The sequence below is a fragment of the Amycolatopsis camponoti genome (assembly GCF_902497555.1).
GTDB classification, from domain to species: domain Bacteria; phylum Actinomycetota; class Actinomycetes; order Mycobacteriales; family Pseudonocardiaceae; genus Amycolatopsis; species Amycolatopsis camponoti.
On the sequence record NZ_CABVGP010000002.1, the window covers coordinates 1,317,182 to 1,373,475 of the forward strand.

50 protein-coding genes and 2 tRNA genes (2 of these 52 running past the window's edge) are annotated in these 56,294 nt (G+C 71.4%); 34 read left to right on the top strand and 18 right to left on the bottom strand.

The window, feature by feature from the left end:
* Positions 1–1,132, top strand: the 3' portion of a protein-coding gene (locus AA23TX_RS26735) for a hypothetical protein (protein WP_155545574.1). Its footprint begins 317 nt before the window's first position; 1,132 of the gene's 1,449 nt are visible here — the last part of the coding sequence; the start codon falls outside the window, past its left edge; it ends in the stop codon at positions 1,130–1,132.
* A gap of 194 nt (positions 1,133–1,326) precedes the next feature.
* Here AA23TX_RS26735 and AA23TX_RS26740 read toward each other — a convergent pair.
* Positions 1,327–1,400: transfer RNA gene (locus AA23TX_RS26740), tRNA-Pro, on the bottom strand.
* A gap of 79 nt (positions 1,401–1,479) precedes the next feature.
* Here AA23TX_RS26740 and AA23TX_RS26745 point away from each other — a divergent pair.
* Positions 1,480–1,553: transfer RNA gene (locus AA23TX_RS26745), tRNA-Gly, on the top strand.
* Here the strand turns inward: AA23TX_RS26745 and AA23TX_RS26750 are convergent.
* Positions 1,505–6,166 carry a HAMP domain-containing protein gene (locus tag AA23TX_RS26750; protein ID WP_155547325.1) on the bottom strand — a complete coding sequence of 1,554 codons (4,662 nt, stop codon included), beginning with the start codon at positions 6,164–6,166 and terminating at the stop codon, positions 1,505–1,507. The two genes, AA23TX_RS26745 and AA23TX_RS26750, sit on opposite strands and share 49 nt — an antisense overlap.
* A 139-nt stretch (positions 6,167–6,305) precedes the next feature.
* On the opposite strand from AA23TX_RS26750, the gene AA23TX_RS26755 reads away from it, so the two are divergent.
* The 3 genes from AA23TX_RS26755 to AA23TX_RS26765 all read left to right on the top strand — a co-directional run bounded on the left by AA23TX_RS26755 (position 6,306) and on the right by AA23TX_RS26765 (position 8,812).
* Positions 6,306–7,859, top strand: coding sequence for a SpoIIE family protein phosphatase (locus AA23TX_RS26755; RefSeq protein WP_155545575.1), 1,554 nt, complete (start codon positions 6,306–6,308; stop codon positions 7,857–7,859).
* 124 nt (positions 7,860–7,983) lie between these two features.
* The gene (locus tag AA23TX_RS26760; RefSeq protein WP_155545576.1) at positions 7,984–8,526 is read left to right on the top strand and encodes a type 1 glutamine amidotransferase domain-containing protein; all 543 of its coding nucleotides are present in this window, start codon (positions 7,984–7,986) and stop codon (positions 8,524–8,526) included.
* A gap of 124 nt (positions 8,527–8,650) precedes the next feature.
* Positions 8,651–8,812, top strand: coding sequence for a hypothetical protein (locus tag AA23TX_RS26765; protein WP_155545577.1), 162 nt, complete (start codon positions 8,651–8,653; stop codon positions 8,810–8,812).
* Positions 8,813–8,864: 52 nt separating this feature from the next.
* Here the strand turns inward: AA23TX_RS26765 and AA23TX_RS26770 are convergent, their stop codons facing one another.
* Complete coding sequence (locus AA23TX_RS26770; protein WP_155545578.1) at positions 8,865–9,281, bottom strand: hypothetical protein; 417 nt, start codon at positions 9,279–9,281, stop codon at positions 8,865–8,867.
* A 157-nt stretch (positions 9,282–9,438) separates the two neighbouring features.
* Here AA23TX_RS26770 and AA23TX_RS26775 point away from each other — a divergent pair, with 157 nt between their 5' ends.
* The 5 genes from AA23TX_RS26775 (at position 9,439) to AA23TX_RS26795 (ending at position 13,194) form a co-directional block, all read left to right on the top strand.
* A complete protein-coding gene (locus AA23TX_RS26775) occupies positions 9,439–9,867 on the top strand; it encodes a helix-turn-helix domain-containing protein (RefSeq protein ID WP_155545579.1) in 429 nt (142 codons plus the stop codon).
* Entirely contained in the window at positions 9,864–10,718 is an 855-nt protein-coding gene (locus AA23TX_RS26780; RefSeq protein ID WP_155545580.1) for an alpha/beta fold hydrolase, read from the top strand. The genes AA23TX_RS26775 and AA23TX_RS26780 overlap by 4 nt, the downstream gene beginning before the upstream one ends.
* Positions 10,715–11,077: a DUF4180 domain-containing protein gene (locus AA23TX_RS26785; RefSeq protein WP_155545581.1), complete on the top strand. Its 363-nt coding sequence runs from the start codon at positions 10,715–10,717 to the stop codon at positions 11,075–11,077. The genes AA23TX_RS26780 and AA23TX_RS26785 overlap by 4 nt, the downstream gene beginning before the upstream one ends.
* 46 nt (positions 11,078–11,123) lie before the next feature.
* Positions 11,124–12,218 (top strand): beta propeller repeat protein, encoded by a 1,095-nt coding sequence (locus AA23TX_RS26790; protein ID WP_155545582.1) that lies wholly within the window; start codon positions 11,124–11,126, stop codon positions 12,216–12,218.
* 136 nt (positions 12,219–12,354) lie between these two features.
* Positions 12,355–13,194: an SAM-dependent methyltransferase gene (locus AA23TX_RS26795; protein WP_155545583.1), complete on the top strand. Its 840-nt coding sequence runs from the start codon at positions 12,355–12,357 to the stop codon at positions 13,192–13,194.
* A 57-nt stretch (positions 13,195–13,251) separates the two neighbouring features.
* On the opposite strand, the gene AA23TX_RS26800 is transcribed toward AA23TX_RS26795, so the two are convergent.
* Both AA23TX_RS26800 and AA23TX_RS26805 read right to left on the bottom strand, forming a co-directional pair.
* Positions 13,252–14,085 (bottom strand): aldo/keto reductase, encoded by an 834-nt coding sequence (locus tag AA23TX_RS26800; protein WP_155545584.1) that lies wholly within the window; start codon positions 14,083–14,085, stop codon positions 13,252–13,254.
* Positions 14,086–14,109: 24 nt separating this feature from the next.
* On the bottom strand, positions 14,110–15,294 hold the full coding sequence (locus AA23TX_RS26805; protein ID WP_155545585.1) for an MFS transporter: 1,185 nt from the start codon (positions 15,292–15,294) through the stop codon (positions 14,110–14,112).
* Positions 15,295–15,429: 135 nt separating this feature from the next.
* On the opposite strand from AA23TX_RS26805, the gene AA23TX_RS26810 reads away from it, so the two are divergent.
* The 11 genes from AA23TX_RS26810 (at position 15,430) to AA23TX_RS26860 (ending at position 29,569) form a co-directional block, all read left to right on the top strand.
* Positions 15,430–15,879, top strand: a complete 450-nt coding sequence (locus AA23TX_RS26810; RefSeq protein WP_155545586.1) for a MarR family winged helix-turn-helix transcriptional regulator — start codon at positions 15,430–15,432, stop codon at positions 15,877–15,879.
* A gap of 305 nt (positions 15,880–16,184) precedes the next feature.
* Positions 16,185–17,456, top strand: a complete 1,272-nt coding sequence (locus AA23TX_RS26815) for an ROK family transcriptional regulator (RefSeq protein WP_230862719.1) — start codon at positions 16,185–16,187, stop codon at positions 17,454–17,456.
* Between the two features lie 373 nt (positions 17,457–17,829).
* A complete protein-coding gene (locus AA23TX_RS26820) occupies positions 17,830–18,951 on the top strand; it encodes an inositol-3-phosphate synthase (protein ID WP_155545587.1) in 1,122 nt (373 codons plus the stop codon).
* Positions 18,948–19,775: an SCO3242 family prenyltransferase gene (locus AA23TX_RS26825; RefSeq protein ID WP_155547327.1), complete on the top strand. Its 828-nt coding sequence runs from the start codon at positions 18,948–18,950 to the stop codon at positions 19,773–19,775. The genes AA23TX_RS26820 and AA23TX_RS26825 overlap by 4 nt, the downstream gene beginning before the upstream one ends.
* Positions 19,772–20,593 (top strand): sugar phosphate isomerase/epimerase family protein, encoded by an 822-nt coding sequence (locus AA23TX_RS50960; RefSeq protein ID WP_155545588.1) that lies wholly within the window; start codon positions 19,772–19,774, stop codon positions 20,591–20,593. Before AA23TX_RS26825 ends, AA23TX_RS50960 begins: the two co-directional genes overlap by 4 nt.
* Positions 20,590–21,135 carry an EboA domain-containing protein gene (locus tag AA23TX_RS50965; protein WP_155545589.1) on the top strand — a complete coding sequence of 182 codons (546 nt, stop codon included), beginning with the start codon at positions 20,590–20,592 and terminating at the stop codon, positions 21,133–21,135. Before AA23TX_RS50960 ends, AA23TX_RS50965 begins: the two co-directional genes overlap by 4 nt.
* Entirely contained in the window at positions 21,135–21,986 is an 852-nt protein-coding gene (locus AA23TX_RS26840; protein ID WP_155545590.1) for a TatD family hydrolase, read from the top strand. Before AA23TX_RS50965 ends, AA23TX_RS26840 begins: the two co-directional genes overlap by 1 nt.
* Positions 21,983–23,110, top strand: coding sequence for a metabolite traffic protein EboE (gene eboE, locus AA23TX_RS26845; RefSeq protein ID WP_155545591.1), 1,128 nt, complete (start codon positions 21,983–21,985; stop codon positions 23,108–23,110). Before AA23TX_RS26840 ends, eboE begins: the two co-directional genes overlap by 4 nt.
* Positions 23,107–24,474: an alkaline phosphatase family protein gene (locus AA23TX_RS26850; protein ID WP_155545592.1), complete on the top strand. Its 1,368-nt coding sequence runs from the start codon at positions 23,107–23,109 to the stop codon at positions 24,472–24,474. Before eboE ends, AA23TX_RS26850 begins: the two co-directional genes overlap by 4 nt.
* 20 nt (positions 24,475–24,494) lie before the next feature.
* Positions 24,495–25,499: a sugar phosphate isomerase/epimerase family protein gene (locus tag AA23TX_RS26855; RefSeq protein ID WP_155545593.1), complete on the top strand. Its 1,005-nt coding sequence runs from the start codon at positions 24,495–24,497 to the stop codon at positions 25,497–25,499.
* A 194-nt stretch (positions 25,500–25,693) separates the two neighbouring features.
* Positions 25,694–29,569, top strand: coding sequence for a carbohydrate-binding protein (locus AA23TX_RS26860; protein WP_155545594.1), 3,876 nt, complete (start codon positions 25,694–25,696; stop codon positions 29,567–29,569).
* A gap of 45 nt (positions 29,570–29,614) precedes the next feature.
* Here the strand turns inward: AA23TX_RS26860 and xylA are convergent, their stop codons facing one another.
* Positions 29,615–30,763 carry a xylose isomerase gene (gene xylA, locus AA23TX_RS26865; RefSeq protein WP_155545595.1) on the bottom strand — a complete coding sequence of 383 codons (1,149 nt, stop codon included), beginning with the start codon at positions 30,761–30,763 and terminating at the stop codon, positions 29,615–29,617.
* A gap of 100 nt (positions 30,764–30,863) precedes the next feature.
* On the opposite strand from xylA, the gene AA23TX_RS26870 reads away from it, so the two are divergent.
* On the top strand, positions 30,864–32,027 hold the full coding sequence (locus tag AA23TX_RS26870) for an ROK family transcriptional regulator (RefSeq protein ID WP_155545596.1): 1,164 nt from the start codon (positions 30,864–30,866) through the stop codon (positions 32,025–32,027).
* Here AA23TX_RS26870 and AA23TX_RS26880 read toward each other — a convergent pair.
* Together AA23TX_RS26880 and AA23TX_RS26885 are read right to left on the bottom strand one after the other, a co-directional pair.
* Positions 32,015–33,406, bottom strand: a complete 1,392-nt coding sequence (locus tag AA23TX_RS26880) for a galactose-binding domain-containing protein (RefSeq protein WP_230862720.1) — start codon at positions 33,404–33,406, stop codon at positions 32,015–32,017. The genes AA23TX_RS26870 and AA23TX_RS26880 overlap by 13 nt on opposite strands.
* Before the next feature lie 158 nt (positions 33,407–33,564).
* Complete coding sequence (locus AA23TX_RS26885; RefSeq protein WP_155545597.1) at positions 33,565–36,798, bottom strand: S8 family serine peptidase; 3,234 nt, start codon at positions 36,796–36,798, stop codon at positions 33,565–33,567.
* 237 nt (positions 36,799–37,035) lie between these two features.
* On the opposite strand from AA23TX_RS26885, the gene AA23TX_RS26890 reads away from it, so the two are divergent.
* The 4 genes from AA23TX_RS26890 (at position 37,036) to AA23TX_RS26905 (ending at position 41,872) form a co-directional block, all read left to right on the top strand.
* Positions 37,036–37,650 (top strand): TetR/AcrR family transcriptional regulator, encoded by a 615-nt coding sequence (locus tag AA23TX_RS26890; RefSeq protein WP_155545598.1) that lies wholly within the window; start codon positions 37,036–37,038, stop codon positions 37,648–37,650.
* A 2-nt stretch (positions 37,651–37,652) separates the two neighbouring features.
* Positions 37,653–38,561 (top strand): ABC transporter ATP-binding protein, encoded by a 909-nt coding sequence (locus AA23TX_RS26895; protein WP_196425546.1) that lies wholly within the window; start codon positions 37,653–37,655, stop codon positions 38,559–38,561.
* Positions 38,558–40,114 carry an ABC transporter permease gene (locus AA23TX_RS26900; RefSeq protein ID WP_155545600.1) on the top strand — a complete coding sequence of 519 codons (1,557 nt, stop codon included), beginning with the start codon at positions 38,558–38,560 and terminating at the stop codon, positions 40,112–40,114. The genes AA23TX_RS26895 and AA23TX_RS26900 overlap by 4 nt, the downstream gene beginning before the upstream one ends.
* A 309-nt stretch (positions 40,115–40,423) precedes the next feature.
* Positions 40,424–41,872: an amidohydrolase gene (locus tag AA23TX_RS26905; protein ID WP_155545601.1), complete on the top strand. Its 1,449-nt coding sequence runs from the start codon at positions 40,424–40,426 to the stop codon at positions 41,870–41,872.
* Between the two features lie 30 nt (positions 41,873–41,902).
* Here the strand turns inward: AA23TX_RS26905 and AA23TX_RS26910 are convergent, their stop codons facing one another.
* Entirely contained in the window at positions 41,903–43,228 is a 1,326-nt protein-coding gene (locus AA23TX_RS26910; RefSeq protein ID WP_155545602.1) for an erythromycin esterase family protein, read from the bottom strand.
* On the bottom strand, positions 43,229–44,047 hold the full coding sequence (locus tag AA23TX_RS26915) for a MerR family transcriptional regulator (RefSeq protein ID WP_155545603.1): 819 nt from the start codon (positions 44,045–44,047) through the stop codon (positions 43,229–43,231).
* Positions 44,048–44,164: 117 nt separating this feature from the next.
* On the opposite strand from AA23TX_RS26915, the gene AA23TX_RS26920 reads away from it, so the two are divergent.
* On the top strand, positions 44,165–46,495 hold the full coding sequence (locus AA23TX_RS26920) for a GH92 family glycosyl hydrolase (RefSeq protein WP_155545604.1): 2,331 nt from the start codon (positions 44,165–44,167) through the stop codon (positions 46,493–46,495).
* A gap of 48 nt (positions 46,496–46,543) precedes the next feature.
* Positions 46,544–47,125: a TetR/AcrR family transcriptional regulator gene (locus tag AA23TX_RS26925; RefSeq protein ID WP_155545605.1), complete on the top strand. Its 582-nt coding sequence runs from the start codon at positions 46,544–46,546 to the stop codon at positions 47,123–47,125.
* On the opposite strand, the gene AA23TX_RS26930 is transcribed toward AA23TX_RS26925, so the two are convergent.
* Both AA23TX_RS26930 and AA23TX_RS26935 read right to left on the bottom strand, forming a co-directional pair.
* Complete coding sequence (locus AA23TX_RS26930) at positions 47,099–47,266, bottom strand: DUF397 domain-containing protein (protein ID WP_155545606.1); 168 nt, start codon at positions 47,264–47,266, stop codon at positions 47,099–47,101. The genes AA23TX_RS26925 and AA23TX_RS26930 overlap by 27 nt on opposite strands.
* A gap of 8 nt (positions 47,267–47,274) precedes the next feature.
* Positions 47,275–48,087, bottom strand: coding sequence for a helix-turn-helix domain-containing protein (locus tag AA23TX_RS26935; RefSeq protein WP_196425547.1), 813 nt, complete (start codon positions 48,085–48,087; stop codon positions 47,275–47,277).
* 78 nt (positions 48,088–48,165) lie between these two features.
* Here AA23TX_RS26935 and AA23TX_RS26940 point away from each other — a divergent pair, with 78 nt between their 5' ends.
* Together AA23TX_RS26940 and AA23TX_RS26945 are read left to right on the top strand one after the other, a co-directional pair.
* A complete protein-coding gene (locus tag AA23TX_RS26940; RefSeq protein ID WP_155545608.1) occupies positions 48,166–48,360 on the top strand; it encodes an HC3 family zinc finger protein in 195 nt (64 codons plus the stop codon).
* Complete coding sequence (locus AA23TX_RS26945) at positions 48,330–48,776, top strand: hypothetical protein (RefSeq protein WP_155545609.1); 447 nt, start codon at positions 48,330–48,332, stop codon at positions 48,774–48,776. The genes AA23TX_RS26940 and AA23TX_RS26945 overlap by 31 nt, the downstream gene beginning before the upstream one ends.
* Here AA23TX_RS26945 and AA23TX_RS26950 read toward each other — a convergent pair.
* From AA23TX_RS26950 to AA23TX_RS26960, 3 genes are read right to left on the bottom strand one after another with little or no spacing between them, the layout of a single operon-like run.
* Entirely contained in the window at positions 48,766–51,054 is a 2,289-nt protein-coding gene (locus tag AA23TX_RS26950; protein ID WP_230862721.1) for an ATP-binding protein, read from the bottom strand. The two genes, AA23TX_RS26945 and AA23TX_RS26950, sit on opposite strands and share 11 nt — an antisense overlap.
* Positions 51,051–51,662, bottom strand: a complete 612-nt coding sequence (locus AA23TX_RS26955; protein WP_230862722.1) for a DUF6879 family protein — start codon at positions 51,660–51,662, stop codon at positions 51,051–51,053. The genes AA23TX_RS26950 and AA23TX_RS26955 overlap by 4 nt, the downstream gene beginning before the upstream one ends.
* Positions 51,655–51,924: a hypothetical protein gene (locus AA23TX_RS26960; RefSeq protein WP_155545610.1), complete on the bottom strand. Its 270-nt coding sequence runs from the start codon at positions 51,922–51,924 to the stop codon at positions 51,655–51,657. The genes AA23TX_RS26955 and AA23TX_RS26960 overlap by 8 nt, the downstream gene beginning before the upstream one ends.
* 180 nt (positions 51,925–52,104) lie before the next feature.
* Between AA23TX_RS26960 and AA23TX_RS26965 the strand changes: the two genes are divergently transcribed.
* Positions 52,105–52,584 carry a DUF2127 domain-containing protein gene (locus tag AA23TX_RS26965; RefSeq protein WP_155545611.1) on the top strand — a complete coding sequence of 160 codons (480 nt, stop codon included), beginning with the start codon at positions 52,105–52,107 and terminating at the stop codon, positions 52,582–52,584.
* On the opposite strand, the gene AA23TX_RS26970 is transcribed toward AA23TX_RS26965, so the two are convergent.
* Entirely contained in the window at positions 52,581–53,291 is a 711-nt protein-coding gene (locus tag AA23TX_RS26970; RefSeq protein ID WP_155545612.1) for a PP2C family protein-serine/threonine phosphatase, read from the bottom strand. The genes AA23TX_RS26965 and AA23TX_RS26970 overlap by 4 nt on opposite strands.
* Positions 53,292–53,403: 112 nt before the next feature.
* On the opposite strand from AA23TX_RS26970, the gene AA23TX_RS26975 reads away from it, so the two are divergent.
* Entirely contained in the window at positions 53,404–54,132 is a 729-nt protein-coding gene (locus AA23TX_RS26975; RefSeq protein WP_230862723.1) for an AfsR/SARP family transcriptional regulator, read from the top strand.
* On the opposite strand, the gene AA23TX_RS26980 is transcribed toward AA23TX_RS26975, so the two are convergent.
* On the bottom strand, positions 54,111–54,866 hold the full coding sequence (locus tag AA23TX_RS26980) for a hypothetical protein (RefSeq protein ID WP_155545613.1): 756 nt from the start codon (positions 54,864–54,866) through the stop codon (positions 54,111–54,113). The two genes, AA23TX_RS26975 and AA23TX_RS26980, sit on opposite strands and share 22 nt — an antisense overlap.
* A gap of 211 nt (positions 54,867–55,077) precedes the next feature.
* Here AA23TX_RS26980 and AA23TX_RS50275 point away from each other — a divergent pair, with 211 nt between their 5' ends.
* Together AA23TX_RS50275 and AA23TX_RS26990 are read left to right on the top strand one after the other, a co-directional pair.
* Complete coding sequence (locus AA23TX_RS50275; RefSeq protein ID WP_230862724.1) at positions 55,078–55,275, top strand: nuclear transport factor 2 family protein; 198 nt, start codon at positions 55,078–55,080, stop codon at positions 55,273–55,275.
* A gap of 51 nt (positions 55,276–55,326) precedes the next feature.
* Entirely contained in the window at positions 55,327–55,887 is a 561-nt protein-coding gene (locus AA23TX_RS26990; protein WP_155545615.1) for a hypothetical protein, read from the top strand.
* Positions 55,888–55,925: 38 nt separating this feature from the next.
* Here the strand turns inward: AA23TX_RS26990 and AA23TX_RS26995 are convergent, their stop codons facing one another.
* Positions 55,926–56,294, bottom strand: the 3' end of a protein-coding gene (locus AA23TX_RS26995; RefSeq protein ID WP_155545616.1) for an ArnT family glycosyltransferase. The gene runs 1,479 nt beyond the window's last position; 369 of the gene's 1,848 nt are visible here — the last part of the coding sequence; its start codon lies off the right edge, out of view; it ends in the stop codon at positions 55,926–55,928.

Below are 56,294 nucleotides of genomic sequence, written 5' to 3' on the forward strand. Positions count from 1 at the left end.
GTTTCTGCTCGCCCAGTCCACCGCTCTCGAGGAGAACCTCGACTACTGCCACACCGTCGAGCTGGTGAACGAGCACGAAGCCGACGAGCTGCAAGAACTGCTCGGTGCCGCGGTGTCGGGCAGCTGTACGCTGCTCGACGCCGCCGAGAACGGTGGCTGGCGTGGGTTGCTGGCCTCACACCTCCCAGGCCGGGTGGCGACCGTTCGTTCCCCAGGCTGGGTGGGGGCACCGTCAGCTGAGACCGCCGCGCTCGTGGCGGACATGCTCGAGCGGCAACCGCAGGTCGTGCTGGTCGGGGTGGTGGGCGTCGGGCACGCCGCCAAGTCGGTCCGGGCGCTGGCCATCCTCGATTACCTGGTCGACCAGGCAGCCCGGGACGGACACGACGCCGAGATCGTCGCGCTGCACCGCGACCAGCCGGCCCTCGAAGCCTGGGCGCTGGCGCGCGAACGGCGCGGCGAGCTTGCGCCGCAGCTTCGCTACGCCGCCGCCGAGCCGCCGGCGCAGGGCGACCTGCTCGAAGATCTGTTCCGTGACGTCCAGCACCTGGCCTGCACGATCAACCGGACCGGCAGGCCGCCGAACCAGCTGCTCGTCGTGACCCCCGGCGATACGTCCCAGCTCTCCGCACGCCCGCCAGGGTGGGCGCGTTCCTGGGATTGGCTCCAGAACTGGGACGTGCTGCCCGACCTGAGCGGCTGCGAGGTGATCGTCACCGGCGTCGGTCCGGATCTGCAGAATTCCTGGCGGGCCACCTGTGAAGCATCGGGGGCCCAGAACGTCACCTTTCTGAACGATCACGCCGAATCCGCTCGCCGGCGCTCGCCCGGGCGACCTCGGTTGTGGCCGATCTACGCGACAGTGGCCTCCGTGCTCAGCGACTGGTCGAGTACTTGGCGGGCGCTCGCGGTGGTGCTGGCCGGCGCGGCCAGCATCGTCCTGACGATCCTCGCGCTCGGCCACGCCGACCTCAGCGCGCCGGTCCTGGGGACCGGCATCGCCGCGCTGGTGTTGAACTTGATCGCAAAACTGGCGCAACTCAGACTCCCGAGAGCACGCGCCCCACTTCGCCCGCTATCCACAAAACCAGCCCCAGCACCAAGACGCCGTTCGAAAGAAGTCGTCTTCTGACGACTCCCACACCCTCGCGCACCTCCCGGACAGCGGCGCGCACCACAAAGGACCAGCCAAAGAGACTCGCTGAGAGGCTGGCTACGGCAGACCGCGAACCGCAGCCAGAGGCACCGTGGGGGTCCGGGGGGTCGCCCCCAGGGAGAGGAGAAGGAGGGTAAGAGGCGAAGGCGAAGCCAAGCCTCGAACCCGGGTCGGGATGACAGGATTTGAACCTGCGACCCTTCGCTCCCAAAGCGAATGCGCTACCAAGCTGCGCCACATCCCGTGACACCCCCAGGGGGGTGTGTGGTCAGCCTAGCGGGTCACGCTAAGCTGGCCGTGCACCCGGGTACCTCTGGGGGCACGCGGGTGTAGCTCAATGGTAGAGCCCTAGTCTTCCAAACTAGCTACGCGGGTTCGATTCCCGTCACCCGCTCCAAAGGGCGCAGCGTCCGCTTCCAGCGATGCTGCGATCACGTCGAGCAGCTTGTCCGTGTCCACCGGCTTGGTGATGTAGTCGTCCGCGCCGCTGGCCAGGGTGCGGGCTCGGTCCTCCTGGGTGGCCTTGGCCGTTACCGCGATCACCGGCAGGTCCGCGTTGGCCGCCTCGGCTCGGATGGCCGCGATCGTCGCGTTGCCGTCCAGTTCGGGCATCATCACGTCCATCAGGACCAGTGCCGTGTCCTCGTTGCGCTCCAAGGCCCGGATTCCGTCCACGCCCGTCTCCGCGTAGACGACCTCCAGACCCGCCTGCTCCAGGACCGCTGCCAGGGCGAACACGTTCCGGAGGTCGTCGTCGACGATGAGGACCTTTTCGCCGTGGAAGCGCTTCGGGGTGACGTCGGGCGCGGCCACCAGGACCGTGCTCGGGACCGGGGGCAGCCTCGGCGACGACAGGGCAGTCACCGCCGGGTCCACCAGGTTGGCCGCCGCCACCGGGAGGTAGAGGGTGAACGTCGAGCCGACGCCCGGTTCGCTCACCACGCGCAGCTCGCCGCCCAGCAGCTCGGTCAGCTGCTGGCTGATGTTCAGGCCCAGGCCAGTGCCGCCGTACTTGCGGCTCGTCGTGCCGTCCGCCTGGCGGAACGCCTCGAAGATCACCGCGAGCTTCTCCTCCGGGATCCCTATCCCGGTGTCCTCGACGGCGAACGCGATGATGCCCGGCGCGTTCCGCAGGGCCTCCTGCTCCACCTCCGCCGGGTCCGCCGCCCGGATGTGGAGGCGGACGCGGCCCTCGTCGGTGAACTTCGCCGCGTTCGACAGCAGGTTCCGCAGGATCTGCTGGAGGCGGTGCTCGTCGGTGTGGACGCTGCCCGGCACCGGCGGGTCGATGTGGACCGCGAACTCCAGGCCCTTGTCCGCCGTCAGCGGCCGGCACAGCGACTCGACGTAGTCCACCAGCTCCGGCAGCGTGATGTCGGTCATCTGCATGTCGAGCCGGCCCGCTTCGACCTTGGCCAGGTCGAGGATGTCGTTGATCAGCTGCTGCAGGTCGGAGCCCGCCGCGTAGATCGTCCTGGCGAACTGGATCTGCTTTTCGGTGAGGTTGCCCTCGGGGTTCTCCGACAGCAGCTTCGCCAGGATCAACGCGCTGTTCAGCGGCGTGCGCAGCTCGTGCGACATGTTCGCCATGAACTCGGTCTTGTACTGGGACGCCACCGTCAGCTGCCCGGCGCGCTCCTCCAGCTCCTGGCGCGCCTGCTCGATCTCGCTGTTCTTGACCTCGATGTCGCGGTTCTGCTGGGCCAGCAGCGCCGCCTTCTCGGCCAGCTCGGTGTTGGACCGCCGCAGCTCGCCCTGCTGGGCCTGCAGCTGCTCCGACCGCGCCCGCAGCTCCTGGGCCAGCCGCTGCGACTCCGTCAGCAGCGCTTCGGTCCGCGAGTTGGACAGGATCGTGTTGACGTTGACGCCGATCGTGTGCCGCAGCTGCTCCAGCAGGTCCTGGTGGACCGTGCTGAACTCGTTGACCGAGGCCAGCTCCAGCACCCCGAGCACCTCGCCTTGGAACAGCACCGGCAGCACGATCAGGTTCACCGGCGCGGCCGAGCCGAGCCCGGACGACACCAGCGCGTACTCCGGCGGCGCGTCCTGGACCAGGATCGTGCGGTGGTCGACGGCGGCCTGCCCGATCAGCGACTCGCCGATCGCGAACCGCAGGCCGGCGCGGGACTGGGCGAGGCCGTACGCGGCGATGCACTCGAGCACCGTTCCGTCGCGGTCGTCGTCGCGGGCCAGGAAGAACGCGCCCTGCTGCGCCCGGACCAGCGGGGCCAGCTCGGACAGGATCAGCGCCGCGACCGAGGCCAGGTCGCGGTGCCCCTGCATCCGGCCCGACAGCTGCGCGAGGTTCGTCTTCAGCCAGTCCTGCTCGCGGTTGGTCCTCGTCGTCTCCTTGAGGTTCGCGATCATCTGGTTGATGTTGTCCTTGAGGTCCGCGACCTCGCCGGACGCGTCGACCGCGATGTGCCGGGTCAGGTCGCCCGCCGTCACCGCCGTCGCGACCTGCGCGATCGCGCGGACCTGCGTGGTCAGGTTCCCGGCCAGCTGGTTCACGCTCTCGGTGAGCCGCTGCCAGGTGCCGGACACGCCGTCGACCTCGGCCTGGCCGCCCAGCTTGCCTTCGGTGCCGACTTCGCGCGCCACGCGCGTGACCTCCGAGGCGAACGCCGAGAGCTGGTCGACCATCGTGTTCATCGTGGTCTTGAGCTCGAGGATCTCGCCGCGGGCGTCGACGTCGATCTTCTTCGTCAGGTCGCCCTTGGCGACCGCGGTGGTCACCTGCGAGATGTTGCGCACCTGGCTGGTCAGGTTGTGCGCCATGAAGTTGACGTTCTCGGTCAGGTCCTTCCACGTCCCGGCGACGCCGGGGACGCGCGCCTGACCGCCGAGGATGCCTTCGGTGCCGACCTCGCGCGAGACGCGCGTGACCTCGTCGGCGAACGCGCGCAGCGTCTCGACCATGCCGTTGAGCGTCTCGGCCAGCGCCGCGACCTCGCCCTGCGCGACGATCGAAATCTTCTTCGACAGGTCGCCGTTGGCCACGCCGGCCGCGACGGTGGCGATGCTGCGCACCTGGTCGGTCAGGTTGGTGGCCATGACGTTGACGTTGTCGGTGAGGTCCTTCCACGTGCCCGCGACGCCGCGGACGGTGGCTTGGCCGCCGAGCTTGCCTTCGGTGCCGACTTCGCGGGCGACGCGGGTGACTTCGTCGGCGAAGGCGGACAGCTGGTCGACCATCGTGTTGAGCGTGGTCTTGAGTTCGAGGATCTCGCCGCGCGCGTCGACCGAGATCTTCTGGGTCAGGTCGCCCTTCGCGACCGCCGACGTCACCGTGGCGATGTTGCGGACCTGGTCGGTCAGGTTGTTCGCCATGAAGTTGACGTTGTCGGTGAGGTCCTTCCAGGTCCCGGCGACGCCGGGCACGGTGGCCTGGCCGCCGAGCTTGCCTTCGGTACCCACCTCGCGCGCCACTCGGGTGACTTCGTCCGCGAACGCGGACAGCTGGTCGACCATCGTGTTGAGCGTGGTCTTCAGTTCGAGGATCTCGCCGCGCGCGTCGACCGCGATCTTCTGCGTCAGGTCGCCGCGCGCGACCGCCGTGGCGACCTGGGCGATGTTGCGGACCTGGGTGGTCAGGTTGTTCGCCATGAAGTTCACGGACCCGGTGAGGTCGCGCCAGGTGCCGGCGACGCCCGGGACCTGCGCCTGCCCGCCCAGCTGACCCTCGGTGCCGACCTCGCGGGCGACGCGGGTGACCTCGTCGGCGAACGCGGACAGCTGGTCGACCATCGTGTTCATCGTGGTCTTGAGCTCGAGGATCTCGCCGCGGGCGTCGACGGTGATCTTCTGGGTCAGGTCGCCCTTCGCCACGGCCGTGGTCACGTGCGAGATGTTGCGGACCTGGTCGGTCAGGTTGTCGGCCATCCCGTTGACCGAGTCCGTGAGGCTGCGCCACGTCCCGGCCGCGCCGGCCACCTCGGCCTGCCCGCCCAGCTTGCCCTCGCTGCCGACCTCGCGCGCCACGCGCGTGACCTCGCCGGCGAAGGCGGAGAGCTGGTCGACCATCGTGTTGAGCGTGTTCTTCAGCTGGAGGATCTCGCCGCGGGCGTCGACGTCGATCTTCTTGGTCAGGTCGCCGTTGGCCACCGCGGTCGCCACCAGCGAGATCGCGCGGACCTGGTCGGTGAGGTTGTCGGCCATCTGGTTGACCGAGTCGGTGAGGTCGCGCCACGTCCCGGCGACGCCGGCGACCTGGGCCTGGCCGCCGAGCTTGCCGTCGGAGCCGACCTCGCGGGAGACGCGGGTGACCTCGTCGGCGAACGACGAGAGCTGGTCGACCATGGTGTTGATGGTGTTCTTGAGCTCGAGGATCTCGCCGCGGGCGTCGACGGTGATCTTCTGGGTCAGGTCGCCGCGCGCGACGGCGGTGGTGACCTGGGCGATGTTGCGGACCTGGTCGGTGAGGTTGTCGGCCATCCCGTTGACCGAGTCGGTCAGGTCGCGCCAGGTGCCGGACACGCCCGGGACGACCGCCTGGCCGCCGAGGCGTCCCTCACCGGCGATCTCGCCGGAGAGCCTCGTCACTTCGGCGGCGAAGCGGGACAGCTGCGCGATGAGGCCGTTGACCGTCTTCGCCAGCGTCGCGTAGGCGCCCTGCAGCGGGCGGCCGTCGAGCGTCATGGTCATCGGCTGGGAGAGGTCGCCCTCGGCGACCGCGCCGAGCACCCGGTCCAGCTCGATCGTCGGCCGTGTGAGGTCCTCGACCAGGCCGTTGACGCTCTCCACGGCGGTGGTCCAGCCGCCCGGGCCGACCTCGGCCTCCACCCGCTCGCTGAGCCTGCCGTCCTGGCCGACGGCCGCGCGCACCCGCAGCAGTTCGCTGACCAGCCGCTGGTTGCGCTCGGCGATGTCGTTGAACGCGACCGCGAGCTGGGCCGAGATGCCGTCGCCGTGCGGGACGAGCCGCCGGCGGAAGTTGCCGTCCCCGAGATCCCGCACCGCCACGAGCAGCCGCTCCAGCGCCGCCGCCTCGCTCTGGGATTCCGTTGTCATGTGTGCCGACCCTCTCCACCACGCATGCGCCAGCCATGGTCCTCGACCCAGCGTGTCATGATTCGCCCTACACTTCGAGCCAGTCCGCCCGCTCACGCGGTAGCCGTGCGATAGCAGTCCGGAGGCAGGAGGTCCGTGCATGGTGTCACGTCCGGCTCCGGCCTCGGCGGCCCTGCCGCCGTTGACCGGTGAGGACGCACCGCCGGGTTTCGACGCCTTCGGGCGGGCCGTCCTCGAAGACGTCCGCGACGCGGTGTTCCTCCAGGACACCGACGGGGTGCTGCGCTGGGCGAACCCGGCCGCGCGGACGCTGACCGGCGGCGGCGAGCCGCGGCTGCACCCGATCGCCGAGACCTCCGGACACGTCGAAGTCGCGGGAAATCGTCGTCCCGCCCGGGTCCGGGCCCTCCCCGGCGGCTGGCACGCCTGGACCGTCCCCGCGGAGGACGTCCCGCAGCGGCACGTGGGCGATTTCCTCGCCGAGGCCGGCCCCCGGCTGGCCGCCGCGCGTGGGCGGCACGGCACCGCGCGGGTGATCGCCGAACTGGCTTCCTCGGCGCTGGCCGAGACCGTCTTCGTGCTGCTTCCGACCACCCGCGGCCGGTGGGAGTGGTGGAGCTGCGAGCGCCCGTCGGCGCACGGCCACGGCCGGATCCGCCGGGTCCCGGCGCAGGTCGCGCCGGTGCTGGCGGCGACGTTCGCGGCCACCGGCAAGCCCCGGTCGGCCCCGGTGCCCGCGCCCGAGGTGGCCACCCTGCCCCCGGTCGTCGCCGACCGGTTCGCCGGCCACGCCGAGGTGGCGGTGGTGTCGCTGGGCCCGAACAGCGGCTCCGGCGTCACCGGCGCGCTGCTGCTGGGCCGCAAGGCGGACCCGGAGTTCGGCGCCGAGCAGGGCCGCGCGGTCGCCGAGTTCGCCAAGGCGGCCGGGACGGCGCTGGCCAACGCGCAGCGCTACGCCCGCCAGGAGGAGGCCACGCGCGGCCTGGAGACGACGCTGCGTCCGGTCGACCCGCCCGAGCTCGACGGCGCCCGCTTCGAGACCTGGTACGAGCCGGCCGCCGGGGTGCTCGCGGTCGGCGGCGACTTCTACGACGTCCTCCCGCACGACGACGGCAGCGCGTTCCTGGTGCTCGGGGACATCTGCGGCAAGGGCGCGGAGGCCGCGGCGCTGACCGGCCGGGTCCGCCACGCGCTGACCGCGCTCGCCATGGTCGAGCGCGACGGCCGGACGCTGCTGCGGCTGCTCAACGAACTGCTCATCGCCGGCGGCAGCAGCCGGTTCGCCACGCTCGTGCTCGGCACGGCCCGGCCGTCGGACGGCGGCGTCGGCCTGACGCTGGCCTCCGGCGGGCACCCGGCGCCGCTGATCGTCCGCCGGGGCGGCGTGGTCGAGGAGGTCACCGTCCCCGGGACCCTGGTCGGGATCTCGCCGCAGGCCCGGTTCGCCGAGGCGGAGGTGCGGCTGGAGCGCGGCGACGTCTGCCTGCTCTACACCGACGGCATCACCGAGGCCCGCAACCGGCACGACCAGACGGAGCTGTTCGGCGACGACCGGCTGCGCGCGGTGCTGGCGACCGCGGCCGGCCAGCCGGCCCGCGAGGTCGTGCGGCGGCTGCGCCAGGCCGTGCGCGACTGGCTCGGCAGCTCGGGCCACGACGACATCGCCGTGCTGGCCATCGAATGCTCGGACTGATCGACGGTCCTCGTCGGGGTTCCGGGTGGCGAAGCCCCGGCCTGACACAGTCCTTTGTGGACCGCGTTTGACCGCCTCCGGAGGGGGTAATTCCTTCGTGCATTGATCTCGACGAAGGAGTCTCATGGCGAACGCACTGCAAGGCCGCCGCGTCGCGATCCTGGCCGCGGACGGCGTCGAACAGGTCGAGCTGGAGAAGCCGCGCCAGGCCGTCCTCGACGAGGGCGCCACGGTGGAGCTGGTGTCCCTGGACACCGGCGAGATCCAGGCGATGAACGGCGACATCGACAAGGGCGACCGGTTCACGGTCGACCGGAAGGTGGCCGACGTCGGCGTCGGCGACTTCGACGCGCTGCTGCTGCCGGGCGGCACGATGAACCCCGACAACCTGCGGACGAACGGCGAAGCGGTCGGGTTCGTCGGCGACTTCGTGCGCGCGGGCAAGCCGGTCGGGGTGATCTGCCACGGTCCGTGGACGCTCGTCGAAGCGGACGTCGTGCGTGGCCGCACGCTGACTTCGTACCCCAGCATCCGGACCGACCTGCGTAACGCCGGTGCCACCGTCGTCGACGAAGAGGTAGTGGTGGACAACGGCCTGGTGTCGAGCCGCAACCCCGACGACCTGCCGGCGTTCTGCCGCGCGGTCGTGCGCGAGTTCGCCGTCTGACGTCCTTTGTGGACGTTCACTCGGTCGTGTCCTTAAGTCCGGCTTAAATCTGTTGGCTTTCGGCGCCCCGGCGGAGGACGCTGGGGGTGTGACCAGGATCGCCCGTGGAGAGGAGGTGGACACCATGACAGTGCAGGCCCGCCGCTACGGCCGCTGGTGCCGGGAGCACTTCGATGTGGTCGCCGCCCAGGGCGTCCCCGCTCCCCGGCCGGCCGACACCGCCGAGGTCCCGGCGCCGCCGGAACCGGAGCCCGTCAAACCGGTCGCCGAACAGCCGCAGAGCTGACCCAGCGCACGAAGAAGCCGCCCCGGTCGTGACCGGGGCGGCTTCTCGCACGTCAGCCGTAGTAGCTGCGGCGGCGGTACCAGACCCGCTTCGGGCCCGGCACGCCGATGCGCGTGATGACGTCGGTCAGGATCGCGCCGATGACCAGCCAGATCACCGCCGCGAGACCGTCGTTCAGGAACGTCGCGAACTTGGCCGAATCCGGCGTGAACAGGTTGCGCAAGCCTAGGGAGACACCCGACGACCACTCGTTGATCATGTGCGCGAAGCCGTTCGCCATGTTCGCTTCGCCCAGGACCAGCACGATGTGGATGGCGAGCACCAGTGCGAACACCGCGCACACGAGGTGGATGAGGGCGTTGACCGTGCGCACGATCCGGATGCGCGGGTGGGTGCGCTCCACGATTTCTTCGGCCGGAGCCGGTTCGTACGGCGATTCGTTCGGCTCGGGGGGCGGGGGATACGGCATCGACGTCGCCGTCCTTTCGACTGTCCGATGTGGACGTATCTGGGCGAGCGGGACCAACACTGGGGAATACCCGCACCCCGGGTGGGTGAACCGCGGGTTCCCCAAAGTTCCCTGAGAGTGGAGATGGTAGGGTAGTTTGCGGAACATAGGGAGGGTCATGGCGCAGGAGGTCTTCTCCGTCGAGCAGGTCGCCGCGAAGCTCGGGCTGCACGTCCGGACGGTCCGCAACTACGTGCGGGACGGGCGGCTCAAGGCGGTCCGGATCGGCAAGCAGTACCGGATCGCCGCCGACGACCTCGAGGCGTTCACCGGGCTGCCGGTGGCCGAACCGCGGTCGGACCGGCCCGTGGCCGAACTTTCGAGCGTCGCCGAGGTCAGCGGCGTCGACCGGGCGACGGCCGACCGGATCGCCACCGTCGTCGTCGCGTCGGTGAACGGACCGCGGGACGGGGGTGAACGACCCCTGCGCGTCGAGACCATCTACGACAAGGAGCGCGCCACCATGAAGATCATCGTGCTCGGCGACCTCGCCGCCGGTGCGGACCTGCTGCGCTTCGTCGCGTCGTTCACCGAGGGCCTGACGTGACCACCGTCTACCGCTCGGCCGAAGGCGCCGAGGCGGTCCGGCGGCGCTACGACGCCCTTCTCGGCCAGTGGCCGGTGCCGCACGAGACGCGCACCCTGAAGACCCGCCTCGGGGACACCTTCGCCGTGGTCTCCGGCCCGGTGGGCGCGTCGCCGGTCGTCGCGCTGCAGGGCTCCGGCGGCACCGCCGCGCACTGGCTGCCCGACATCGCGACACTCGCGGAGCACCTGCGCGTGCACGCCGTCGACGCTCCCGGGGAGCCGGGCCGGACGGTCGAAGCGCGGCCGCCGCTCGGGTCGCCGGCCTGCGCCGAGTGGCTCGACGACGTCCTCGACGCGCTCGAACTGCCGCGGGCGGCCTTCCTCGGCACGTCGCTGGGCGGCTGGTGGGCGCTCGACCACGCGCTTCGCCGGCCGGAGCGCGTCACGGCGCTGGTGCTGGTCAACCCGTCCGGGATCGGCCGCCGCCGGGTCGCGCCCCTGCTGAAGTTCGCCGCGTACAGCCGGTTCGGCGCGTGGGGCCGCCGGCGGTCGCTGGCCATGGTGGCGAAGGGCAGCCCCGCCGATCCGGGGCGGCGCGCGGTCGGCGAGTTCACCCTGGCGACGTTCGAGCACTTCAAGCCGCGGCTGGAGCCGATCCCGGTCTTCGCGGTCGAGCGGCTACGCGCGCTGGCGATGCCGGTGCAGGCCCACTTCGGTGCGCACGACGTCCTGCTCGACCAGCGTGACGCCGCCGCGAAGCTGCGACGGGCCCGCCCGGACGCCGACGTCCGGCTGGCCGAAGACGCCGGGCACTTCCTGCCCGGCTGGGCGGAATCCACCGCGGAGTTCCTGAAGGGAGAAGGATCGTGATCGACCAGCGCCACGGCACCGGGGTGTGGTTCGTGCCGTCCGAGGGGCCGGAGCTGTCCACCGAGCAGGACGCCGTCGACCTCGTCGGCGCCACCTACGGCCACGCGGCCGACGTCCTCGTCGTGCCGGTCGAGCGGTTCCCGGCGCGGTTCTTCGACATGCACGCCAAGCTCATCGGGCACTTCTTCTCGAAGATCGTCCAGTACGGCTTCCGGCTGGTGCTGCTCGGCGACGTCCGCGCGCACGTCGAGGCGAGCACCGCCTTCCGGGACGTCGTGCGGGAGTCGAACCGCGGCCGGAGCGTCTGGTTCGTGGCCGACCTGGCGGAGCTCGACGCCCGGCTGGCCGCCGCGCGGTGAAAACCTCGCGCGGGAAGGGCAACCCCGTCCCGCGCGGCACGTCCAGGTGATCATGAGAATCCCGGCGCTGCTCGCGTCCGTCCTCACCCTCCTGGCCGTGTCCGCTTCGCCCGCGACCGCGGAAACCGTTGTCCCGAGGGGGTTCCGGCCCGCTTCGACGAGCTGGACCGGCCCGGACACCGGCTACGTCCTCGGATATTCGCCGTGCGGGAAGTCGTGGTGCCCGGCACTGCTGGGCACCACGGACGGCGGAGCGCACTGGCGCCGGCTCGGCGCGCCGCCGACGGCGTTGCCGGACAACCACAACCACGTCGCGCTGACGTTCACCGGCGACCGCGTCGCGTACGTCAGCGACGGCGTCCACGTGCGCACGACGCGCGACGGCGGCAAGAGCTGGCACCCGGTCGGCCTGGCCGGCGCGCGGGAGCCCTACTACCTCTCGAAGATCACCGAAACCGCCGGCCGGGTCTTCGCCGTCCTCACCACCTTCGGCGACGGCCACGGCTCGACGCGCTTGTACTCCGGCGTCGCCGGCTCGCCGGTGCTGGTCCCGGTGCCCGGTTTCGCGGCCGCCGGCGGGATCACCTACGGCGACCTGGCCGTCGGCGGCGGCCTGCAGGTCGCACTCGGCGCGGATTACGGCACCGAGAAGTACTGGACCTCGCGCGACGGCGTCCGCTTCACCCCCGCCGAGCCGCCGTGCCCGGCCGGGTCGGTCGCCTCGCTCGCCGGGGTGCGGGACCGGCAGGTCGTGGCGTTGTGCAGCAGCAGCCCCGGCTCGCCGCAGCCCGGGTCGACCGAGCGGCAGCTGCGGCACGCGGCGAAGCTCGGCGGGACGTTCAGCGGGGGTGACGCGGCGCCGTTCGCCGGGATCACGCAGGGCTTCGGCGCGGCGTCGCCGTCGTCCGCGACGGTCGCGGCCGAGGGCGGCGGGACCGGGTTCCTGCACAGCACCGCCGACGGCGGCCGCACCTGGACGACGACGGTGCTCGCCGACCGCGGGCTCAGCCTGACCGATTTGGACTTCCCCGGTGGCGGTACCGGCGTGGTCGTCGACGGCCAGCCGGACGCCGACGGCGGATCCGCGCTGTACCGGACCACGGACGGCGGACACAACTGGCGCGAACAGCCGATCGGGTAGTTGTCCCTGGCAGGCAAGGCCCTTCGGCCCGGTTCACTTGGTGAACGGCATGTCGTAGTCTGAGCACTGTCCGTTGCCGGACACAGGTGGCCGGACCCGGGCAGGGGCCGGCTCCACAGACGAGGGAGAACAGTCGATGACGCCTGGCGACCTGCGGTCCGGAACCGAGGGCGGTTCGGCGTCCCTCGATTTCTCCAAGGCGAGCCTGGCCCGGCTGTCCGACGCGCTGCTGGGCGGTCACGACCACTACGAGGTCGACCGCGAAGCGATGCGGCGGCTGCTGGCGATCGCACCCGGCGCGCGCACGATGGCGAAGGAGCACCGCGACTGGCTGGTGCGCGCGGTCCGGTTCCTCGCCGGGAAGCGCGGCATCGACCAGTTCCTGGACCTGGGCTCGGGCATGCCGACGGCGGAGAACACCCACCAGGTGGCCCAGCGGTACAACCCGGACGCGCAGGTCGTGTACGTAGACAACGACCCGGTCGTGCAGGTGCACGGCCGGGCGTTGCTCGAAGAGAACTACCTGACCCACGTCACGGGCGCCGACCTGACCCGGCCGGCCGAGACGCTGGCCGACGAGGTCGTCAAGGAGTACCTCGACTTCACGCGGCCGGTCGCGCTGATCCTGACGTCGATCATCCACCACATCGACGACTTCGAGCGGGCGAAGTCGATCGTCGCCGAGTACGTCGCGGCGCTCGCGCCCGGTTCGTTTCTCCTGCTCACGCACAACTTCGACCCGGAAGAGGACTCGCCCCGCCAGGAGCTGGCGCGGCTGCTGGAGACGAGCTTCCAGGGCACCGGGCTGGGGAGCGTGTTCCGCACCCGGGAGCAGATCACGGAGTTCTTCGACGGCACGGACCTGCTCCGGCCGGGGCTGGTCTACCTGCACGAGTGGTGGCCGGACGGCCCCCGGATCCACCCGTTGAGCGAGCTGAACTTCCTCACGCTGGGCGGAGTCGCCCGCAAGCAGTGACGCCCGGGTCGTGAGTGGGAAACCGGGTTAGAACCCTGTTTCCCACTCACGACGGGGTCAGCCGGCGTTGAAGGTGTCCGGGTCCGGGCCGGTGCGCTCGCCGCGGTCCAGCGGCGCCAGCGAATCCATCTCCTCCTCCGTGAGGGTGAACCCGAACAGGTCGAAGTTCTCTTCGATCCGCGACGGCGTCACGGACTTCGGGATCACCACGTTGCCCAGCTGCAGGTGCCAGCGGAGCACGATCTGCGCCGGCGTGCGGCCGTGCTTCACCGCCAGCTCCGCGATGATCGGCTCGCCCAGCAGCGAGCCGCCCTTGGCCAGCGGGCTCCATGCCTCGGTCGCGATCCCGTGCTTGGCGTCGAACTCGCGGACCTCCCGCTGCTGCAGGTAGGGGTGGAGCTCGACCTGGTTGACGGCCGGGGCGACGTCGCCGGCGTCGAGCAGCCGCGTGAGGTGCGCGGGCTGGAAGTTGGAGACGCCGATCGCGCGGACGCGGCCGTCGGCGTACAGCTTTTCGAACGCCCGCCAGGTGTCGAGGTACTTGTCGCGCGCGGGCAGCGGCCAGTGGATCAGGTACAGGTCCAGCTGCTCCAGGCCCAGCCGCTTCATGCTTTCGTCGAACGCGCGCAGCGTCTCGTCGTAGCCTTGGTCGCTGTTGAACAGCTTGGTGGTGACGAACAGCTCGTCGCGGGGCACGGCCGACTCGGCCAGCGCACGGCCGACCGCGGCCTCGTTGCCGTAGATGGACGCGGTGTCGATGCTGCGGTAACCGGCGTCGAGCGCGGCTTGCACGGCCGCGACGGTCTCGTCGTCCGGGATCTGGAAGACACCGAAGCCGAGCTGGGGCATCCGGACGCCGTTGTTGAGTTCGATCACGGGCACGCTGGTCACGTGATTTCCTTTCCGGTTCATGGGCTAGCGGGTGAGTACCCGTTCCCCTGAGGTGAAACTAGTGGAGGTCCGGCGGTCGAGCAGCCCCGAAACGAGTGCTACCGCGAGGCCGGCCGCGGCGAGCGCGGCGCCGATCCAGTTGGGGGCGGTGTAGCCGAGGCCGGCTTCGATGGCCTGGCCGCCGAGCCACGCGCCGCCGGCGTTGCCGAGGTTGAACGCGGCGATGTTCGCCGCCGACGCCAGCGCCGGGGCGCCCTCGGCCTTGGCCATCACGCGGGCCTGCAGCGGCGGGACCGTCGCGAAGCCGGCCGCGCCGAACAGCGCGATCGTGATCGCGGCCGGCACCTGGGCGTGCGCGGTGAAGACGAAGGCGACGAGCACGATCGCCAGCGCGGCGAGGATGACGTACAGGCTGGGCATCAGCTTGCGGTCCGCCGCCCGGCCACCGAGCAGGTTGCCGGCGAACAGCCCGGCGCCGAAGAGCACGAGCAGCCAGGTGACGGCGCCGCTGGAGAAACCGGCGACCTCGGTCATCATCGGCGCGATGTAGGTGAAGGACGCGAACACCCCGGCGAAGCCGAGCGCCGTCATGGCCAGCGCCAGCCAGACCTGCGGGCGGCGGAACACGGCCAGTTCGCCGCGCAGGCCCACGTTGTCGCTCTTCGGCTGGTGCGGCACGAGCGCGAGGATGCCGATCGCGCCGACGACACCGAGGACGCTGACCACCCAGAACGTCGAGCGCCAGCCGAAGGCCTGGCCGAGCGCGGTGCCGGCGGGCACGCCGAGCACGTTCGCCACGGTCAGCCCGGTGAACATCAGCGCGATCGCACTGGCCTGCTTGGCCGGGGCGACCAGCGACGCGGCGACGACCGAGCCCACGCCGAAGAACGCGCCGTGCGAGAGGGCCGCGACGACCCGGCCGGTCATCAGCAGGCCGTAGCTCGGCGCCAGGGCCGAGAGCACGTTGCCCGCGATGAACAGGCCCATCAGGGCGACCAGCACGGTCTTGCGCGGCACCCGCGAGGCGAGGGCGGTGAGGACGGGGGCACCGACGACGACGCCGAGCGCGTAGCCGGAGATGAGCAGGCCTGCGGAAGGGATCGAGACGCCGAAGTCGGTCGCGACCTCGGGCAGCAGGCCCATGATCACGAACTCGGTGGTGCCGATCCCGAAAGCGCTGATCGCGAGGGCGAGCAGAGCGGCGGGCATGGACTTCCTTCTTCCGGAGTAGAGTTGGGAGCGTGAGCAACTACGAGCGTCCGAGATAGTTGCACACGCCGTATATTGCACAGGCTTGATAGTGCCGCGCGCAAACGTATGCGGCAAGTCCGGGAGAGGTGAACCGTGTCACTGGACGACGACGCCGTCGAAGCCCGCGCGCAGGGCTGGCGCACACTGGCCGCGCTGCACGCGCGGATCGAAGACCGGCTGCAGCGCGCACTCGAGCGCGACCACGAGCTGTCGGTGAGCGAGTACAGCGTGCTCGACGCGCTGGGCCGCCAGGACGGCTTCCACCTGCGGATGAACCAGCTGGCCAACGCGGTGGTGCTCAGCCAGTCGGCGACGACCCGGCTGGTCACGCGGCTGGAGGGCCGCGGGCTGCTGGCGCGCTACCTCTGCGCCGACGACCGTCGGGGCATCTACACGGAGGTGACGCCGGCGGGCCGGGCCCTGCTGACGGCGGCACGCCCGACCCACGACACGGCGCTGGCGGAAGCTCTCGCCGAAGCCGAGACCCTGCCGGAACTCGCACCGCTGGTCGCCGCGCTCGGCACGCTCACCTTCACCCGCTGACTCCGCTTGCGGAAAGTTTCGATGCCCCATCGGCACTTTCGCGTCGCCCGAAGCGAAACACGGTCCGTCCCGGTCAGCGGTACCCGACGGAAGGCGGTCCCGTTCGGCCGGGGGATTGGGGCGGCCGCGCACCCTAACCCGTGCTCCATCCGTGGGACCCTTTTGCTGCCTGCGTTCGATAGTTTCGCTGGTCAGACCGATTTCTGTGGCTTTTGTCCACGAAAGACCCCGGGTGCCGTCGTTGACCCGATCGTTTCGCCGCACCTAATTTGTTGAACCACCAGACGAACCGGGGTGGTGTCGGCGTGGACTCCTCCTTCTCGCTCAAGCCGGTGCGCCCGGCCGACCAGGCCGCCGTCCGCCGGAGCAACCTCGCGCTGGTGCTGCGGCACCTGCGGGACGCGGGACCCCGCTCGCGAGCGGCGATCGCCGCGGACACCGGGCTGAACAAGGGAACCGTCTCGAGTCTCGTCGCCGAGCTCGTCGAGCGCGGGCTGGCTCGCGAAGGCGAGCGGGAACGCGCCGGCGCGGTCGGGCGGCCGGGCACGATCGTCGAGCTGGACGGCCGTGGCGTCGGCGGCATCGGCGTCGAGATCAACGTCGACTACCTGACCGCGCTCGCCCTCGACCTCACCGGCACCGTGCTCTTCGAACAACGCGTGGCGCTCGACGTGCAAGCCCTCCCCGTGGCGAAGGTGCTCGACGCGGGCGCCGAGCTCACCGCGCGGGCGCTGCGGGAATGCCGGCGGCTCGGGGTCACGCCGGCCGGGGTCACCGTCGGCATCCCGGCGCTCGTCGACGTCACGAGCGGCACCGTCGCCTTCGCGCCGAACCTGCACTGGACCGACGTCCCGGTGGTCCGCGGGATCACCGACCGGCTGACGCGGCGGCTCGGGCCGCCGTCGTTCCCGATCCGCACGGCCAACGACGCGAACCTCGGCGCGCTCGGCGAGTACGCCATGGGCAGCATGGCCGGGACCGCCGACCTGGTGTACCTGACCGGCGAGATCGGCGTCGGCGGCGGCGTGATCTCCGGCGGCCGGCTGCTCGGCGGCGCGGAGGGGTTCTCCGGCGAGGTCGGGCACATCCAGGTCGACCCGGCGGGCCGCGTCTGCGGGTGCGGGCGCCGCGGCTGCTGGGAGACCCTCGTCGGGCTGGCCGGGATGCTGCGGCTCGCCGCGTCGCCGAGCGACCCGGTGCACGACCCGTCGCTCGACCTCGAACAGCGGCTCGACATGATCCGCCGCCGCGCCGAGCTCAAGGACAAGCGGACGCTCGACGCGCTCGCGCAGGTCGGCACCGGCCTGGGCGTCGGCGCGGCCGTGCTGGTCAACGTCTTCAACCCGCGCGTGGTGCTGCTCGGCGGGTACTTCGCCCAGCTGGGCCCGTACCTGCTCGGCCCGATGCTGGCCGAGCTGGAGGCCCGGGTGATCGCCCCGGGTACCGGGGGCTGCCGCGTCGAGCTGTCCTGGCTCGGGTTCTCCGCGGCTTCGCGCGGCGGCGCGCACGTCGCGCTGCAAGCGGTGTTCGACGATCCGGCGCTCGTGCCGGTGCGGCCGGAAAGGGACAGCGGATGACGTTCGCGGAGGTGGCCGGTACCGGCCAGGGGCTTATCGGAGCCTGCCGGAATCCGCAAGATGGGACGTGCTGTGGCCGGGCCCACCGGGCAGACTGGGCAGGCCCGGACGGCCGCGCCGCCGCAGGTGAGGGGGCTCGAAGACCCGGCGGGCCGGGCGGCGCCGGCCACGGTGGCCCGACGCCGCGCCCTCGTCGCGAAGGAGTGCGGAAACACTTGATCGACTGCGGCGATGTAGTCCGGGTGGACCTCTGCCCGCCCGGGGGGACCGCGCTCGCCGCGGCCGGCGGGCGCACCGCGGCGAGCAGTGTCTTGACCCGCGTCCCGTCGGGGGCGACCGGCGCGGGCTGAATTTGCCGAACTGGAGGAAGAACATGGGGAAGATCGGTGTCTGGCTGATCGGTGCCCGGGGCTCGGTGGCCACGACGGCCATCGCCGGCGCCGCCGCGATGCGCGCGGGACTGGCCGCGCGCACGGGGTGCGTGACCGAGCTGCCGGACTTCGCCGGGACGCGGCTGCCCGGACTGGGAGACCTGGTCTTCGGGGGTCACGACGTCGTCGACACGCCGCTGGTCAAGCGGGCGGAGCAGCTGGTCGCGGCGGGCGTGCTGCCCGCGACCCTGCCCGGCCCGATCAGCGCCGACCTGGAAGCCGCCGAAGCCCGGCTGCGCCCGGCGCCGGACGGTGGCGGCCGGGCGGCGATCGACCGGATCGCCGCCGACCTGACGGCGTTCCGCGAGGGCTTGGACCACGTCGTCGTCCTCAACGTCTCCTCCACCGAGCCGCCGTGCGTCCCGCACCCGGCGCACGCTTCCCTGGCCGCCCTCGACGCCGCGCTGGACGCGGGCGAGGACGTCCTCCCGGCGAGCGCCGTCTACGCCTACGCCGCCTTCCGCGCGGGCTGTGGCTTTGTCGACTTCACCCCGTCCACCGGCGCGCGGCTGCCCGCGCTCGACGAGCTCGCCCGTACCGCGGGACTGCCGTACGCGGGCCGCGACGGCAAGACCGGCGAGACGCTGCTGCGGTCGGTGCTCGCGCCGATGTTCGCCCAGCGCGCGCTGAACGTCCTGTCCTGGTCGGGCACGAACCTGCTCGGCGGCGGGGACGGCGCCACGCTCGCCGACCCGGGTGCGGCGTCGAGCAAGAACGCGTCGAAGCAGCAGGTGCTCTCGCAGAACCTCGGCCGCGACGTCGACGGCGAGGTGCACATCGACTACGTCCCGGCGCTCGGCGACTGGAAGACCGCCTGGGACCACGTGCTGTTCGAGGGGTTCCTCGGCGCGCGCATGACCCTGCAGCTGACGTGGCAGGGCTGCGACTCCGCGCTCGCGGCGCCGCTGGTGCTCGACCTCGCCCGGCTCACCGCCAAGGCGTGCGGTGACGGCGTCGCCGGGCCGGTCGCCGAGTTCGGGTTCTTCTTCAAGGATCCCGTCGGCGAGGGCCCGCACGACCTCGCGTCGCAGTACGCGGCCCTGCGCGAGTGGGCGAACCGGTGAAGGCGCTCGTCGAGCTCGTCCGCGCGCCCGCCGCGCTGACCGTGCCCGGGGACGCCGTCGCCGGGGCCGCCGCGTCGGGCTGGCCCTTCGGCCGCCGGACCCTCGCCCTGACCGGCGCGTCCGTCTGCATCTACTGGGCGGGCATGGCGCTCAACGACTACGCCGACCGCCACCTCGACGCGATGGAACGGCCCGAGCGGCCGATCCCGTCCGGCCGGATCAAGGCCGGCACGGCGCTCGGGGTGGCGACCGGCCTGACCGCGGGCGGGCTGGGCATCGCCGCGGCCGCCGGCGGGAAGCAGGCCCTGCGTGTCGCGCTGCCGCTGGCCGCGACGGTCTGGGCGTACGACTTCGTGCTCAAGGAGACCGTGTTCGGGCCGGCCGCGATGGCCGCCGCCCGGGCCCTGGACGTACTGCTCGGCGGGGGCGGTGCCCGGGCGGCGGTCCCGGCCGCGTTGACGGTCGGGGCGCACACCTACGCGGTGACAGCGTTGTCAAGGTCCGAAGTGGACGGTGCCAGGCCCGCCCTGCCGGCGGCCACCCTCGCCGCCACGGCCGGGGTGCGCGTCGCCGCCGGCCGCGTCGGGCCGCTGGCTTCGGCGCTGCTCGGGACGTACGCGCTGACCACCGGGCGGGCGCAGTACGACGCCATCCGCGACCCGGCCGCGCCGAAGATCCGGCGCGCGGTCGGCGCGGGCATCCACGGGATGATCCCGCTGCAGGCCGGGCTGATCGCCCGCACCGGCGCGTGGCGCTCGGCGCTGGCCGTCGCCGCCGCGTTCCCGATCGCACGGGCGCTGAGCCGGAAGGTGTCGCCGACATGAGGTTCGGGTACGGCACCAACGGCTTCGCCAACCATCGCCTCGGCGACGCCCTGCGCGTCCTGGCCGACCTCGGCTACGACGGCGTCGCGCTGACGCTGGACCACCAGCACCTCGACCCGTTCGGGCCGGACCTCGCCCGCCGCGTCGCCGACGTCGCCGCGGACCTGGACCGGCTCGGGCTGGCCGTCGTGATCGAGACGGGCGCGCGGTTCCTGCTGGACCCGTGGCGCAAGCACTCGCCGACGTTCCTCGACCCGGACCGGGCCGGGCGGATCGGGTTCCTGACCCGGGCCGTCGAGATCGCCGCGGACCTCGGCGCCGAGGCGGTGTCGTTCTGGAGCGGCAACAAGCCCGCCGATCTGTCCACTGAGGACGCGTGGACCCATCTGGTCGACGGGTGCGCCGACGTGCTGAAAGCCGCCGGCGAGCACGACGTCGCGCTCGGGTTCGAGCCCGAGCCGGGGATGCTCGTCGAGGACCTCGACGGCTACTTCGAGCTGGCGCGACGGCTCGGCGACCCGGAGCGGTTCGGGCTGACGCTGGACATCGGGCACTGCCGGTGCAACGAGACGGCGTCCGTGTCCGACTGCGTCCGGCGCGCCCTGCCGCGGCTGGTGAACGTCCAGATCGACGACATGCGCCGCGGCACGCACGAGCACCTGGAGTTCGGCCGGGGCGAGATCGACTTCCCGCCCGTGCTGGAAGCGCTGTCGCCGTACCCCGGGCTCGTGGCCGTGGAACTGCCGCGCGACAGCCACGCGGCCCCGCGGATCGCCCGCGAGTCCCTGGAATTCCTGCGCAAGGCGGTGGCCGCGTGAACGCCTGGCTGGACGAAGCCCTGACCAAGGTCGCCGAAGACGCGACCGCGTTGCGCACGCTCTTCCCCGGTGTCGGCCGGCGGGTCGGCCGGGGCCCGTCGGACGTCCCGGGCTGGACGGTGGACGACGTGGCCCGCGTGGAGCTGCTCCGGGCGGCTCCCGGGGCCGCGGCGGAGATGCCCGACCTCTACCGCTACGGCGACGCCGCCGAGAAGCGGGCGGTCCTCCGTGGACTGTCCGTTGTGGATATCGGAGACGCCGGGCTCGACCTGGTCGCCGACGCCCTGCGGACCAACGACACCCGGCTCGTCACCGCGGCGATGGGGGAGTACGCGGCCACCCATCTGGACGACTCCGCGTACCGCCACGGCGTCCTCAAGTGCGTCTTCATGGGCATCCCCCTGGCCGAGGTCGCCGGGCTGGACCGCCGGACCGACGAGGAGCTGCTGCGCATGATGCGGTCGTTCGCCGCCGAGCGCACCGCCGCGGGCCGGGACGTGCCCGCCGACCTCCTCCCGCTGCTGAACGAACAGGACGCCTGATGCGCATCTTCGACCCGCACATCCACATGAGCTCCCGCACCACCGACGACTACGCGGCCATGCACGCCGCCGGGGTCCGCGCACTCGTCGAGCCGGCGTTCTGGCTGGGCCAGCCGCGCACGAACGTCGGCAGCTTCACCGACTACTTCGACGCGCTCGTCGGCTGGGAACCGTTCCGCGCCAGCCAGTTCGGCATCGCCCACCACTGCACGATCGCGCTGAACCCCAAGGAAGCGAACGACCCGCGGTGCGCGCCGGTGCTCGACCTGCTGCCGCGGTACCTGGAGAAGGACGGCGTGGTCGCGGTCGGCGAGATCGGCTACGACTCGATGACCGCGGAGGAGGACAAGGCGTTCGCCGCGCAGCTGGCCCTGGCGATCGACCACGAGCTGCCCGCGATGGTGCACACCCCGCACCGCGACAAGGCGGCCGGCACCGAGCGCAGCATCGCCGTCGTCCGCGAGTCGGGCATCGCGCCCGAGCGGGTGGTGCTCGACCACCTCAACGAGATGACCGTCGCGATGGTCAAGGAGTCCGGCTCCTGGATGGGGTTCTCGATCTACCCGGACACCAAGATGGACGAGGAGCGGATGGTCGCGATCCTGCGCGAGTACGGGACCGAGCGGGTGCTGGTGAACTCCGCGGCGGACTGGGGCAAGAGCGACCCGCTCAAGACCCGCAAGACCGGCGACGCGATGCTCGCCGCCGGGTTCACCGACGACGACGTCGACCGGGTGCTGTGGCGCAACCCCGTCGAGTTCTACGGCCAGAGCGGGCGGCTCGACCTCGAAGGCGCGGCGACGGAAGCCGAGTTCGCGGGCAACTCGATCCTGCGGGGGGCCCGCAAGTGAGGTTCCGGCACCCCGACGGCACGCTCGTCCACCTCGCCTACTGCACCAACGTGCACCAGGCCGAGGACCTCGACGGCGTGCTCGCTCAGCTGGCCCGCTTCGGCGAGCCGGTGCGGGAACGCCTGGGCGTCGGCCGGCTCGGGCTCGGCCTGTGGTTGGCCCGGCCGGTGGCGACCGAGCTGACCGCCGACCCGGCCGCGGTTTCCCGGCTCCGGCGCGAACTCGCCGCGCGTGGCCTGGAGGTCGTCACCCTCAACGGGTTCCCGTACCAGGGCTTCCACGATCCGGTCGTCAAGCACAAGGTCTACCGGCCGGACTGGTCGACGCCCGAGCGGACGCGGTACACCCTCGACCTGGCCCGGCTGCTCGCCGAGCTGCTGCCGGCGGACGCCGTGCGCGGCAGCGTCTCGACGTTGCCGCTCGGCTGGCGCACCGAATGGCGCGACGACCGTGGCCAGCTCGGCTTGCTCGCGGAAGGGCTCGCGAAGCAGGAGCGTCCGGTGCGCGTCGCGTTCGAGCCCGAGCCCGGCTGCGTCATCGAGACGACTGCGCAGGCGGCGACCCTTTTGTCCGATGTGGACAAAGACTGGCTGGGCGTCTGCCTCGACACGTGCCACCTCGCGGTCGGGTTCGAGGACCCGGCGGCCGCGCTGGAGCGGCTCGCCGCGGCCGGGCTCGACGTCGTCAAGCTGCAGGCGTCCGCGGCTCTGGAGGCGGCCGCGCCGAACGACCCGGCGACGCGGAAGGCGCTGGAGTCCTTTGTGGAACCCCGGTTCCTGCACCAGAGCAACGAAGGCGCTCCGCCGGGCGCCGACGACCTTGACGAAGCGCTGGCCGGTGGGCTCCCGGGCGAGGCGCCGTGGCGCGTGCACTTCCACGTGCCGCTGCACGCCGATCCGGCGCCGCCGCTGACGTCGACGCGGCCGGTGCTGGCCGGCACCCTGGCCGAGCTGTTCGGCGGCGCGAGCGCGCGCACCGACCACGTCGAGGTCGAGACCTACACCTGGCAGGTGCTCCCGGACGCACCCGCCGACGACGCCGGGCTCGTCGCGGGCATCGCGGCCGAGCTGGACTGGACCCGGCGTTCCCTGATCGCACTAGGCTTGGAAGAGGTTTCCGAATGAGCTTGCTGGTTCTCGACGTCGTGGGGCTGACGCCGCGGCTGCTCCCGCACATGCCCAACCTGCGCAAGATGGCCGAACCCGGTTTCACCGCGCAGCTGGACACCGTGTTCCCGGCGGTCACGTGCTCGGTGCAGTCGACGTTCCTCACCGGGCTGCAGCCGGCCGAGCACGGCATCGTCGGCAACGGCTGGTACTTCCGCGACCTCGGCGAGATCTTCTTGTGGCGCCAGCACAACAAGCTCGTCCAGGGTGACAAGTTCTGGGACGCGGCCCGCCGCGCGCAGGCCGGGCACAAGGTCGCGAACGTCTGCTGGTGGTACGCGATGGGCATGGACGTCGACCTGACGGTGACCCCGCGGCCGATCTACCACGCCGACGGCAAGAAGTCCCCGGACGCCTACACCCACCCGCCGCAGCTGCACGACCGCCTGGTCGGCGCCCTCGGCGAGTTCCCGCTCTTCACCTACTGGGGGCCGACGGCGGCGATCACGTCGTCGAAGTGGATCATCGCCGCCGCGCAGAAGATCATGGCCGAGGACAAGCCGGACACCACGCTCGTCTACCTCCCGCACCTGGACTACGACCTGCAGCGCTTCGGCCCCGACGCGCCCCAGGCCGCGGCCGCCGCGCGCGAGATCGACACGGCCATGAAGCCGCTGCTGGACCAAGCGGCCGCGGGCGGGCACACCGTCGTCGCGCTCTCGGAGTACGGCATCACGAACGCGAGCCGTCCCGTCGACATCAACCGAGCGCTGCGCCGCGAGGGCCTGCTCAACGTGTACGTCCAGGCGGGCATGGAGTACCTCGACCCGTGGACGTCGCGGGCGTTCGCGGTGGCCGACCACCAGGTCGCGCACGTCTACGTCGCCGACCCCGCCGACATCCCGCGCGTGCGGGACATCGTCGCCGGACTGTCCGGAGTGGACGTCGTCCTCGACCGCGAGGGGCAGGCGGGGATCGGCATCAACCACGAACGGGCCGGTGAGCTGGTCGCGATCGCCGAGCCGGACGCCTGGTTCACGTACTACTACTGGCTGAGCGACGACCGCGCGCCCGACTTCGCCAAGACCGTCGAGATCCACCGCAAGCCCGGCTACGACCCGGCCGAGCTGTTCTTCGACCCGAACGACCCGGCGGTGAAGCTGAAGGCCGCGTCCGCGCTGGCCCGCAAGAAGCTCGGCCTGCGGTACTCGATGCAGGTCGTGCCGCTCGACCCGGCGCCGGTCCGCGGGAGTCACGGGCGGCTGCCCGACTCGCCCGAGGACGGGCCGGTGCTGCTGTGCTCGGATCCTTCGCTCGCGCGCGAAAAGATCCACGCCACCGAGGTCAAGGAACTGCTGCTAGCCGCCGTTCGCACGGAGTAACGCATCCAGGAGGTCAGGACATGGCACGACCGTTGACCCTGTTCACCGGGCAGTGGGCCGATCTGCCGTTCGAGGAGGTGTGCGAGCTGGCGAGCGGCTGGGGCTACGAAGGCCTCGAGATCGCCTGCTGGGGCGACCACTTCGAAGTGGACCGCGCGCTGGCGGAAGACGGCTACGTCCAGACCAAGCTGGAGACGCTGGCCAAGTACGACCTCAAGGTGTGGGCGATCTCGAACCACCTGCTCGGCCAGGCCGTCTGCGACCACCCGATCGACGAGCGGCACGAGGCCATCCTGCCCGCCCGGATCTGGGGCGACGGGGAGGCCGAGGGCGTCCGGCAGCGGGCGGCGGAGGAGATGAAGACCACCGCCCGCGCCGCGGCGAAGCTCGGGGTGTCCACCGTGGTCGGGTTCACCGGCTCGTCGATCTGGCACACGGTGGCGATGTTCCCGCCGGTGCCGCCGTCGATGATCGAGCGCGGGTACGCCGACTTCGCCGACCGCTGGAACCCGATCCTCGACGTGTTCGACGAGGTCGGCGTGCGCTTCGCCCACGAGGTGCACCCGAGCGAGATCGCCTACGACTACTGGAGCACCGTCCGGACGCTGGAGGCGATCGGCCACCGCGAGGCGTTCGGGCTGAACTTCGACCCGTCGCACTTCGTCTGGCAGGACCTCGACCCGGTCGGGTTCCTGTGGGACTTCAAGGACCGCATCTACCACGTCGACTGCAAGGAGGCCCGCAAGCAGCTCAACGGCCGCAACGGCCGGCTCGGCTCCCACCTGCCCTGGGCGGATCCCCGCCGCGGCTGGGACTTCGTGTCCACCGGCCACGGCGACGTCCCGTGGGAGGACGTCTTCCGGATGCTCAACGCCATCGGCTACGACGGCCCGATCTCCATCGAGTGGGAGGACGCGGGCATGGACCGGCTCGTCGGCGCTCCGGAAGCGCTGGAGTTCGTCCGCAAGCTCAACTTCACCCCACCCACGGCGGCGTTCGACGCCGCCTTCTCCTCGAAACCGTAAGGGCGCCGCAGCGGGGGTCGTGAGTGAGAAACAGTGTTCTAACACTGTTTCTCACTCACGACAGCCGCGGCAGACCGCTTACGCACGCTCCAGGCTTCTGTTCAACGGGTGACCGCCAGCCCCGTCGGAAGGTGATCGAAACGGCTTCGGCCCACTCCGGGGCGAAGCACGCTCAAAATCAGGAAGGATCCAGCATGTCTCCGTCCCCACCGAAGTGGGCGAGGCTGTTCGGCGCCGCACTCTTGAGCGCCGGCCTCCTGCTCACCCTCGACACCCCGGCCCGCGCGGACATCCCGCCCGCGGACTACCAGCAGGTCGCGCTCGCCACCGGCGCGGCCGAGCTCGGCGAGGCGATGTCGCTCGCCGTGCTCCCGGACCGCTCGGTCGTGCACACCTCCCGCGACGGCACCGTCCGCGTCACCACCGCGGCCGGCGCGACCTCCGTCGCGGCCAAGCTGAACGTCTACACCCACGACGAGGAAGGCCTCCAGGGCGTCGCCGCCGACCCGGGCTTCGCGACCAACCGCTACGTCTGGCTGTACTACTCGCCGCGTCTGTCCACACCGGACGGTGACGCGCCGACCGAGGGCACCGAGGCGGACTTCGCGCCGTTCAAGGGCGAGCTGCACCTGTCGAGGTTCGTTCTCAAGACCGACAACACGCTCGACCTGGCCAGCGAGAAGGTCGTCCTCAAGGTGGCCAACGACCGCGGCCAGTGCTGCCACGTCGGCGGCGACATCGACTTCGACTCCGCCGGCAACCTCTACCTCACCACCGGCGACGACACCAACCCGTTCTCCTCCGACAGCTACTCGCCGATCGACGAACGGACCACCCGCAACCCGCAGTTCGACGCGCAGCGGTCGTCGGGCAACACGAACGACCTGCGCGGCAAGCTGCTGCGGATCCACCCGCAGGCCGACGGGACGTACACGGTGCCGTCCGGCAACCTCTTCGCGCCGGGTACCGCGAACACCCGGGCGGAGATCTACGCGATGGGCTTCCGCAACCCGTTCCGGATGAGTGTCGACAAACCGACCGGCGTCGTCTACCTCGGCGACTACGGCCCGGACGCCGGCACCACGGACCCGAACCGCGGGCCGCAGGGCCAGGTCGAGTTCGACCGGATCACCGGGCCGGGCAACTTCGGCTGGCCGTACTGCACCGGCTCGAACACGACGACCGAGACGTACAACCACTACACGTTCCCGAGCGGGCCGTCGGGCGCGAAGTACGACTGCGCCGGCGGCCCGACGAACTCTTCGTTCCGCAACACCGGCCTCGCCCAGCTGCCGGTGCCGAAGCCCGCGTGGATCAAGTACGCGGGTGACGAAGGCTCGCCGCCGGAGTTCGGCAGCGGTTCGGAGTCGCCGATGGGCGGGCCGGTCTACCGGTACGACGCCGCTTCGACGTCCACGGTCAAGTTCCCACAGTCCCTCGACGGCAAGTTCTTCGCCGGGGAGTACGGGCGCAAGTGGATCAAGGCGGTGACCGTCAACGCCGACGGCACGCGCGGCGGTATCGAGAACTTCCCGTGGACCGGCACGCAGGTCATGGACATGGCGTTCGGTCCGGACGGCGCCCTGTACGTCCTCGACTACGGCACCGGCGACGACAACCAGGCGCTCTACCGGATCGAGTACCTGGCGGGCACCAACCGCAACCCGGTCGCGAAAGCCGCGTCCGACAAGACGTCCGGCCCGAACCCGCTGACCGTGAACTTCTCCTCGGCGGGCAGCAGCGACCCCGAAGGCGGGGCGCTGACCTACCGCTGGGACTTCGGCGACGGTCAGACGTCGACGTCGGTGAACCCGGCGCACACCTACACGACCAACGGGACCTATTCGCCGACGCTCACGGTGTCCGATCCGGAGGGCCTGACCGGCACGGCGAGCTTGGTCGTCACGGTCGGGAACACCGCGCCGACGATCGCGCTCGGCACCCCGGCCGACGGACAGCTGTTCTCCTTCGGTGACACCGTGCCCTTCCAGGTGACCGGCAGCGACCCGGAGGACGGGCCGCTGGACTGCTCGAAGGTCAAGGTCACCTACCTGCTGGGCCACGACAGCCACCAGCACCAGATCACGCAGGCGACCGGGTGCAGCGGCTCGATCGCCGTCCCGGTCGACGGTGAGCACGACGCCGCGGCGAACATCTTCGGCGTCTTCGACGCGCAGTACACCGACAACGGCGGGCTGACGTCCCACAGCGTCCGCAAGCTGCAGCCGCGGCACCGTCAAGGCGAGCACTTCTCGGCGCAGTCCGGGATCCAGCTCGCGGACCACGGCTCGGCCGAGGGCGGCCGGACGGTCGGGTACACCGACGACGGTGACTGGATCTCCTTCACGCCGTACGCGCTGGCCAACGCGACGTCGATCAGCGCGCGGGTGTCCTCGGGTGGTCCCGGCGGGACCCTGGAGGTCCGCGCGGGCTCGCCGACCGGCACCCTGCTCGGGTCGGTGGCCGTCGCCAACACCGGTGACTGGGACACGTTCCAGAACGTCACGGCGAACCTGGCGAACCGCCCGGCCGGCACGACGACGCTGTACCTCGTGTTCAAGGGCGTCACCGGGCAGGGCAACCTGTTCGACCTCGACGCGTTCACCTTCACCACCGCCACCCAGGCGGGCCCGGTCGAAGGCGAGTCGTTCACCTCCGGCTCGGGCGTCCAGATCGCGCCGCACGCCGCGGCGAGCGGCGGGAACACCCTGGGCTACATCGAGAACGGCGACTGGGCCGGGTACGCGTCGGTGAGCACGGCGGGCGCCCGGACGTTCACCGCGCGGGTGTCGTCGGCCGGCGCGGGCGGCACGATCGAGATCCGGTCCGGCTCGGCGACCGGGACGCTGCTGGGCACGGTCGCGGTGCCGCCGACCGGTGACTGGGAGGTCTTCCAGACCGTCACCGCGTCGGTGTCGAGCGGGTCCGGGCCGCTGTTCCTGGTTTTCCGCGGCGGCTCCGGTTCCCTGTTCGACATCGACACGTTTAGCCTGAGCAGCATGCCGACCCAGGTCGATCCCGCGTACGACGTGCTGGTGTTCTCCAAGACGGCCGGCTTCCGGCACGACGCGATCCCGGCCGGGATCCAGGCGATCCGGGAGCTGGGCGCCGCCCAGGGGTTCGGGGTGACGGCGACCGAGGACGCGTCGGTGTTCACGGCGACCGAACTGGCGAAGTACCAGGCGGTGGTGTTCCTCTCGACCACCGGTGACGTCCTGGACGCGACGCAGCAGGCGGCGTTCGAGTCCTATGTGGAGGGTGGGGGCGGCTACCTCGGCGTCCACGCGGCGGCGGACACCGAGTACGACTGGCCGTGGTACGGCACGCTGGTCGGCGCTTACTTCAAGAGCCACCCGGCGATCCAGCAGGCCCGGTTCGTGACCGAAGACGGCACCCACCCGGCGACGGCGCACCTGCCGGCGGTCTGGACCCGGACCGACGAGCTGTACAACTACCGCACGAACCCGCGCGGCAGTGTCCACGTGCTGCAGACGCTGGACGAGTCCAGCTACACCGGCGGCGAGATGGGTGCCGACCACCCGATCACGTGGTGCCACCCGCAGGGTGCCGGCCGCTCGTTCTACACCGGGCTCGGCCACACGATCGAGTCGTACTCGGACCCGGCGTTCCGGACCGAGCTGCTGGGCGGGATCCGCTACGCCGCCGGGGTCGTCCCGGCTTCGTGCGGCTCGTCGTCGTCCACAGTGGAGGGTGAGTCGTTCACGTCCGGCTCGGGCGTGCAGATCGCTTCGCACGCTCCGGCGAGCGGCGGCCAGACGCTGGGCTACATCGAGAACGGTGACTGGGCCGGCTACGCGCCGGTGAGCACGGCGGGCGTCACGCGGTTCAGCGCGGTCGTGTCGTCGGCGGGCGCGGGCGGCACGATCGAGATCCGCGACGGCTCGCCGACCGGCGCCCTGCTGGGCACGGTGGCGGTGCCGAACACGGGCAGCTGGGAGACGTTCCAGACGGTCTCGACGACGCTGTCACCCGGCTCGGGCCCGCTCCACCTGGTCTTCCGAGGCGGCGCGGGTTCCCTGTTCGACATCGACACGCTGACCGTCTCGTAAGCCCGGTGAAGGGGCCGCCGTGCGCGCACGGCGGCCCCTTCGTCGTCAGCGGACGCCGAGGAGGTGCTCCAGGGCCAGCTGGTTCAGGCGCGTGAAGTGGTAGCCGCGGGCGCCTGCCGCGTCGAGGTCGAAGTCGTCCTTCAGCAGGTCGTCGAACGACTCGCCCGGCGCCAGCGTCGGCGTCGACAGCTCCGGGACGCGGGACGCCGCCAGCGCCTCCGCGACCTCCGGGTCGGCGCGGAACGCCGCCGACTTCTCCTTGAGGATCAGGTACGTCCGCATGTTCGCCGCGGCGGACACCCACACGTCCGACGGGTCCTCGGTGCGCAGCGGCTTGTAGTCGAAGTGCCGCGGACCCTCGTACCCGCCGTTCTCCAGCAGGTCGACCAGGAAGAACGCGCTCTTCACGTCGCCGTGGCCGAAGATCAGGTCCTGGTCGTACTTCGGGCCGTGCTGGCCGTTGAGGTCGATGTGGAAGAGCTTGCCCTGCCACAGCGCCTGCGAAATACCGTGCACGAAGTTGAGCCCGGCCATCTGCTCGTGCCCGACCTCCGGGTTGAGCCCGAACATCTCGGACCGCGCGAGCTGCGAGATGAAGCCCAGCGCGTGCCCGATGGTCGGCAGCAGGATGTCGCCGCGCGGCTCGTTCGGCTTGGGCTCGAGGGCGAACCGCAGGGAGTAGCCCTGCTCGACGACGTAGTCCGCGAGCAGGTCCAGGCCCTCCTTGTACCGGTCCAGCGCCGCGCGGACGTCCTTCGCGGCGTCCGACTCGGCGCCTTCGCGGCCGCCCCAGACGACGTAGGTCTCCGCGCCCAGCTCGGCCGCGAGGTCGAGGTTGCGGCGCACCTTCCGCAGCGCGTAGCGCCGGACGTCGCGGTCGTTGCTGGTCAGGCCGCCGTCCTTGAACACCGGGTGGGTGAACAGGTTCGTCGTCGCCATCGGGACCTTGAGCCCGGTCTCGGCGAGCGCCTTGCGGAACCGCTCGATCGCCTTGTCGCGGTCGGGCTCGGTGGCGAGGAGGTCGTCGTCGTGGAACGTCACGCCGTAGGCGCCCAGCTCCGCGAGCCGGTGCACGCTCTCCACCGGGTCCAGCGGCGGCCGCGTCCCGACCCCGAACGGGTCGTTCGCGGGCCAGCCCACGGTCCAGAGGCCGAAGGTGAACTTGTCGGCCGGCTGGGGAGCGTAGTCGCTCATGACTGTCCCTTCATTTAGTTCACGTTGTAGACTAAATATGCGCCGCGGTGGTCCCGGGCGTCAAGAGGGCCGGTTAGAGTGCTTCGCAGGAGGGGACGCGATGACCCAGGCCGTGCGGCACGACTCGATGCGCGCCCGCAACCTCGAGGTCGTGCTGGGCGCGGTCAGCCGCGGCGGCCCGCTGACCAGGGCTTCCCTCGCCGAGCTGACCGGCCTGACCAAGTCCACGGTCTCCAAGCTCGTCGGCGACCTCGTCGAAGCCGGCCTGCTGGCCGAGACCGGGCCCGCGCGAGGAGGCGAACGCGGCCGGCCGGGCGTGGAGGTCGTGCTCAGCGGCACGCGCGTGGCGTCGCTGGGACTGGAGATCAACGTCGACTACCTCGCGGCGCGGGTGCTCGACCTCACCGGCGAGGTCCGGTTCGCCGCGCGCCGCGAGCGCGACAACCGCGGTTCGCGGCCGAAGAAGGTCTTGGCGGAGCTGCAGGCGCTGGCGTCGGAGGCGCTGACCGAGACGCACCGGCTCGGGCTGGAGGTCGCCGGCGCGGTGCTCGCGGTGTCCGGCCCGGTCGGCGACGGCGTGCTGTTCAGCGCCCCCAACCTCGGTTGGCAGGACGTCCGCCCGGCGGACCTGCTGCGCCTGCCCGTCCCGGTCGAACTGGACAACGAAGCGAACCTCGCGGCGCTGGGCGAGCTCTGGTTCGGCGACGGCGAACGTGACTTCCTCTACGTGTCGGGCGAAGTCGGCATCGGCGCGGGCCTGGTCGTGAACGGCGCGCTGTTCTCCGGCGCGCGGGGCCTGGCCGGCGAGCTGGGCCACGTCGTCGTGGCGCCGGACGGGCCGCCCTGCCGGTGCGGCGGCAGCGGGTGCCTGGAGATGTTCGCCGGCCAGGAGGCACTGCTGACGGCGGGGCACACGGCGTCGGTCCCCGCGCTGCTGGCCGCGCTCGAAGACGGCGACCCCGCGGCGAGCGAAGCGTGCGCGGCGGCGGGGCGGGCCCTCGGCATCGCGCTGACGTCGGCGGTCAACCTCCTGGACCTCGACCGGATCGTGCTGGGCGGGGTGTTCACGCAGCTGTACCCGTGGCTGTCCGGCCCGGTGTCGGAGGTGCTCTCGGCCCGCCTCGGCGGCCTCCGGGGCGCGCCGCCGGTGTTGTCGGCGTCACGCCTCGGCGGTGACGCCGCCACGCTGGGCGCGGCCGGGCGGATCGTGCACCGGGTGCTCGCCGATCCGGCGCCGTTCCTGACCCGGGCTCAGGAGGCGTAGGCCTCCACCTCGGACAGCTGGCCGGCGGGCCAGCCGGTGTTGCCGGTGAAGGTCAGGCGCACGGAGTGATCCGTGCCGGACACCGGGATGGTCACGGTGTTCCCGTTCGCCGGGTCGAACACGTACCCCGCCGGGCTGCCGCCGTTCACCGCGATCGTCTGCGTCCGGGCGCCCCACGACGGCGGCAGCTTCAGCACCAGCCTGCTCGCCGCGGCGCCGAGGTCCACCGTGAACGTCTGCGGGAACGCGTTGTTCGTGCTTTCCCAGTAGCTCGACGCGTTCCCGTCCACGGCGTTGCCCGGCGGGTACCCGCCCTGCGACCCGCTCGCCGACACCGGCCTGCCCTGCGCCAGGTTGACCGAGGCGGGCGGCGGGCCGCCGAGCTGCGCCGCCCAGTAGCGCGTCCGGTCGAGGTAGGCGGTTTCCGACGCCGCTCCCGAAGTCCCATACGCTCCGGCGAATGTTTCGTACGCTCCCGAAGGCGGCGACGACCGGGCCGGCTCGATGACCGAGCCTTCGTGCCATTCGTTGAACGACGTCACCGAAACCCAGTCCGCGTTCGAGGAAAGCGCGTTCTGCCACTCGCGGTCGTAGGTCGCCCCGTTGTCGCGGCCCAGGGTCGGGGTCGTGTTGCCCGGCACCGCGCGGTCGTCGACGTACCCCGGGCCCACCGAAGGCGCCCAGACCAGGCCGTTCGCTTCGCAGTACGCCCCCGCTTCGCGCCAGCCCGGTGCCGTGGCCCCGGCGATCGCGTCGTAGGTGTACATCCCGCCGAAGTGCGCGACCTTGCTCGTGTCGGTCGTCTGCGCCAGCACGATCGCCGACGAGCGCACCTGGTCCAGCGGCGTCCAGTCCGTGATGCGCAGGCTTTCGAAGACGTAGAACGCGCCGCGGCCGCCTTCGCGGTAGTACGCCGGGCTGGAGCCGTAGCGGCTCTGGATGTAGCCGATGTCCGAGACCGTCGAAGCCGCCGTCCGCCCGCTGTAGGGCTCCAGGTGCCACGCGACGCGGATCCCGTGCCGCGCCGCGGCTTCCAGCACGCCGGCCGCCAGACCGTCCTCATAGGACCCCTGGCCCCACCAGCTGTAGACGATCACCCCGGCGCCGGACTGCTCGATCCACCGCATGTGCTGCTCGACGGCGCCGGTGAAGTCCCCGGAGTCGTACGGGCCCAGCACCGGGTAGAAGTTCGCGCCGACGTCGTCCGGCGGGGTGTGCCCGCCCTGCTGCCAGTGCCGGTAACCGGTGGAACTGCCGCCGTACCAAGGGTAGTAGAACAGGTGGGTCCGGCTCGACAGCGCCGCCGCGGCGTGCGAGACGCCCGGCAAGGTCGCGGCCAGCAGGAGAAGAGCGGCGAAGAACGTCGAAATCCGTCGCATGCGGGAACCCCTCGGTGGGTGCGGAGTGTTCCAGACCATACGGACGGCTTCCGCGCCAGGGCAAGAGTTCACCGCACATACGCAAACTTGCGTCGGAAACCCACCAATACAGCGAAAACCGCCCCGGGCGCACCCGGGGCGGTTTCCGTTGAGCGGGACTAGCTGACGGAGTTGACCAGCACCAGCGAGGAGCCGACCGTGACGCCCGTGTCGGTCTGCACGGTCAGCTGACCGCGCAGGATCCGGCCGGCCGCCGGGGCCGCCGTGGCGGTGACCGTCGCCGGCACCGTCCACGAGCTGCCGGACGCCCGCAGCGCGTTCGCGTCGGTCACCGCGACCGAACCGAACGCCGGGTTGGTGAACACGTCCAGGTAGTCGTAGTCCGTGGTACCCGCGGGCACCGCGAACCCGTCGACCAGCGCGACCCAGACACCCGCGGCCGGGTTGGCCACGGTCACCGACTCCTCGGAGTCACCGTCCGCGCTGACCGCCGCCTGCACGCAGGACCCGGTCGAGCAGTTGTACAGCACCAGGTCCAGGTCGGCGCCGACGTCGGACGTCCGGCCGATCGTGGCCGTCAGCGACGTCGAACCCGGCGTCACCTGGATCTGGTACTGCTGCTGCGCCCCGTCGGCGATCGACGGCCGCGCGACCTTCGCGCTGCCCAGCGTGGCGCCGTTCAGCTTGCCGGTGAACGCGCCCAGCGTGTTCGTCACGGTGTACGAACGCGCGATCGGCGTGCCCAGCGTGGCCGAGGCGATCGTGTCCGGGTTGGGCGCGATGGCCGTGCCCAGCACCGAAGCCGACAGCTTGTACGCCGCATTGTCCACATCGGACGTCCGGCGCGCTTCCACGACGATCTCCCACACACCCGGCTGGGGGTTGGCGATCGTCCGGCTGGTCGGCGTGCCACCGGGGCAGCCGGCGCCGGCGTCGGGCAGGTAGCAGAACGTCGTCGACGTGCTCGCCTCGGCCGGGACACCGGTCGGGTCGTAGCGCAGGAACCGCACCTGGCCCTTGCCCGGGGCGCCGGCCCCCGCGTCCAGGTCCACCTTCAGCGCGCTGGCGCCCTGGGGCACCCGCACGAAGTAGCTGGTCGCCTGGTTGCGGGCGATCTTGCCGGAGACGTCGACCTGGTAGCCCTTGTCGGCGGTGAACTCCTGCGGCGCGAAGACCGTGTTGAGGGTCTGCACGTCGATGCCGATGGTCAGCGGGTTGTCCAGGTACAGCAGCGCCGAGTGGACGCCCGCGTTCTTCGGGTTCACCTTGACGTCGAACTTCACCGGCGTGTTCAGCGGCAGCACCACCGTCGACGGCGAGGCGAACGTCCCGTCGTTGCCGGTCCACCGCGCGAAGTACGGCACCGGCTTGGCCGAGCCCGTCGTGCGGGTGATCGTGTACGTGCGGGTGTAGGCCTTGCCCGTGGTCACGCCCTCGCGGTCGTGGATGCCCACGCCGGTGTTCGGGGTGGCCAGCAGGCCCGACAGCGCGGTGTGCACCTCGACCGACGTCGAGACCGCGTCCGGCTTCGGGTTGAGCGACAGCGCGACGAACGCCGCCGGGACGTTGAACAGGCCCGCGCCCTGGGCGTACGCGCCGATGCCCGGCACGAACCGCGCGGTCGACTTGATGGCCGCGCGCAGCTGCGCGACCGGCGGCCGCTGACCCTGGTGCGTCGCCTTGTACGCGCTCACCAGCAGGGCCGCCGCGCCGGTCGCCTGCGGCGCCGCCATCGACGTGCCCTGCAGCATCGCGTACCCCGCGGGCAGGCTGTACGTTCCGGCCACCGGGCCCGGCGCCTCCCAGCGCGGGGTGGTGGAGATCGCCGCGCCGGGCGCGATGATGTCCGGCTTGAAGCCGCCGTCCTCACGCGGGCCGCGCGAGGAGAACGGGTGCAGCGACTCGGCGTTCTGGGTCTTCGAGCCGTAGTTCGAGAGCCAGGTCTCCTTGGTGATGTACGAGCCGACCGAGATCGCGTCCGTGGCCACCGACGGGTCGCCGACGGTGTTCGCCCCGTAGCCGCTGTTGCCGGCCGAGATGAAGATCTGGACGTTGTACTCGGCGATCGTGCGGTTGTAGAGCTCCGCGCGGGCGTTGTTGCCGTCGTTGAGCGCCGGCAGTCCGCCGATGGAGATGTTGATGACGTCGGCGCCGTGGCTGGCCGCGTAGACGACACCGTCGATGAGGCCCGAGGAGGTGCAGGCGCTGCCGGTGAGGCAGACCTTGACCGCCAGGACCTTCGCGCCCGGAGCCGCACCGTCCATCTTGCCGCCGAACAGGTCGTTGCCGGTGGCGATGCCCGCGACGTGCGAGCCGTGCTCGGCGCCGGCGATGCCGATGCCGACGTAGCCCGGCTTGTCGGTCTGGACCACGAAGGCCATCCGCTCGGCGATGTCGGTCGCCGGGTTGTCGGTGCCGAAGAAGCCGACGTCGTACTTCTTGGCGTAGTCGGTCATCGGCTTCTCGTCGGTGAAGTCGCCGTTGCCGTTGAGGTCGACCCGGACTTCCTTGGTCACGCTGTCCTGCAGCACGCCCCAGGAGTCGGCGCGGTCGCCGTCGCGGTTGACGTCACCGCCGGTCTCGCTGTCCGCGGCGCCCAGGTCGCCGGCGGTCTCGCTGAACAGGCCGAAGGTGTACGGGCCGCCGGTCGCCGGGGCCGTCCAGCTCTTGCCGTTCGAGGTGAAGGCGCCGGTGTAGGTCGCGGTGGACTGCTTGACCCAGGTGCCGTCACCGGAGTTGGTGGCGTTGGCGTTGTACCAGTCGACGATCTTGCGTTCGCCGTGGCTGGTGGTCGCCAGCGCGGGGGAGTCGAGGTCGACGCCGGAGTCGAGCACCGCGACCGTGGTGTCCTTGCCGTCCCAGTTGGGCAGGACCTGGCCGAACTGCGCCGCGTAGGTGTCGCCGGTCGGCAGGTACGGGTTCACGCGCGGGGTGTTCTTGCCCGGTGCCGGCTGCGGCGAGGGGACCTGCGCGCCGTCGGGCTTCGGGTCGTCGCGGTAGACGAGGCCGTCGACGTCGACGGCGTTGACCGACTTGAGCTTCGCGGCCTTCTCGGCCTTGTCCGTGGGGACGCTGACCTTGACGTAGTCGAGCTTGGTGTCGGTGGACTGGACGACGCCGCCGAGCGCCTTGAGCTCGTTCACGGCGGCGCCGGTCTGGCCCTTCTCCGCCGCGATCAGCAGCGTGACGTCGGGCTTCCCGGCCTTCTCGGCTTCGGCGACGAGCGCGCGGTCGTGCTCGTCGAGGGTCTTGCCCTCGGCCGCGCCGGAGGTCGGCGGGGCCTGCTGGGCGGACGCCACGGGAACGGCGACGCCGAGGACGGAAGCGCCGAGTGCGGTGGCGAGGACGGTGATCCCGGCCCGCCGTCTCCAGCGCGATCTGTGCGTTGTCACTGAGAACGACCCTTCATGAAGAGATGCGTCCGTGAAGTACACAACGTGAGATCTTCGTCAGCAATCAGACACTTAGCCCATTGACCGCAATTGGTTGCGAGCCGAATGGCCTAATCGACTGCCCGGTTGGGAGTCAACTCGAAGCGCCACTTTCCGGTGAAAGGGATGCCTTGCTGTACGAGCGTGTAGCGGACTATATTCTCGTGTAGTCGACTACATGTACGTATAGGACTGCTGATGAGCACGGAAGACTTCACGGCGAGGGCCCGGATCCGCGACGCGGCGATCAAGCTGTTCACCGAGCGCGGCATGGAGAAGACCTCGATCCTCGACATCGCCGAGGCCGCCGGGGTGTCCGGCGGCCTGATCCGCCACCACTTCGGCTCCAAGGACGGCCTGCGCGAGGCGTGCGACACCCACGTCTTCGACGAGCTGCTGAAGTTCAAGGAGGAGGTGCTGGCGAAGGGTGCCGCGAACCCGGGGTTCCTCCCGACGTTCGACGCCCGCCAGCTGCTCTACCGCCGGTACCTGGGCCGCGCCATGGTCGACGGCTCCGCCGCCGCCGACGCGCAGTTCACCGGGATCGTCGACGAAACCGAGCGCTACTTCCGCGAGCAGGGCATGGACATGCCCGACCCGCGGGGCGTCGCCGCCGCCCTCGCCGCGATGACCGGCGGGCTGATGATCCTGCAGGACCACGTCGCCCGCGCGCTCGGCGAGGAGCCGGGCACGAACGAGGCGATGCTGCGGATGTCCGCGGCCGCCGGGCACCTGTTCCTGAACCCGCTCGCCACCACCGAAGTCCTCGAAAAGGCCCGCGAAGCGCTGGCCGCCTACCAACGGAAGGAATGACGATGGCCGAAGCGATCACCGCCGACGGCCTCACCAAGGCGTTCGGCGCGGCGAAAGCCCTCGACGGGCTCGACCTGACCGTCCACACCGGCGAGGTGCACGGCTTCCTCGGGCCGAACGGCGCCGGCAAGACCACCACGATCCGCGTCCTGCTGGGGCTGATACGGGCCGACGGCGGCCGCGCCACCCTGCTCGGCGGGAACCCCTGGACCGACGCGACCGAGCTGCACCGGCGGCTCGCGTACGTGCCGGGCGACGTCACGCTCTGGCCCAACCTCACCGGCGGCGAGGTCATCGACCTGCTCGGCCGGCTGCGCGGCGGGCTGGACGTCGAGCGGCGCGCGGAACTCATCGAGCGCTTCGACCTCGACCCGCGCAAGAAGGGCCGGACGTACTCGAAGGGCAACCGGCAGAAGGTCGCGCTCGTCGCGGCGCTGGCGTCCGATGTGGAGCTGCTGGTGCTCGACGAGCCGACGTCCGGGCTCGACCCGCTCATGGAGGAGGTGTTCCGGCAGGTCGTCGAGGAGGAGCGGGAGCGCGGTGACCGGACCGTGCTGCTGTCCTCGCACATCCTGTCCGAGGTCGAGGCGCTGTGCGACCGCGTCACGATCATCCGGGCCGGGCGCACCGTCGAGTCGGGCACCCTGGACGAGCTGCGGCACCTGGGCCGGATCACGATCGACGCCTCGCTCGCGCACGTCCCCGCGGACCTGGCCGCGCTGCCGGGCGTCCACGACCTGAGCACGTACGGCTCGCACGTCCACCTGTCGGTCGACCAGGCTTCGCTGGACGACGTGATGCGCCACCTCGCCGAGGCCGGGCTGCGGAACCTGGTGAGCCGTCCGCCGACGCTCGAGGAGCTGTTCCTGCGTCACTACCGCCACGACGAGCCGGTCGGAGCGGCGCGATGACGGGGACCTGGTCGCTGCTGCGGCTGGTGCTGCGCCGGGACCGGTTGCTGATGCCGCTGTGGATCGTCTGCCTGGCGGTCGCGCCGATGGGCTACCTGTCGTCGATCGAGGCGGCCTACCCGGATGCGGCGTCGCGGCAGCACTTCTACGACCTCAACGCGTCCAGCGCGACGTTCGTGGTCCGAAACGGGCCGCTGTACGGCTCGTCGGTGGGGAATCTCCTCGCGTGGCAGTGCGGGTTCGTCCCGGTCGTCGTCGGGCTGATCGCGCTGCTGACGGTCGTCCGGCACACCCGGGCCGAGGAGGAGGCGGGCCGCCGGGAGCTGACCGGCGCGACCGTCGTCGGGCGGCACGCGGGTCTGGCGGCCGCGGTGATCGCCGCCTGTGGCGCGTGCCTGGCGTACGGGCTCCTGGTCGGGTTCGGCCTCGCCGCGCAGGGCGCCCCCTTCGCCGGTGCGCTGGCGCTGGGTCTCGGGTTTTCCTTGGCGGGCTGGGTGTTCGTCGGCGTCGGCGCGGTCGCCGCGCAGCTGACGTGGGGTGCGAGCGGCGCGCGGGGGATCGGGATCGGCGTGCTGGTCCTGGCGTTCCTGCTGCGGGCGGCGGGCGACAGCAGCGGCTCGGCGGGCTGGGTCGCGTGGCTGTCGCCGATCGGCTGGGCGCACCGGCTGCGGCCGTTCGCGGGGGAGCAGTGGTGGGTGCTCGCCTTGGGCGTTCTCGCGACCGGCGCGCTGGTGGTCCTGGCGGTCGCGCTGTCCGCGCGGCGGGACCTCGGCGCGGCGCTCCTCCCGGCCCGGCTGGGGCGGGCGACGGCGAAGGCGTCCCTGCGGTCGCCGTCGGCGCTGGCCTGGCGGCTGCAGCGGGGGACGCTGCTGGTCTGGACCGTCTGCCTGGCGTTGGTCGGGCTGCTGATGGGCGGGGTCGGGAAGAACGTCGCGGAGATGATGCGGGACAACAAGGCCGTCGCGGACGTGTTCTCGCGCGTCGGCGGCGGAGGCGCGGTGACGGACGCGTACCTGGCGGGGACGATGACGCTGTTCGGCCTGGCGGCGGCGGGCTACGCGGTGCAGGCGACGCTGAAGCTGCGCGCGGAGGAGGCGGCCGGGCGGGCGGAACCGCTGCTGGCGACGGCGGTCGGCCGCACCGGCTGGGCGCTCGCGCACCTGACGTTCGCGGTGCTGGGCTCGGCGTTCCTGCTGGCTGTCACGGGTTTGGCGATGGGGTCGGCGTACGGCGCTTCGCTGGTCCCGGCGGCGCTGGCCCAGTTGCCGGCGGTGTGGGTGCTGGCCGGGTTGTCGGCGTTGCTGATCGGTTTCGTCCCGCGTTTCGCGGCGGCGGCGTGGGGGCTGCTGGGTGCGTTCCTGCTGCTGTCGCTGGTGGGAACGGCGTTGCGGTGGAACGACGTGGTGCTGGGGATCTCCCCGTTCCAGCACCTGCCGCGGCTGCCGGGCGGCACGTTCTCGGCGACGCCGGTGCTCTGGCTGGTGGCGGTCGCCCTCGCGGCCGGCGCGGGAGGCCTGGCAGCGTTGCGAAGGCGCGACATCCCGGTGGGCTGACTGCAAGACGCGACCACCGCGGGGGTCCAGGGGGCTTGCCCCCTGGCGGGGGTCCGGGGGTTCGACCCCCGGGAGACACCGCGAGGCGAGGCCCGGTTCGCGCTTTCCGCGAACAGGCCTCGCCCCGAGCATCGCGTGGCAACCGAGGGAGTCGAACCCTGCGCGGCTTATGAGGGCGGCGCCCATGGACCGGCCCTGACCCTTCGGCGGGCGACGGCTGCCATCTCTTACAACGGTAGCTAATACCCATCTCATTCCCATCTCACTCCGTGCTTCACCCGGACGGGTCCGGCTGGCAAGGTTGTCCGCATGGATGATCTACTGCTGCGCCGCGTGCGGCCGGGGCTCGGCGGGGAGCTCGCGGACGTCCGCGTCAACGACGGCCGTGTCACGGCGATCACCGAGCCGGGGTCGGCCGGGTTCGCGGCGCGGGTCGTCGACGGGCACGGTGGCACGCTGCTGCCGGGACTGGTCGACGCGCACGTCCACCTGGTGCAGTGGGCGACGTCCCGCCGCCGGATCCCCCTCGACGCGGCGCGGTCGGCGGGTGAGGCGATCGAGCTGCTGCTGGCGCACCTGCTGGCGACACCGGCGCGGCAGACGGAACTGGTCGTGGGCGCCGGGTTCCGCGACGCGCTCTGGCCGGACCGGCCGCACAAGGACCTGCTGCAGCGGGCGCTGCCGGGCCGGGCGGTGGCGTTGTTCAGCGCGGACCTGCACACGCTGTGGCTGAGCCCGGCGGCGCTGAAGCTGATCGGCCGCGACCACCCGACGGGCGTGCTGCTGGAAAACGACTGCATGAGCGCGACGGCTCAGCTCCCGACGGCCGCGATCGACGTCCAGGACCAGTGGGTGGCGGAGGCGGTGGCCGCGGCGGCCGCGCGTGGGGTGACGCAGATCGTCGACTACGAATACGCGGACACGGTCGCGGACTGGACCCGCCGCGGCGCGCCGGCGGCCCGGATCTCGTGCGTGATCGCCAGGTTCCTGCTGGACCAGACGATCGAGCGCGGCCACCGCACGGGTGACGTCCTCCCGGGTTCGGACGGGCTGCTGACGGTGGGCCCGTTCAAGCTCTTCGTGGACGGCTCACTCAACACGCGCACGGCTTATTGCCACGACCCCTATCCCGGCGGGGATTCGCCGGGGCTCCTCGAACTCCCGCCGGCCGAGCTGGTTCCCTTGATGGAGCGGGCTTTCTCGCACGGCTTGCTCCCGGCGGTCCACGCGATCGGCGACCACGCGAACACGATCGCGCTGGACGCGTTCGAAGAGGTCGGCTGTCCCGGCCGGATCGAGCACGCGCAGCTGCTCTCGGCTTCCGACGTCGAGCGGTTCGCCGAGCTGGGCGTGATCGCGGCGGTCCAGCCGGCGCACCAGCCGGACGACCGCGACGTCGCCGACCGCCATTGGCACGGCCGGACGTCCCGCGCCTTCCCGTACCGCTCGCTGCTGGAATCGGGTGCCCGCCTGGAATTCGGGTCGGACGCACCGGTGGCACCGCTGGACCCGTGGGACGGCATCGCGTCGGCGGTGTTCCGCACGGACGACGACCGCCCGGCGTGGCACCCGGAGGAGTCCATCCCGTTCCCCGACGCACTGGCGGCGTCTTCGGGCGGCCGTCGCGGGGTTTCCGTGGGTGACGTGGCGGACTTGATGGTGACGGCGGCCGACCCGTCGACGTTGTCGGCCGCGGACCTCCGGGCCCTCCCGGTGACGGCGACGATCCTCGGCGGTCACGTCACGCACCAGAGCTGACCCCGGCGAACCGGTTCCACGCACCCGCGATCACCGGCCCTCGCCAGGGTCCGGAGCGTCGATGAAGGTGTGCCAGGGCGTGATCTTGTCGATGTGCACGACGGCGTCGAACGCGGCGAGCGGGTCCACCAGCTGCTTGTACGGTCCTTGCCGGAGGCCGTCGATCTCGGCGAAGCGGCGGGCCACCTCGCCGTCACGCGGGACGTCCCGCAGGTCGAGCAGGCCGAGCGGGGCACCGGCGCCGGCGAGCAGGACATCGAGGCTGCCCGGCTCGGTGAAGGGCGCGACGTCCTCGTAGAACACTTCGGTGTGGCCGGCCGGCCCGTCGGGCAGCGCTCGGTGGCCGAACACGCGACCGCCGTCGTACGTGGTCGCGATGACCACCATCCGGTCGCCGAGCGAGCGGGCCAGGTGCTGGCCGAGCATGACCTGCTCCTCGTTGATGATCGGCGGCACGCGGTACGGCGAGCGCTGCACGTGCCCGTTGGCGGCCCCGACGACGATGCGGTCCTCCCGGCCGAGGATCCACTCGACGTTGTCGGCCATCGCCGCGTCCCGGACGTTGGCGCCCCGGTAGGTGCGTCCCGGCGCGGCGGCCATGTTCGCCAGGAAGGCGTCGGCGTACCTCGCGTTGACCGCGCACTGCAGCGCGATGTCGGCGCCGGTCGCGTCCACAGTGGAGTAGGGGACGCGCAGGGCGCGCAGGCGTTCGGTCAGCTCGCCGATCCGGGCGGTCAGCTCGTGGCGGTGGGCGGTGTCGAGCGCCAGGTAGGCGTGGATCGCGGGGGCGGCCCAGGCGAGCCCGCTCCGATCGGACGGCAGGTAGCCGAACAGCGGCAGCAGGGTCTTGCGGGCCGCCGCGGCGTAGGCCGGGTCCGCCTCGTCCAGGAAAGCCAAGGCGGCCGTGACCCCGGGCCGGGCGGACGCGCTGGAGTCGGGCACGTCCATGCCGTAGAAGCGGATCTTGCGGTCGTGCGTGCGGTTGTGCTCGCGCAGCCAGACCAGCTGGTCACGCATCTCCGCGCACTTGCCCATGTGGTAGGTGATCCCGGTGCGCAGGAGCTCGTCCAGGTCGCCGTCGCCGCCGAGCACCCAGTCGTGGACCGCCCAGCCCTCCGGGAAGCCGGACTCCATCGCGAACCCGGTGAACCCCAGCTCGTCGACGAGGAACCGGGTCACAAGGTGGCGCAGCTGGTAGAACTCGTGCACCCGGTGCGTGCTCTCACCGACGGCCACGACGCGAGCGTCGCCGACGATGTCGCGCAGCGGCTCGAGCTCGTCGTAGCCGGAGTCCGGCTCGAGCGTCCGCAGGCGGACCATGTTCTCCCGGAGCCACCCGGTGATGTCGGCGTCCATTCACTCGTCCTTTTCTTCGGGGATGTCTTCGGAGATGTCTTCGGGGGCGTCTTCGCCCGCGGCACGGGCCTTGCGCAGGTAGTCGACGACCTCGGCGGCGCCGCCCGGACCGGCCCAGCCGAGCCGCTCGTCGAGGTCCCGGCCCAGCCCGGCCCGGTTGTCCTCCCACAGCGCCGTGGTCGCCGCCTCGAACCGGCGGTCGCCGGGGTGGAACGCGGCCGCCGTCGTCCGCCAGCGCGCGACCAGCTCCTGCACGGCCGGAGCGTCGACCGGGGTCCCGTCGAGCAGGTGCCGCCGAAGCCGGGTGAAGAGCTCGAGCCACTCGGCCTTCAGGGTCTCGATCGCGCCGCCGCCCAGCCGCGCGGCCCGTCCGGTGATCGTCTCGAGCTGGGCGGCGGACAGGTACCGGCCGGCCTCGACGGACATCGGCTCCAGGGCGGCGAGGAACTGCTCCGGTGCCGGCATGGCCGCCTCGGCCAGCCGGGCGAGCAGGCCCCGGAGCCGCTGGGCCGACTCCTCGACGCGCGCGGCCCGGGCCTCCAGGTCGGCGAGCTGGGCGGTCAGCAGGCCCCGCAGCGAGCCGAGGTCGTCGGCCGCGTTCCGCAGCACGACGGCCACCTCGTCCAGGGATAGCCCCATCCCGCACAAGGTCCGCACCCGGTAGAGCCGGCGCACGTCGGCCTCGACGTACCGCCGGTGCCCGGCCGGCGTCCGTTCGGCCGGCGACACCAGGCCGATCCGGTCGTAGTGGTGCAGGGTGCGCACCGTGACGCCACTGGCCCGGGCCAGCTCCCCGATGCTCCACCTGCGTTCGCTCACGCCTCGACCGTAAAACCTGACGTCGCGTCAGGTTCAAGTCTTTCCGGGCTTGCTTTGTCCACCGGACAACGGAAAAGATCACCCCGGATCGGTGACAACGTTGTCAGGAGGAAACGGATGAGAGCGCGGACGCGCGTCCTTGCCACCCTGCTCGCGGGAGCCACCACCGTGGCCCTCGCGACGCCCGCCGAAGCGAAGACCAGGTTCGCCGACGACCCCACCACCCTCGTCGACACCTCGATCGGCAACAACGGGGACGGCACCACCTTCCCGGGCGCCACCAGCCCCTTCGGCATGGTGCAGCTCAGCCCGGACACCCAGCTCAAGAAGTACGCGTCCTACGACTACGCGCAGGACACCACCCTCGGCTTCAGCCACACCCACCTCTCCGGCGTCGGCTGCCAGACCATGGGCAACTTCCGGTTCATGCCCACCACGGGCGCCGTCACCAGCTCGGACCCCGCCCGGTACGGGGCCGGGTTCAGCCACGCCGACGAGACCCGCCGGCCCGGGTACTACGGCGTCAAGCTCGGCAACGGCATCGAAGCCGAGCTGACCGCCACCCAGCGCACCGGCCAGCACCGCTACACCTTCCCCGCCGGCGCCACCAGCGAGAACGTCCTCATCGAGGTCGGCGAGAGCAACGGCTACACCTACGCCGGCGACGTCCACGTCGTCGGCGACGACACCGTCGAAGGCTGGCTGCAGGGCGGCAACTTCTGCTGGGAGACCCAGAAAGAACGCTACAAGGTCTTCTTCAGCGCCAAGTTCGACCGCGCGTTCACCAGCTTCGGCACCTGGACCGACAACAAGCTGACGCCGAACCAGCGCGACGCCACCCTCGGCTCCCAGCGCACCGGCGCCTGGCTCACCTTCGGCTCCGACAAGAGCCAGGTCGGTGCCTCCGTCGGCCTCTCCTACACCTCAATCGACGGCGCGAGGCTGAACCGCACCACCGAACAGCCCCGGTCGTTCGACAAGGCCGAGAAGCAGGCCCACGACACCTGGGCGGACGAGCTGAACCGCATGCGCGTCGCCGGCGGGACGACCGCCGACCAGCGCACCTACTACAGCGCGCTGTACCGGTCGCTGCTGCACCCGTCCGTCGGGTCCGATGTGGACGGTTCCTACCGCGGCTTCGACGACTCCGTGCACCGCAGCCGGGACACGTACTACCAGATGTTCTCGCTGTGGGACACCTACCGCTCGCAGAACCAGCTGGTCGCGCTCCTGCACCCGGACAAGGCCGCGGACATGACCAAGTCCGTTCTCAAGATCTACCAGGACGGCGGCTGGGTACCCCGCTGGGCGCTCGCCGGCGGCGAGACGAACGTGATGAGCGGCGACCCCGTCACGCCCTGGGTCGTCGACAACTACCGCCGCGGCCTCCTCGACGACAAGACCGCGCGCCAGCTCTTCGACGCGCTGTGGCGCAACGCCAACGAGGTGCCGGCGGACCAGTCGATCTTCCGGGGTCGCGACGGCAACCCGACCTACGTGAAGAACGGCTGGATCGGCTACCAGGACCTGCCCGGCTACACCTACGGCGACACCCGCCAGGCCGGTTCGGCGACCCTCGAGTACGCCCTCGCCGACTGCGCGCTGTCCACCATGGCGCAAGGGCTCGGGTACCGGGACAAGGCCAAGACGCTCCAGGCCCGCTGTGGGAACTTCACCAAGCTGTGGGACGGCAGCGTCGAATCCCACGGCTTCACCGGCTTCCCGCGCACGAAGGCCGCGGACGGCACCGGCGTCGGCAACCCCGACCCGGCGCAGTCCACCGGCTTCCACGAGGGCACGCCGTGGCAGTACCAGTGGCTCGCCCAGCAGGACACCGCGAAGCTGTTCGGCCTGATGGGCGGCGCGGGCCAGGCGGAGAAGCGGCTCGACACGTTCTTCGACATGCCGCTGCTGCTGAGCGACCCGGGGAAGGCCGCCACGGACTCCTGGGTCCACGGCGCGTACGACTACCACAACAACTTCGCCTTCAACCCGAACAACGAGCCCGACCTGCACGCGCCCTGGATGTACAGCTGGACCGGCGCGCCGTGGAAGACCTCGGCCGTGCTGCGCGCGGCGCGGACGCTCTTCACCGACACGCCCTACGGCATGCCCGGCAACGACGACCTCGGCACCATCTCGTCGTGGCTCGTCTTCGGCATGGCCGGCGTCTTCGAAGCCCAGCCCGGCTCCGGGACGTACCTGCTCAGCACGCCGATGTTCGAGAAGGTCGAGATCCACCCGGAAGGCGGGCGCAAGATCGAGATCGAGGCGCCCGGCGCGAGCGCGGCGAAGCTGCAGTACACAAAGGACGTCCAGGTCGGACACCGCGGCTACGACCGCAGCTGGATCTCCCACGCGGACCTGCTCCGCGCGGGCAAGATCCAGTTCCGGCTGAGTGACACCCCCACGAGCTGGGGGACGAAGTCGGCACCGCCGTCGATGTGATCGCGTGACGGCCTCCCCGGCGTCCGGGGAGGCCGTACGATCCCCCGCATGCCGACGCCGGACGCCCGTGAACGCATCCTCGGAACCGCCACGCGGCTGTTCGACCGGCACGGGGTGCACGCCGTGGGGCTGCAGCGGATCATCGACGAGTGCGGCTGCGGCAAGAACCTGCTCTACATGTGCTTCGCGAGCAAGGACGACCTGGTGGTGGCGTACCTGAGGCGCTGCGCCACCCGCTGGGACGCGCTCCTGGACGGCGCGAAGGCGGCCGCGGACATCCCCGAGCGGCAGCTGGTCGAGCTGGTGCGCGCGGCCGGGGTGCGGGCGACCGAGCCCGGCGCGCGCGGGTGCGCGCTGCGCGCCACGCTGGCTGAGTTCCCCGAGTGGCGGCACCCGGCCCACCGCGTGGCGGTGGAGTACCTGGTGCGGGCGCGGGCGCAGCTGCGCGACCTGGCGGCGGAGACGTCGGCGGCCGACCCCGAGCGGCTGGCCGCCCGGGTGCTGCTGATCATCGACGGCCTGTACGCGAACGGCCCGATCTTCGGCGACGACGCGGCCAAGGCGGCGGTCGCGTTCGCGCAGGACGTGGTGGAGGCGGAGACCTCAGCGGAGCCGGCGAAGGGCCGCTGACCAGGCCCGACGCGACACGGTCAGCTGACCGGCGGCCGGCGCCTTGCTGTCCCGCACCCCGACGGTGCGTTCGATCGCCACCTCGACGCAGTTGGTGTCGTCGCCACTGTGGGTGGATTTGCGCCATTCGGCGGTGACCATCGCTCCTCCTAGCGCGCGGCCTCCGCGATTCGCTCGCGTGAGTGTTCTTCGCTCATCGCCGCCTCGGTGAGCATCTTAGCGAGCTTGCGGAATGCGGTGACCTTGTCGGCGGCGGAGAGGAACACGCTGCACCGGTGGTGTTCCAGCAGCACGATGGGCGGCGCGGCCTCGTATTCCATCACCAGGAACGAACCCACCCTGCCGGGGTGGTAACCGGTGTCGCCGCCGAGGATTCGCACCGAAACGTGGGGGAGGCTGGAGGCCGCCAGCAGGCGGTCCATCTGGTCGGACATGATGTCCTCGTTGCCGACCGTGCTCGCGAGAACTCGCTCGTCGATGATCGCGTGCAGCTTGACCGGATCGGGTTCGGTGAGCATCTGCTGCCGACTCATGCGCGCGACAATGCGTGCATCGACTTCGTCGGCGGCGAGGTTCGAACTTTCGAATATCGCTCGTGCGTAGTCGGCGGTCTGCAGGAGTCCGGGAATGATTCCTGTTTCCCAATTCGTCAGGATTGCCGCATCCCGCTCGCAATGGTTCAGGCTGGGCAAGCTCGCTGTCACCCAATCCGGTTCCCGTGCCGACCCCGCCAATTCTAACAGATATTTCTGCTTTTCGCCGCGGACTTTGAAGAAGCCGAGGATGAGCGCAACGTCCGCCACCGACGGCAGCCTCAACCCCTTCTCCCACAACGACAGCACTTGCGGCGCGAAGCCGAGTATGCGCGCCAGCTGGCGCAACCCCACTCCGTGCGCTTCGCGTACTTCGCGCAGCCCGGCGGCCAACGCGCGAGCGCGTGGCGTGGAAGAAGTCGCTTTCATGCGCCGATGATACGAACCTCGTCCATCACCCTCTCGATGTCTTGGTGTCAACCGGATCGGACAGATTGAATGGACGTCATGTTGAGGTGGCAACAGGCGGAAGGAAAGCGTCATGCGCTCGACGGGGCGTTCCCGCCGCGTCCGGAAGAACGGTTCGAGGCCTTGTGCGGGGAAGAGGTGACCGTCGCGGTGCGCGACGTTCCGCAGCTCGGCGGGCACTGGTTCGACCCGACCTGTGCCGAATGCCGGAAAGCGTGGCTGGCTCGGTGCTGACCGGCGCCGACCGGGACCAGCGGCTGGTCGAGCGCGTCCGCGACCTGCACGGCTCGCTAGGCCTCGACGTCTCGTGGCTGGCGCGCACCCTGGACGACGAGACACCGCGGCCGGACATCCTCCGCGACCTCGGCGAACGGCTCGCCGAGCTGGGCGCGGACCTCGTCGCCCGCGCCGACGAGCTGGACGCCCGGGTCCGGGCCACCCTCCCGGACCACGGCTGGCTCCCCGAAGCGGGCGCACGGCGGCGCGCACTGGCCGTCGCCCACCAGGTCGGCCCGCACCCCCTCCGGTGCGGGCCGATCTTCCTGGCCGTCTGCGGCGCGGCGTGCTTCCCGTTCTACGGCACCGACCCGTCGGGCCGGACAGCCCGGCACGAACGGTGCGCGAGGTGCCTGAGCCGGATCAGCTCGTGAGCATCGCCGCCAGGCGGTCGAAGTGCCGCTGCGCGCGAGGATCGGGAAAGCGCTCGAACAACGCGAGCGCTCCCCGGCGGCCCTCCGCGGCTTCCCCCGCGCTGCCCGAATCGGCCAGTGCGGCACCGAGGTGTTCGAGCGCGAGGGCAAGCAGCCAGGTTTCGTTCAGCTCGCGGAACACGGAGACCGCCCGGCGGCAGAACGGCACCGCTTCTTCGGCCCTCCCCATCGCTTGGTAGGCCGTGCCGGTGGCGTCCCAGGCCTCGGCCTCACGCACGCGGTCACCCAGTTGCCGCTGGAGGGTCGCGGAGCGCCGGAACGTTTCGAGGGCGTCCGACGGCTGACCGAGATCGACCTGGGCGCGGCCCAGTTCCAGCAACCAGAACGCTTCCCGGGCAGGGTTCTCGTCTTCCCGCGCGATGGCCACGGCGGCTCGGATGTGCTCGTACGCCTCGGCGGGCCGGCCGAGCTCCCGCTCGGTGCGGCTGAGCCCGCGCAGGGCGTCGCCTTCACCACTGCGCAGCCCGAGGCGCCGGAACCGGGCCAGTGCGTCGGTCAGCAACTGCTGCGCTCGCTCGAACGATTCGAGTTCGAGATCGACGTTGGCGGTGTTGTTGGCCGCGACCGCCAGCCAGTACTGCTCGCCGAGAACGCCGGCGAGCGTGGTGACCCGGTCGAACAAGTCACGGGCCGCGGTCAGCTCGCGTGCGCGCAACCGAGCGAGCCCGAGAGCGTTGGCCGACTTCAGCTCGCCGAAGGGGTCGTCGAGTTCACGGCGCAGGCGTAGCGCCGCCGACTGCAGTTCGATCCCTCGCGCCCGGTCGAAGTGCTGGGTGTGCGCCTTGCCCAGGCTCTCCAGGACTTCCGCCTCGGCGGCCCGGTCTCCGAGTCGCCGAGTCACCCGGAGGGCGATGGTGCTCGTTTCGATCCAGTCGCCGAAATGGTTGTGTTCGGCGTAGATCGGGTAAAGCGCGGCCGGAAGCTGCCAGGTGACGGCGGAGATGTCCAGGTCGTCGGCCGCGCGGACGGCCCGGACCAGATTTTCCCGCTCCTGCGCGTACCAGGTGAGGGCGGCCGTCCGGTCCGGAAAGGCCGGCGGGCTGATTTCCGCTTCGGCCGGGGCAGGCGTCCAGGGCAAAGCACCGCCGCCGAGGCGTTCCCGCGCGGCGAGCGCGCCGTGCAGGTACCACGACAGGACGCGGTGCGCGGCCTCGAAGGCGTCCTCGGCGGTCTCCTCGGCCCGCGCCTGGTCATTCGCGTACATCCGCAGCAGGTCGTGGAACTGGTACCGGTCCGCTTGCGGTTGCTCGAGCAGGTGCGCGCCGACCAGGTCGTCGAGGACATGCCGGACCTTGGCCGGGGACCGGCCGGCGAGCGCTGCCGCGGCGGCGAGCGAGAACTCCGCGCCGGGGTGCAGGCCGAGGAGCCGGAACATCCGGCTCACCTCGGGGGTCAGCGCTCGGTAGGACCAGGCGAAAACGGTGCGGCCGGCGTCGGACTCGTCGTCGTCATCGGCGGTCAGCGCGTCCCACAGCGCGGATTCGTCCCGCAGTTCGGTGATGAGGTCGCGCAACGGAGTCCAGGGCCGGTTGATCGCCCGTTCGGCGGCGATGCGCAGGGCGAGAGGGAGCCGCGCGCACAGCCGGGCCAGTTCGGCGAGTTCCGCGGTGTCGTCCTGATCGCGGTACCCGGAGGTGATGCGCTGGATCAGCTCGGTCGCTTCGTCCTCGGACAGCACGCGCAGGCTCAGCCGGCGGGCGCCGTCCCGGGCCACCAGCCCGGACAGGCTGCTCCGGCTGGTCACGAGCACCAGGCACTCGCTGCTGCCGGGCAGCAGCGGCCGGACCTGCCCGACGGTCGCGGCGTTGTCCAGCACCACGAGCATCCGGCGGCCGGACAGGAGCGACCGGAACAAGGCGGCTCGCGACTCGAGATCGGCCGGAACCGCCGCCACCGGCACGGTCAGCGCGTGCAGGAACCGCTCGAGCACCTCGTGCGGCGTGATCGGCGGGCCGGGGTCGTACCCGTGGAGGTTGACGTAGAGCTGCCCGTCCGGGAACCGCGCGCGGACCCGGTGAGCCCAGTGCACGGCGAGCGAGGTCTTGCCCACTCCCGCCGTGCCCACGACGACGATCGTCGCCCCGGGAGCGGCGCTGTCGTCGATGATCTCGTCGAGCCGGGCGAGGTCCTGCAGCCGGTTGACGAAACCGCGGACATCGGCGGGCAGCTGGCGGGGGACCGGGCCGGATGGCTCGGTCCCGGACATCGGCCGGCTCACCACGCCGAGTGTGGCTGCCGTCCGGCGACCTTTCGGGCGAAGTACCCGCCCAGGTCTTCGCCTTCGTCGTAGAGCCGGCCGGCCGTCGCCCTCCAGCGGTGGATGAGGTCGGGTGCGTCGGACCTGATCGCCCCCTCGAGTTCACCGCTCTCGGTGTACAAAACCTGATAAATGACCTTCTTGCCGAGGATGAACAGTTCCGGGAGAACCTCATCCCGTTCCAGATCGGCTACGGCTCCTCCGTCGACCACCCGGATCTTTCCGCCGACTTGGTGCCGCACGTACAAGGAGTTGAGCTCCCAGATCAAATAGGGGCTGATCGGTTCTTCGACGATGCGGATGCGCCGTACTTCGAAGCCGTGGCCGGCGATGCGTTTCTCGTAGTCGGCGAGGGCGTGGCGGCGCTCCTCCATGAGCCTCAGCGCTTTGGGCCAATCGCCCGCATCGAAGGCGTCCCAGCTCGCGTTGCCGTTCTCGACGAAGTGCTGCTGACGCTCGAGCTTCCAGCAGCCGGTGTTGTCGGTGTGCCAGAAGTTCCTGTCGTAGTCGGCGAAGTACTCGTCCGGTGTCAACCGGTCACCGGAAAGGGTGACGAGAGGTCTATGCATCGGGGATGTCCTCCTTCGCCGTGCGCATCATGATGCCCGGAATGACGACGAGTCGCTCATCCGTGCCGATGCTGACCCCGCGGGGCAGGCGCAGTGCGTAGCCCGAGGTGAGATCACGCCCGATGATCGCGACATCCCCGTTGGAAAGCTCCCAGATGTCCGGGCACGTCGCGTCGTCGTTGGTGCCTCCCAGTTCGGTCGCGGACTTCCCGAGTCGGCGTTTGAACGATGCGTTCGGATCGGCTTCCCACGGACGTGGCATCACGCGCTCCCCTTCTTCGCCGGCGAACGGAAATCACAGCATAGGGATGATCTTGATGTGCTGGCAATGCATTCCATGCCGTTTCCGAGGATTGACCGGTATATGCCCCGTTTGCGCATGTGTTGTTCCCGGGTGCGGACACACCGTAGCTGAGGCAGAGTGAGGGTCAGAGGAGGCACTATGGCCGAAGCGAAGACGAACGCGACCGAGAGGTTCTTCCGGATCGCGATCGCGATCAAGGGCCTCGACGGCGCGTTGCAGGTCGTCGGGGCGCTGATCCTCGCGTTCATCCCCGCGTCGACCGTCAGCGGGTTCACCCACGCGGTCATCACCCGCGACCTGCTGGGCGACCCGTCCGGCACCCTCGCGCGCCACCTGGAGTCGGCGACGGAGAACTTCCTCCACGGCGACACGAAGACGTTCGCCGTCGCGTACCTGCTCGCCCACGGCCTGATCAAGCTCGGCCTGGTCTGGGCGTTGGCGCGCAAGATCGTCCGGGCGTACCCGGTCGCGGCGGTCGTCCTCGCGGCGTTCGTCGTCTACGAGATCATCCGGGCGATCCACACCCACTCGATCGCGCTGCCGTTCTTCGCCGCACTCGACGTCGTGATCATCGTCCTGGTGCTGCGCGAATACCGGCAGCTCAGGCGGGAGCGCTAGGCGGCGACGGGAAATCGCACCGTCGTGCTGCCGGCCTCCAGGGGTTCGACGTAGAGGGCGGTCGCGTTGTCCGAACCACCGCGGGCGAGCGCGGCCTCGACGAGCTCGGCCGCGCCGGCGCCCGGCCGGGCCAGCACCGCGCGGATCCCGCTGCCGGTCAGTGGCTTGTGGACACCGTCGCTGGTCAGCAGCAGCCCCGCGCTCGGCGTTTCCGCCGTGCCGATCTCCTCGGGCTTGGCCGTGCGGACGCTCGTGGTGACGACGTGCTCCATCCGCGGGGTCACCGGCTGGTGGCGGGCGCGGAAGTACTCGGCGAGGGTGTGGTCGGTGGTCAGGCGGCCGAGCGTGGTGCCGTCCCAGGCGTACGCGCGGGCGTCGCCGACCCAGGCGATGCGGTACCCGCCGTGCTCGGCCGGCATGGCGACGACGAGCACGGCGTCCCCGAGGGTTTGTTCGCGAATCGCGCGCTGCGCGGCGAGAACGGCCTCGGTCGGTCCTTTGTGGACCGGCGTGCGGGCGGCGGCCGCGGCGGCGGTGCGGGCGGCCCGCGCGGCGGCGGGATCGTCCCCGACACCGTCGGCGAGGGCGAACACGATGCCGGGACCGCCGGCCGCGGCGTAGGCGCCGACGGCATCCGCGTTGAGCGAGCGCGGCCCCTGGGCGCTCGCGGTGTGCCAGCGCGGGTACTCCGGTCGTGTCGTGATCATCGCGGCCTCCTCGTTCCCTCTGCTCTCCATGGTCCGCGCTAAACCTGTGGGCAGTCTGAGACGTTCCTGTGCCGGCGGTGTCGGTCCGGGTACCTTGGGAACGGGGTGGGGCATGGAGTTCCGGATTCTCGGGCCGTTGGCGGTGATCCGCGCGGACGGCCGCCCGGCCGTGCTCGGCGGCCGGAAACCGCGGACGCTGCTGGCGGCGCTGCTGCTGGCACGCGACCGGGTGGTCGCCGATGAGCGGCTCATTTCGCTGCTGTGGGACGGCGTGCGGCCTGCGACGGTCGACGCGCAGCTGTGCACGTACGTTTCCCGCCTGCGCAAGGGACTCGGGCAGCCCGCGCGGCTCGTCCGATCGGGTGGCGGGTACCTGCTGGCCCCGGACGGCAGCACCGTCGACGCGGAGGAGTTCGAGCGGCTGGCGGCCGTGGGGCACCGCGAACTGCGCGCCGGCGAGGCCGCGCGTGCGGCGGCGTTGTTCCGCTCCGCGCTCGACCTGTGGCGTGGTCCGGTGCTGGCCGGCATCGCCGAACCGCTCCGCGCGGGGGAGTCGGCGCGGTTCGAGGAGCTCCGGCTGGCCGTCCTGGAGAGCCGGATCGAAGCCGAGGTGGCGGCCGGCGACCACCTGCGGGCGGTGCCGGACGCCACCGGCCTCGTGCTCGACCACCCGCTGCGGGAACGCGCACGCGCGCTGCTCATGGCCGCGCTCTGCGCGAGCGGGCGGCCGGCGGACGCCGTGGCGGTCTACCACCGGGGCCGGCGGATCCTCGACGAACGGCTCGGGATCGCGCCGGGCCCCGTGCTGCGGGCGGCGTATCAGCGGGTGCTGTCCGGGTAGGGCGTCGAACGGAAGTCGCGGTCCAGTTCCGCGGTCGAGCGCGGCAGCCAATACCGGGCCTGCGCGCGGACCTGGTCCCGCGGCAGGCCCGGGTTGACGTGCCGGTGGTCGGGCCTCGCTATCGACTGCAGCGCCCAGGCGAACCCGAGCATCGGCGTGATCCGCGCCCAGCGGCGGCGGTCGATGTCCAGCACCATCTGCGCGCGCTGGATGGCGTGCCAGAAGTGGTACCCCGACGGCGGATCCCCGTCCATGGTGTGCACTTCGGACTCGACATCGGCCCGCCGCGGGTCGAACAGGATTCCCTGCCCGAAGGCCGCGAAGGCTTTCATGAGGCCCTCTTCGTCGCCGCGGTAGAAGCGGTCGAAGTTGCCGAGCTGGAGCCGCGAAAGCGTGGTGAGCGGCTGCTCGAGGGGCTTGACGAACTCGGCGTAGTTGTGCGGGTAGCCCGGTTCGAGGCTCAGCGCCCGCCACTTCGCGGGCAGGCCCTCCGGGGCGTTCTGCTGGATGAACGGGAAGAGGATCGCGTAGGCGTCCCGGACCTCCTGGGCCGGGTGGTACAGCGCGATTTCGTCGAGCTGGTACCAGAGTTCGTTGGCTTTCCGATCACCCAGCATGCCCGGCACGGGCGGCAGGGTCGTCGTGGCGGCCTCGGCCGTGCCGGTCACGAGCGCGGTGCTCGCGACCGCCACGGCCGCGCCGAGCTTGAGCAGGTTCCGGCGATCGAGCGTCATGGATTCACCCCCGTCGGCGGCCCCCTGCCGCCGTCGCCGCCACGGTACGGAAGGTTTCCATACTTTCTCTGTACGATCGTTTTCCGTGGACGACTACCCGCGCGCTCGAGAACCTCTCCAGCGCGATGTTCGTCGTCACGTGCTTGGTCCGCGGCGTCCCGTCCTCGTACACGATCACCGTGTCGCGCAGCGTCCGCGCGACTTCGGCACGGTGTCCGGCGACACGGCGTCCGGGCGCGCTTGCTTCACGGTGCTCCAGGCGGCGCCGGGGCTGCCGCTGCAGACGATCGCGGCGGGCCGGTACGCGGACCGGTTCACGCACGCCGCGGACGGGTGGCGATTCACCGAGCGCCGGGTGACGGCCGACCTCGTCGGCGATGTCGGCCGCCACCTGCGGCTGCGGCCGTAACGACCCGCTGGCCTGCGACGACTTCGGAGAAACGACCCGAAGGAGCCGGGCATGGGTCCACTGCCGTACGACCTCCGGCCGCTCATGGTGTTCGGCGCGTGCCGCGACCACACGGGGGTGGTCGACCAGGGTGACCTGCTGGCCGCGGTCGAACTGCAGGCTCAGCTCGGCTCGGCCGTGCGGCTCGTCGAGGCCGGCGCGCTCACCGAAAACGAGATCCGCGAAGACCTCATCCTGATCGGCGGTAATTCCCTCACCGGCAGCGTCCTCGAGCGGCTGGACGGCGTGCTCTCGCTCGGGTTCGCCGAGAACGGCTCCTCCGTCTACGACCGCAAGTCCGGCTTCGCGGCCTCACCACGCTACGACGACGCCGGCGAACCGCGCGTCGACTACGGGCTGGTCATCCGCGCCGCGAACCCCTTCGCCCCGGAAACCGCGGAGGTCGTGGTCGTCGCGGGGTGCGGGAGCCACGGGACCGCCGCCGCGGCCGAGGCGTTCGACCAGGCCGAAGCCCTCGGCGGGTACCGGCACTTCGAGGCGCTCGTCGAGACGACCGTCTTCCGCGGCTCCCACCGCGACACGTTCGTCCGGGAAGCGCGCGGGATCGCGTGACCGGGCCCGGGCCTCCGTGGGAAGCCCGGGCCTGAGGGTCACTTCTGCAGGTCGTACACCGTCTGCCCGTCGACCGTGGTGGCGGTGAAGTTCGCCGTCACCCACGAGGTGATCTCCGACGAGCCGCCGCCGGGCCCGCCGCCGCGGCCGCCGTCGACGTAGTACTCGATCTCGCCCGCCGCGACGTACGCCTTGAACTCGTCCAGCGTCGGTGCCGGGTCGGAGCCGCTCCAGCCGCCGATGCCGATCACCGCCTTGCCGCTCGCCAGCTCCAGCGACGCCGCGCTCTGCGAGCCCGTCGTCGCCGCGGCCCACTTCGTCGTCGTCTTCGCCAGCAGCTCGCCGACCGCGCTCGAAGCCGAGTCGTCGCCGAAGCCCCCACCCATGCCACCGCCCATCGCGCTCGA

Excerpts from the sequence above, each read along its gene's own strand:
- AA23TX_RS26750 (WP_155547325.1), bottom strand. The coding sequence starts at position 6,166 with ATGACAACGGAATCCCAGAGCGAGGCGGCGGCGCTGGAGCGGCTGCTC.
- AA23TX_RS26755 (WP_155545575.1), top strand. The coding sequence starts at position 6,306 with ATGGTGTCACGTCCGGCTCCGGCCTCGGCGGCCCTGCCGCCGTTGACC.
- AA23TX_RS26760 (WP_155545576.1), top strand. The coding sequence starts at position 7,984 with ATGGCGAACGCACTGCAAGGCCGCCGCGTCGCGATCCTGGCCGCGGAC.
- AA23TX_RS26765 (WP_155545577.1), top strand. The coding sequence starts at position 8,651 with ATGACAGTGCAGGCCCGCCGCTACGGCCGCTGGTGCCGGGAGCACTTC.
- AA23TX_RS26770 (WP_155545578.1), bottom strand. The coding sequence starts at position 9,281 with ATGCCGTATCCCCCGCCCCCCGAGCCGAACGAATCGCCGTACGAACCG.
- AA23TX_RS26775 (WP_155545579.1), top strand. The coding sequence starts at position 9,439 with ATGGCGCAGGAGGTCTTCTCCGTCGAGCAGGTCGCCGCGAAGCTCGGG.
- AA23TX_RS26795 (WP_155545583.1), top strand. The coding sequence starts at position 12,355 with ATGACGCCTGGCGACCTGCGGTCCGGAACCGAGGGCGGTTCGGCGTCC.
- AA23TX_RS26805 (WP_155545585.1), bottom strand. The coding sequence starts at position 15,294 with ATGCCCGCCGCTCTGCTCGCCCTCGCGATCAGCGCTTTCGGGATCGGC.
- AA23TX_RS26820 (WP_155545587.1), top strand. The coding sequence starts at position 17,830 with ATGGGGAAGATCGGTGTCTGGCTGATCGGTGCCCGGGGCTCGGTGGCC.
- AA23TX_RS50960 (WP_155545588.1), top strand. The coding sequence starts at position 19,772 with ATGAGGTTCGGGTACGGCACCAACGGCTTCGCCAACCATCGCCTCGGC.
- AA23TX_RS26840 (WP_155545590.1), top strand. The coding sequence starts at position 21,135 with ATGCGCATCTTCGACCCGCACATCCACATGAGCTCCCGCACCACCGAC.
- AA23TX_RS26850 (WP_155545592.1), top strand. The coding sequence starts at position 23,107 with ATGAGCTTGCTGGTTCTCGACGTCGTGGGGCTGACGCCGCGGCTGCTC.
- AA23TX_RS26855 (WP_155545593.1), top strand. The coding sequence starts at position 24,495 with ATGGCACGACCGTTGACCCTGTTCACCGGGCAGTGGGCCGATCTGCCG.
- AA23TX_RS26860 (WP_155545594.1), top strand. The coding sequence starts at position 25,694 with ATGTCTCCGTCCCCACCGAAGTGGGCGAGGCTGTTCGGCGCCGCACTC.
- xylA (WP_155545595.1), bottom strand. The coding sequence starts at position 30,763 with ATGAGCGACTACGCTCCCCAGCCGGCCGACAAGTTCACCTTCGGCCTC.
- AA23TX_RS26870 (WP_155545596.1), top strand. The coding sequence starts at position 30,864 with ATGACCCAGGCCGTGCGGCACGACTCGATGCGCGCCCGCAACCTCGAG.
- AA23TX_RS26880 (WP_230862720.1), bottom strand. The coding sequence starts at position 33,406 with ATGCGACGGATTTCGACGTTCTTCGCCGCTCTTCTCCTGCTGGCCGCG.
- AA23TX_RS26890 (WP_155545598.1), top strand. The coding sequence starts at position 37,036 with ATGAGCACGGAAGACTTCACGGCGAGGGCCCGGATCCGCGACGCGGCG.
- AA23TX_RS26895 (WP_196425546.1), top strand. The coding sequence starts at position 37,653 with ATGGCCGAAGCGATCACCGCCGACGGCCTCACCAAGGCGTTCGGCGCG.
- AA23TX_RS26900 (WP_155545600.1), top strand. The coding sequence starts at position 38,558 with ATGACGGGGACCTGGTCGCTGCTGCGGCTGGTGCTGCGCCGGGACCGG.
- AA23TX_RS26905 (WP_155545601.1), top strand. The coding sequence starts at position 40,424 with ATGGATGATCTACTGCTGCGCCGCGTGCGGCCGGGGCTCGGCGGGGAG.
- AA23TX_RS26910 (WP_155545602.1), bottom strand. The coding sequence starts at position 43,228 with ATGGACGCCGACATCACCGGGTGGCTCCGGGAGAACATGGTCCGCCTG.
- AA23TX_RS26920 (WP_155545604.1), top strand. The coding sequence starts at position 44,165 with ATGAGAGCGCGGACGCGCGTCCTTGCCACCCTGCTCGCGGGAGCCACC.
- AA23TX_RS26925 (WP_155545605.1), top strand. The coding sequence starts at position 46,544 with ATGCCGACGCCGGACGCCCGTGAACGCATCCTCGGAACCGCCACGCGG.
- AA23TX_RS26930 (WP_155545606.1), bottom strand. The coding sequence starts at position 47,266 with ATGGTCACCGCCGAATGGCGCAAATCCACCCACAGTGGCGACGACACC.
- AA23TX_RS26935 (WP_196425547.1), bottom strand. The coding sequence starts at position 48,087 with ATGAAAGCGACTTCTTCCACGCCACGCGCTCGCGCGTTGGCCGCCGGG.
- AA23TX_RS26940 (WP_155545608.1), top strand. The coding sequence starts at position 48,166 with ATGTTGAGGTGGCAACAGGCGGAAGGAAAGCGTCATGCGCTCGACGGG.
- AA23TX_RS26945 (WP_155545609.1), top strand. The coding sequence starts at position 48,330 with ATGCCGGAAAGCGTGGCTGGCTCGGTGCTGACCGGCGCCGACCGGGAC.
- AA23TX_RS26955 (WP_230862722.1), bottom strand. The coding sequence starts at position 51,662 with ATGCATAGACCTCTCGTCACCCTTTCCGGTGACCGGTTGACACCGGAC.
- AA23TX_RS26960 (WP_155545610.1), bottom strand. The coding sequence starts at position 51,924 with ATGCCACGTCCGTGGGAAGCCGATCCGAACGCATCGTTCAAACGCCGA.
- AA23TX_RS26965 (WP_155545611.1), top strand. The coding sequence starts at position 52,105 with ATGGCCGAAGCGAAGACGAACGCGACCGAGAGGTTCTTCCGGATCGCG.
- AA23TX_RS26970 (WP_155545612.1), bottom strand. The coding sequence starts at position 53,291 with ATGATCACGACACGACCGGAGTACCCGCGCTGGCACACCGCGAGCGCC.
- AA23TX_RS26975 (WP_230862723.1), top strand. The coding sequence starts at position 53,404 with ATGGAGTTCCGGATTCTCGGGCCGTTGGCGGTGATCCGCGCGGACGGC.
- AA23TX_RS26980 (WP_155545613.1), bottom strand. The coding sequence starts at position 54,866 with ATGACGCTCGATCGCCGGAACCTGCTCAAGCTCGGCGCGGCCGTGGCG.
- AA23TX_RS26990 (WP_155545615.1), top strand. The coding sequence starts at position 55,327 with ATGGGTCCACTGCCGTACGACCTCCGGCCGCTCATGGTGTTCGGCGCG.